The organism is Tenebrionibacter intestinalis (assembly GCF_016632365.1).
In the GTDB taxonomy this organism is placed as follows: domain Bacteria; phylum Pseudomonadota; class Gammaproteobacteria; order Enterobacterales; family Enterobacteriaceae; genus Tenebrionibacter; species Tenebrionibacter intestinalis.
This window is the reverse complement of record NZ_JAEPBH010000008.1, coordinates 1-57671: the sequence shown is the minus strand read 5'-3', so window position 1 is coordinate 57671 and position 57671 is coordinate 1. Positions and strand designations below refer to the sequence as shown.

General features: G+C 54.1%; 54 protein-coding genes (1 of these 54 running past the window's edge). 30 read left to right on the top strand and 24 right to left on the bottom strand.

Translation table 11 applies throughout. The features are described from left to right. Positions 1 to 453, top strand: partial view of a fructokinase gene (gene mak, locus JJB97_RS04535; RefSeq protein WP_238712839.1) — the end only. It extends 471 nt beyond the left edge of the window; 453 of the gene's 924 nt are visible here — the last part of the coding sequence; its start codon lies beyond the left edge, outside the window; its stop codon occupies positions 451 to 453. Between the two features lie 21 nt (positions 454 to 474). On the opposite strand, the gene sbcC is transcribed toward mak, so the two are convergent. After that, complete coding sequence (gene sbcC, locus JJB97_RS04530) at positions 475 to 3624, bottom strand: exonuclease subunit SbcC (protein WP_238712759.1); 3150 nt, start codon at positions 3622 to 3624, stop codon at positions 475 to 477. Continuing rightward, positions 3621 to 4823, bottom strand: a complete 1203-nt coding sequence (sbcD, locus tag JJB97_RS04525) for an exonuclease subunit SbcD (protein WP_238712757.1) — start codon at positions 4821 to 4823, stop codon at positions 3621 to 3623. The genes sbcC and sbcD overlap by 4 nt, the downstream gene beginning before the upstream one ends. 200 nt (positions 4824 to 5023) lie before the next feature. On the opposite strand from sbcD, the gene phoB reads away from it, so the two are divergent. The 4 genes from phoB to proY all read left to right on the top strand — a co-directional run bounded on the left by phoB (position 5024) and on the right by proY (position 10168). Further along, the gene (gene phoB / locus JJB97_RS04520; protein WP_238712754.1) at positions 5024 to 5713 is read left to right on the top strand and encodes a phosphate regulon transcriptional regulator PhoB; all 690 of its coding nucleotides are present in this window, start codon (positions 5024 to 5026) and stop codon (positions 5711 to 5713) included. A gap of 15 nt (positions 5714 to 5728) precedes the next feature. Continuing rightward, a complete protein-coding gene (gene phoR, locus JJB97_RS04515; RefSeq protein ID WP_238712751.1) occupies positions 5729 to 7033 on the top strand; it encodes a phosphate regulon sensor histidine kinase PhoR in 1305 nt (434 codons plus the stop codon). 394 nt (positions 7034 to 7427) lie between these two features. Next, positions 7428 to 8741 (top strand): branched-chain amino acid transporter carrier protein BrnQ, encoded by a 1314-nt coding sequence (brnQ, locus tag JJB97_RS04510; protein ID WP_238712748.1) that lies wholly within the window; start codon positions 7428 to 7430, stop codon positions 8739 to 8741. A gap of 62 nt (positions 8742 to 8803) precedes the next feature. Further along, positions 8804 to 10168, top strand: a complete 1365-nt coding sequence (gene proY / locus JJB97_RS04505) for a proline-specific permease ProY (RefSeq protein ID WP_238712745.1) — start codon at positions 8804 to 8806, stop codon at positions 10166 to 10168. A 256-nt stretch (positions 10169 to 10424) separates the two neighbouring features. On the opposite strand, the gene JJB97_RS04500 is transcribed toward proY, so the two are convergent. After that, positions 10425 to 11006, bottom strand: coding sequence for an ACP phosphodiesterase (locus JJB97_RS04500; protein ID WP_238712742.1), 582 nt, complete (start codon positions 11004 to 11006; stop codon positions 10425 to 10427). A 98-nt stretch (positions 11007 to 11104) separates the two neighbouring features. Here JJB97_RS04500 and queA point away from each other — a divergent pair, with 98 nt between their 5' ends. The 5 genes from queA to secF all read left to right on the top strand — a co-directional run bounded on the left by queA (position 11105) and on the right by secF (position 16647). Continuing rightward, entirely contained in the window at positions 11105 to 12175 is a 1071-nt protein-coding gene (gene queA, locus JJB97_RS04495; protein ID WP_238712739.1) for a tRNA preQ1(34) S-adenosylmethionine ribosyltransferase-isomerase QueA, read from the top strand. Between the two features lie 133 nt (positions 12176 to 12308). Continuing rightward, positions 12309 to 13436, top strand: coding sequence for a tRNA guanosine(34) transglycosylase Tgt (gene tgt / locus JJB97_RS04490; RefSeq protein WP_238712737.1), 1128 nt, complete (start codon positions 12309 to 12311; stop codon positions 13434 to 13436). Between the two features lie 21 nt (positions 13437 to 13457). After that, positions 13458 to 13790, top strand: a complete 333-nt coding sequence (gene yajC / locus JJB97_RS04485) for a preprotein translocase subunit YajC (protein WP_238712735.1) — start codon at positions 13458 to 13460, stop codon at positions 13788 to 13790. Positions 13791 to 13817: 27 nt separating this feature from the next. Continuing rightward, complete coding sequence (gene secD / locus JJB97_RS04480; RefSeq protein ID WP_238712733.1) at positions 13818 to 15665, top strand: protein translocase subunit SecD; 1848 nt, start codon at positions 13818 to 13820, stop codon at positions 15663 to 15665. Between the two features lie 10 nt (positions 15666 to 15675). Continuing rightward, positions 15676 to 16647 carry a protein translocase subunit SecF gene (gene secF, locus JJB97_RS04475; protein ID WP_238712731.1) on the top strand — a complete coding sequence of 324 codons (972 nt, stop codon included), beginning with the start codon at positions 15676 to 15678 and terminating at the stop codon, positions 16645 to 16647. A gap of 431 nt (positions 16648 to 17078) precedes the next feature. On the opposite strand, the gene JJB97_RS04470 is transcribed toward secF, so the two are convergent. From JJB97_RS04470 to JJB97_RS04450, 5 genes are all read right to left on the bottom strand, one after another. After that, a complete protein-coding gene (locus JJB97_RS04470) occupies positions 17079 to 17774 on the bottom strand; it encodes an outer membrane protein OmpK (protein ID WP_317980877.1) in 696 nt (231 codons plus the stop codon). A 410-nt stretch (positions 17775 to 18184) separates the two neighbouring features. Beyond that, positions 18185 to 18778: a hypothetical protein gene (locus JJB97_RS04465; protein WP_238712729.1), complete on the bottom strand. Its 594-nt coding sequence runs from the start codon at positions 18776 to 18778 to the stop codon at positions 18185 to 18187. A gap of 1 nt (position 18779) precedes the next feature. Next, on the bottom strand, positions 18780 to 19394 hold the full coding sequence (locus JJB97_RS04460; RefSeq protein ID WP_238712727.1) for a hypothetical protein: 615 nt from the start codon (positions 19392 to 19394) through the stop codon (positions 18780 to 18782). Between the two features lies 1 nt (position 19395). After that, the gene (locus JJB97_RS04455; protein ID WP_238712724.1) at positions 19396 to 19923 is read right to left on the bottom strand and encodes a Mor transcription activator family protein; all 528 of its coding nucleotides are present in this window, start codon (positions 19921 to 19923) and stop codon (positions 19396 to 19398) included. Between the two features lie 253 nt (positions 19924 to 20176). After that, entirely contained in the window at positions 20177 to 20449 is a 273-nt protein-coding gene (locus JJB97_RS04450) for a hypothetical protein (protein ID WP_238712721.1), read from the bottom strand. Positions 20450 to 20837: 388 nt separating this feature from the next. Here JJB97_RS04450 and JJB97_RS04445 point away from each other — a divergent pair, with 388 nt between their 5' ends. After that, entirely contained in the window at positions 20838 to 21044 is a 207-nt protein-coding gene (locus tag JJB97_RS04445) for a hypothetical protein (protein ID WP_238712844.1), read from the top strand. Between the two features lie 30 nt (positions 21045 to 21074). Beyond that, positions 21075 to 22025, top strand: a complete 951-nt coding sequence (locus tag JJB97_RS04440; RefSeq protein ID WP_238712718.1) for a hypothetical protein — start codon at positions 21075 to 21077, stop codon at positions 22023 to 22025. Between the two features lie 483 nt (positions 22026 to 22508). Here JJB97_RS04440 and JJB97_RS04435 read toward each other — a convergent pair whose 3' ends face one another. Next, positions 22509 to 23087, bottom strand: coding sequence for a DUF3251 domain-containing protein (locus tag JJB97_RS04435; RefSeq protein WP_238712715.1), 579 nt, complete (start codon positions 23085 to 23087; stop codon positions 22509 to 22511). Positions 23088 to 23229: 142 nt separating this feature from the next. Between JJB97_RS04435 and nrdR the strand changes: the two genes are divergently transcribed. From nrdR to pgpA, 6 genes are all read left to right on the top strand, one after another. Continuing rightward, on the top strand, positions 23230 to 23679 hold the full coding sequence (gene nrdR / locus JJB97_RS04430) for a transcriptional regulator NrdR (protein WP_238712712.1): 450 nt from the start codon (positions 23230 to 23232) through the stop codon (positions 23677 to 23679). A gap of 5 nt (positions 23680 to 23684) precedes the next feature. Beyond that, positions 23685 to 24794 carry a bifunctional diaminohydroxyphosphoribosylaminopyrimidine deaminase/5-amino-6-(5-phosphoribosylamino)uracil reductase RibD gene (gene ribD, locus JJB97_RS04425; RefSeq protein ID WP_238712709.1) on the top strand — a complete coding sequence of 370 codons (1110 nt, stop codon included), beginning with the start codon at positions 23685 to 23687 and terminating at the stop codon, positions 24792 to 24794. A 110-nt stretch (positions 24795 to 24904) separates the two neighbouring features. Then, positions 24905 to 25375, top strand: coding sequence for a 6,7-dimethyl-8-ribityllumazine synthase (gene ribH / locus JJB97_RS04420; protein WP_238712706.1), 471 nt, complete (start codon positions 24905 to 24907; stop codon positions 25373 to 25375). Between the two features lie 19 nt (positions 25376 to 25394). Further along, a complete protein-coding gene (gene nusB / locus JJB97_RS04415; RefSeq protein ID WP_238712704.1) occupies positions 25395 to 25814 on the top strand; it encodes a transcription antitermination factor NusB in 420 nt (139 codons plus the stop codon). A 59-nt stretch (positions 25815 to 25873) separates the two neighbouring features. Then, positions 25874 to 26848 (top strand): thiamine-phosphate kinase, encoded by a 975-nt coding sequence (thiL, locus tag JJB97_RS04410; protein WP_238712701.1) that lies wholly within the window; start codon positions 25874 to 25876, stop codon positions 26846 to 26848. Beyond that, positions 26826 to 27344: a phosphatidylglycerophosphatase A gene (gene pgpA / locus JJB97_RS04405; RefSeq protein WP_238712698.1), complete on the top strand. Its 519-nt coding sequence runs from the start codon at positions 26826 to 26828 to the stop codon at positions 27342 to 27344. Before thiL ends, pgpA begins: the two co-directional genes overlap by 23 nt. 684 nt (positions 27345 to 28028) lie before the next feature. On the opposite strand, the gene dxs is transcribed toward pgpA, so the two are convergent. Genes dxs through xseB form a run of 3 tightly spaced genes read right to left on the bottom strand, consistent with a single transcriptional unit; the run spans position 28029 to position 31054 of the window. After that, a complete protein-coding gene (gene dxs, locus JJB97_RS04400) occupies positions 28029 to 29891 on the bottom strand; it encodes a 1-deoxy-D-xylulose-5-phosphate synthase (RefSeq protein ID WP_238712693.1) in 1863 nt (620 codons plus the stop codon). A 21-nt stretch (positions 29892 to 29912) separates the two neighbouring features. Then, a complete protein-coding gene (gene ispA / locus JJB97_RS04395) occupies positions 29913 to 30812 on the bottom strand; it encodes a (2E,6E)-farnesyl diphosphate synthase (RefSeq protein WP_238712691.1) in 900 nt (299 codons plus the stop codon). Next, positions 30812 to 31054 carry an exodeoxyribonuclease VII small subunit gene (gene xseB / locus JJB97_RS04390; RefSeq protein ID WP_238712836.1) on the bottom strand — a complete coding sequence of 81 codons (243 nt, stop codon included), beginning with the start codon at positions 31052 to 31054 and terminating at the stop codon, positions 30812 to 30814. Before xseB ends, ispA begins: the two co-directional genes overlap by 1 nt. A 326-nt stretch (positions 31055 to 31380) precedes the next feature. On the opposite strand from xseB, the gene thiI reads away from it, so the two are divergent. Together thiI and JJB97_RS04380 are read left to right on the top strand one after the other, a co-directional pair. Further along, positions 31381 to 32829 (top strand): tRNA uracil 4-sulfurtransferase ThiI, encoded by a 1449-nt coding sequence (gene thiI / locus JJB97_RS04385; protein ID WP_238712687.1) that lies wholly within the window; start codon positions 31381 to 31383, stop codon positions 32827 to 32829. Positions 32830 to 33177: 348 nt separating this feature from the next. Further along, positions 33178 to 34494, top strand: a complete 1317-nt coding sequence (locus tag JJB97_RS04380; protein ID WP_238712684.1) for a flotillin family protein — start codon at positions 33178 to 33180, stop codon at positions 34492 to 34494. Between the two features lie 45 nt (positions 34495 to 34539). On the opposite strand, the gene JJB97_RS04375 is transcribed toward JJB97_RS04380, so the two are convergent. The 4 genes from JJB97_RS04375 to panE all read right to left on the bottom strand — a co-directional run bounded on the left by JJB97_RS04375 (position 34540) and on the right by panE (position 36730). After that, positions 34540 to 34872: a DUF1869 domain-containing protein gene (locus tag JJB97_RS04375; RefSeq protein WP_238712681.1), complete on the bottom strand. Its 333-nt coding sequence runs from the start codon at positions 34870 to 34872 to the stop codon at positions 34540 to 34542. Between the two features lie 12 nt (positions 34873 to 34884). After that, entirely contained in the window at positions 34885 to 35214 is a 330-nt protein-coding gene (locus tag JJB97_RS04370) for a DUF1971 domain-containing protein (protein WP_238712678.1), read from the bottom strand. A 383-nt stretch (positions 35215 to 35597) separates the two neighbouring features. Beyond that, a complete protein-coding gene (locus tag JJB97_RS04365) occupies positions 35598 to 35744 on the bottom strand; it encodes a hypothetical protein (RefSeq protein WP_238712675.1) in 147 nt (48 codons plus the stop codon). Between the two features lie 71 nt (positions 35745 to 35815). Further along, positions 35816 to 36730, bottom strand: a complete 915-nt coding sequence (gene panE, locus JJB97_RS04360; protein WP_238712673.1) for a 2-dehydropantoate 2-reductase — start codon at positions 36728 to 36730, stop codon at positions 35816 to 35818. A gap of 208 nt (positions 36731 to 36938) precedes the next feature. Here panE and JJB97_RS04355 point away from each other — a divergent pair, with 208 nt between their 5' ends. Then, positions 36939 to 37430 (top strand): YajQ family cyclic di-GMP-binding protein, encoded by a 492-nt coding sequence (locus JJB97_RS04355; protein WP_238712670.1) that lies wholly within the window; start codon positions 36939 to 36941, stop codon positions 37428 to 37430. Positions 37431 to 37468: 38 nt separating this feature from the next. On the opposite strand, the gene JJB97_RS04350 is transcribed toward JJB97_RS04355, so the two are convergent. From JJB97_RS04350 to JJB97_RS04315, 8 genes are all read right to left on the bottom strand, one after another. Then, on the bottom strand, positions 37469 to 38836 hold the full coding sequence (locus tag JJB97_RS04350) for an MFS transporter (protein ID WP_238712668.1): 1368 nt from the start codon (positions 38834 to 38836) through the stop codon (positions 37469 to 37471). A gap of 398 nt (positions 38837 to 39234) precedes the next feature. After that, positions 39235 to 40122: a heme o synthase gene (gene cyoE, locus JJB97_RS04345; RefSeq protein ID WP_238712667.1), complete on the bottom strand. Its 888-nt coding sequence runs from the start codon at positions 40120 to 40122 to the stop codon at positions 39235 to 39237. Between the two features lie 11 nt (positions 40123 to 40133). After that, complete coding sequence (locus tag JJB97_RS04340; protein WP_238712665.1) at positions 40134 to 40460, bottom strand: cytochrome o ubiquinol oxidase subunit IV; 327 nt, start codon at positions 40458 to 40460, stop codon at positions 40134 to 40136. Next, positions 40460 to 41077, bottom strand: coding sequence for a cytochrome o ubiquinol oxidase subunit III (locus JJB97_RS04335; protein WP_238712663.1), 618 nt, complete (start codon positions 41075 to 41077; stop codon positions 40460 to 40462). The genes JJB97_RS04340 and JJB97_RS04335 overlap by 1 nt, the downstream gene beginning before the upstream one ends. Continuing rightward, complete coding sequence (cyoB, locus tag JJB97_RS04330; RefSeq protein ID WP_238712661.1) at positions 41067 to 43058, bottom strand: cytochrome o ubiquinol oxidase subunit I; 1992 nt, start codon at positions 43056 to 43058, stop codon at positions 41067 to 41069. Before cyoB ends, JJB97_RS04335 begins: the two co-directional genes overlap by 11 nt. Before the next feature lie 5 nt (positions 43059 to 43063). Beyond that, positions 43064 to 44023: a cytochrome o ubiquinol oxidase subunit II gene (gene cyoA, locus JJB97_RS04325; protein WP_238712660.1), complete on the bottom strand. Its 960-nt coding sequence runs from the start codon at positions 44021 to 44023 to the stop codon at positions 43064 to 43066. A gap of 419 nt (positions 44024 to 44442) precedes the next feature. Further along, entirely contained in the window at positions 44443 to 45927 is a 1485-nt protein-coding gene (gene ampG, locus JJB97_RS04320; protein ID WP_238712658.1) for a muropeptide MFS transporter AmpG, read from the bottom strand. Between the two features lie 210 nt (positions 45928 to 46137). Next, a complete protein-coding gene (locus JJB97_RS04315) occupies positions 46138 to 46716 on the bottom strand; it encodes a lipoprotein (protein ID WP_238712656.1) in 579 nt (192 codons plus the stop codon). Between the two features lie 259 nt (positions 46717 to 46975). On the opposite strand from JJB97_RS04315, the gene bolA reads away from it, so the two are divergent. The 9 genes from bolA (at position 46976) to JJB97_RS04270 (ending at position 57384) form a co-directional block, all read left to right on the top strand. After that, positions 46976 to 47293 (top strand): transcriptional regulator BolA, encoded by a 318-nt coding sequence (gene bolA, locus JJB97_RS04310; RefSeq protein WP_238712654.1) that lies wholly within the window; start codon positions 46976 to 46978, stop codon positions 47291 to 47293. 331 nt (positions 47294 to 47624) lie between these two features. Further along, positions 47625 to 48923 (top strand): trigger factor, encoded by a 1299-nt coding sequence (gene tig / locus JJB97_RS04305; RefSeq protein WP_238712651.1) that lies wholly within the window; start codon positions 47625 to 47627, stop codon positions 48921 to 48923. A gap of 293 nt (positions 48924 to 49216) precedes the next feature. Continuing rightward, positions 49217 to 49840: an ATP-dependent Clp endopeptidase proteolytic subunit ClpP gene (gene clpP / locus JJB97_RS04300; RefSeq protein WP_238712648.1), complete on the top strand. Its 624-nt coding sequence runs from the start codon at positions 49217 to 49219 to the stop codon at positions 49838 to 49840. A 146-nt stretch (positions 49841 to 49986) separates the two neighbouring features. Then, on the top strand, positions 49987 to 51261 hold the full coding sequence (gene clpX, locus JJB97_RS04295) for an ATP-dependent protease ATP-binding subunit ClpX (RefSeq protein WP_238712646.1): 1275 nt from the start codon (positions 49987 to 49989) through the stop codon (positions 51259 to 51261). Between the two features lie 195 nt (positions 51262 to 51456). Beyond that, the gene (lon, locus tag JJB97_RS04290; RefSeq protein WP_238712644.1) at positions 51457 to 53805 is read left to right on the top strand and encodes an endopeptidase La; all 2349 of its coding nucleotides are present in this window, start codon (positions 51457 to 51459) and stop codon (positions 53803 to 53805) included. Between the two features lie 223 nt (positions 53806 to 54028). Beyond that, positions 54029 to 54301, top strand: coding sequence for a nucleoid-associated protein HU-beta (gene hupB / locus JJB97_RS04285; RefSeq protein ID WP_017371424.1), 273 nt, complete (start codon positions 54029 to 54031; stop codon positions 54299 to 54301). 202 nt (positions 54302 to 54503) lie between these two features. Continuing rightward, positions 54504 to 56375 (top strand): peptidylprolyl isomerase, encoded by a 1872-nt coding sequence (gene ppiD, locus JJB97_RS04280; RefSeq protein WP_238712642.1) that lies wholly within the window; start codon positions 54504 to 54506, stop codon positions 56373 to 56375. 151 nt (positions 56376 to 56526) lie between these two features. Further along, the gene (locus tag JJB97_RS04275) at positions 56527 to 56847 is read left to right on the top strand and encodes a ComEA family DNA-binding protein (RefSeq protein WP_238712641.1); all 321 of its coding nucleotides are present in this window, start codon (positions 56527 to 56529) and stop codon (positions 56845 to 56847) included. Positions 56848 to 56988: 141 nt separating this feature from the next. Further along, a complete protein-coding gene (locus JJB97_RS04270; protein WP_238712638.1) occupies positions 56989 to 57384 on the top strand; it encodes a YbgC/FadM family acyl-CoA thioesterase in 396 nt (131 codons plus the stop codon). Positions 57385 to 57671: the final 287 nt, after the last annotated feature.

Sequence of the window (57671 nt, the reverse complement as noted above, 5' to 3'; positions counted from 1 at the left end):
AATCCGCTGCCCTGGATGGACGACGATGAGCTGCGCTATCGCGCCGAGGTGCCGTGCTATTGCGGTAAACAGGGCTGTATTGAAACGTTTATTTCCGGTACGGGTTTCGCCACGGATTACCTGCGCCTGAGCGGTATATCGCTTTCGGGGGCTGAGATTATGCAGCGCGTGGCGCAGGGCGATAACGTAGCCGAATTAGCGATTGCGCGCTATGAGCAGCGGCTGGCGAAATCGCTGGCCCAGGTAGTTAATATCCTCGATCCGGACGTTATCGTGCTCGGCGGCGGCATGAGCAATGTTGGCAGGCTGTATCAAACGTTGCCGAATCTTATTCGCCAGTGGGTGTTTGGCGGTGAGTTTGAAACGCCTGTCCGCCAGGCGCTGCACGGCGATTCCAGCGGGGTACGCGGCGCGGCCTGGCTGTGGCCGGTTAATGAACCCGCGGAGCGTTAACCGGGCAGACGACGCACGGGTTTACCGTGCGAAGGCGTTATCCAGCCTGCTAAAGCCCAGCCCGTTAATTTTTCTCACTTTAATTTGTACGGGTATGCGTTCTTTCATCGCTTCTACGTGGCTGATAACGCCAATGGTTTTGCCGCTGGCGTTCAGCGCGTCAAGGGCGTCGAGGGCGATATCCAGCGTCCGGGCGTCGAGCGTGCCGAAGCCTTCGTCCAGAAACAGCGATTCAATGGAGGTTTTATGGCTCACCAGATCCGAGAGCGCCAGCGCCAGCGCGAGGCTGACCAGAAAGCTTTCTCCGCCTGACAGCGTACGGGTATCGCGCACGGCGTCTGCCTGCCAGGTGTCCACCACTTCCAGCTCCAGCGATTCGCTGGCTTTACGCTGTAGCAGGTAACGCCCGTGCAGGCGTTGAAGCTGGTTATTAGCCAGCCACACCAGATTATCCAGCGTCAGACCCTGGGCGAAACGGCGGAATTTATCGCCTTCTTTAGAGCCAATCAGGTGGTTAAGATGACTCCATTCCTCAAGTGTGTGACGGCACTTTTCAATTTGCGCGTGCAGCGCCTGCAGGCGCTGCGCATTGTCTGCCTCCTGGCGCAGCTGCTGTTTGATTTCACCCTGGCGTGTAGTGTTGTCGCGCAGCAGCCGGGCGAGCGAGGCTAGGCTCTCGTTTACTGATGCGATGGTTGCGTCGTTCGTGAACCTCGCCGGACGCTGCGCGCCGTGTTCGCGTTGGGCATGTTGGATTTCTTCAAGCCGCGTTTGCTGTTGGTGCAGCACGCGCTCCAGTTGCGCTTTACGCTGTTCCAGCGCCGCAAGCGCGGCGTCATCCAGCCTGGCGGCGAGAAAAGCCGCTTCGTCGTCAAAGGGGCTTGCCGCCAGCGCCTGAGCGAAGCGCTGTTTCGCGTCGCTAACGCGTTGGCGCGCCTGATCTATCTGGCTGCTCAGGCCGGTTAGCTGCCCGGTAAGAGATACGCAGCTCTCCTGTATCTGCGACCAGTCTTCGAGCGTGACGGGCTGGAGGGCTTGTGCTGTATCGGCGTCTGGTAATGATTCTGGCAGCGCGCGCAGGATTTGCTCAAGCGCGCTCAGGGCCTCGCGCAGCGTATCGGCGTGCTGCTGGCGCTGTCGCCACTCCTGCGCCTGGCTTTCACGTTCAGCCAGCCAGGCGGCTTCCTTCTCCTGCCCGGGCCAGCTCAGCCCCAGTGACGCAAGCGTTGCGCCGCGTTCACGCTGTTGTGCGTCGCATTCGTTGCTCAGCGCGGCCAACTGCGCCTGCGCGGCCTGCCGCTGGCTTTCCAGCCCGTGGCGCTGTTGCAGGGTGAGAAGCCGCTGTTCTTCCTGCTCCTGCGCGTCGAGCCAGCCTGCGATATCCTGCCGGGGCGTAAGCGAGATTTTCAATGCCAGACAGGCGTCGCTCCACTGCTGCTCTAGCTGTCGCTGCTCATTGTCCAGCGCGCTGCGTTCCTTTTCCTGCTGGCGTTTATGGGCCTGCCAGGCGTCCAGTTGACCCTTCAGGGCGGCGCCCTGCTCGCTTAACAGATTTTTTTCCTGCTCAAGCCGCGCCAGACGCTGCTCGTTGCCGCTGGTTTCAACGGCCTGGTACTGCTTAACGGCGGGGTGTGAGGTAGAGCCGCACAGTGGGCAGGGCATATCCGGCTGGAGTTTTGCCCGCTCATCGCGCAGGCGCACCACCGTGGCTTCCAGTTCGCAGATCTTTTTTACATCAGCCGCCTGCTGGTTTATCTGCGCCCATGCGTTACGTTTTTCCGTCAGCGCTTTTTCCTGCCCGATAATCTGGCTTGTCAGTACGCTCACTTCTCGCTCCAGCGCGGCGCTGCGCTGCGCCAGCGGCGCAAATCGGGCGTGTAGCTGCGCAAGCCGGCGTCGCCCGGGACGTTCCAGGGTGAGCTGTTGTAAACGCTCACTGACCTGCTCCGGCGAGGCAGGATGCGCAAATTCCGGCAACAGCGCCAGTTGTTCGTTCAGCGAAACGATAGTCCGTTCAAGCTGCGTAAGCTGCTGCCTGTCGCGCCGGCGTTGGGCAAAAGCGATGCGCCAGCCCGCCAGTTCGCCTCGCCACGCTTCCACGGCGGCATTTTCCGTCAACCAGCGTACAAGCGCGGCGCGTTCATGGGTTAGCTCAGCATATTGCCGGGCGGCGCTCTCGCGGATCAGGCCGCGTTGCCGCTGTTGTTCACGTAAGCGAGCGCTAACTTCTTCGTGCGCGCGTTGCGCCGCGTTCAGGCAAGCCTCCTGTTCCTGACGCATTTGCCAGTCAGGCTGGATTATCGCCGCCGGTCGGGCTAACTCCAGCCGGGAAAGCTCCGGCGCGGCCTGTTCCAGCGCCGAGGCGGCGGCGCGTTGTGCGGTGATGACCTCCTGTTGATGCGCGTCAAGCTGTTGGCTGCGGTGTAGCCATTGCTGCTGCGCCTGCAGCGTTTTTTGCTGCGCCAGCATGCGCTCTTCTTCGGCAGCGAGCGTTTGTAAATTTTCTGTTAGCTGCTGTTTTTCCTCCGGGCTGAGCAGCGCTATGCCGGCGGCCTGAATCTCCAGCTTTTCCAGCGCCGCGCGCGCCGATTTGTGTCGTTCGAACACGCAAGCTGACAGACGGCCGTAAACTTCGGTGCCGGTCAGTTCCTCAAGCAGCGCGGCGCGGGCGTTAGCGTCGGCGTTCAGGAAGGCGGCGAACTGCCCCTGGGAAAGCAGCATGGATTTAGTGAAGCGGTCATAATCAAGGCCGGTAAGCTCGGCCAGTTTATCGAGCTTATCTTTCACTTTATCAGCCAGGATCTTGCCGTCTTTCATCCGCGCCAGCTCTACGCGCGGCGCCTGCAGGTTGCCGTCCGGCTGGTTGCGGGCGCGGTTCTGGCTCCAGAACGCGCGATAGGCCGCGCCTTTGACTTCGAATTCCACCTCCGCCAGGCACTCGGCGGTATCGCGCGTCATAAGATCGTTTTGTGACTGGGTGATGGCATTCAGGCGCGGGGTTTTGTGGTACAGCGCAAGGCATATAGCATCAAGCAGCGTGGTTTTACCCGCGCCGGTCGGGCCGGTAATGGCAAACAACCCGCTGCTGGCAAACGGCTCAGCGGTAAAATCAATATGCCACTCCCCGCGCAGCGAATTGATGTTTTTCAACCTCAGCGTCAGGATTTTCATACCTGTTCCTCTTCGTTTAGCGCTTCCAGCGTTTGAGCGAACAGCGTGCGTAGCCGCTTTTTGCGTTCGGCGTCCAGCGCTTCAAGCGTAAGGCGGCGTTCAAATACTTCCGCCACGCTCAGTTCGCTCAGCGAGGCATTGAGCTGACCGTCGATGGCGCGCTGGCGTAGTTCGCGCGCGCGGCGCATCAGTACCACTTCTACCGGCAGCGTCTGCGTCAGTTGTTGAATGCGGCGCTGTATGTCGTGCAGGTATTCATCGGTGTTAATTTCAATATTCAGCCAGGTTATCGGCGAGGCGGGAGCGCTGCGCCACGTCTCAAGCCGGCGTTCAATTTCGTCGAGCGTGCCTTTTACCACCGCCAGTGGTTGAGTAACCGGCACGGCCAGCGGCGTCACGCTTTCCAGCGCGCCGTGGCGGAAGGTAACCAGGTTTACGCTTCCCGGCGTATTGGTGTCATCAAAGCTCAGGGGGATGGGCGCGCCGCTGTAACGAATATGCTCCATTCCCCCTACGCGCTGCGCGCGGTGAATATGGCCGAGCGCGATATAATCGGCGGGCGGAAACGCCTGGGCAGGAAAAGCATCCAGCGTGCCGATATAAATGTCGCGCACCGAGTCGCTGGCGCTTGCGCCCACGGCGGTAAGATGGCCGGTCGCGATAACGGGCAGCGGCCTGTCGCCGCGTAGCGCCAGCGCCGCCGTATGGCAGGCGCGGTAGTGTTCGGCGATGGCTTCCAGTAGCGATTGCTGCTTCTCCCGCCCGGATTGTCCGGCCTGGCTGCGCAGTATGTCGCGCGGACGCAGAAAGGGGATGGGGCATAATATGGCGCCCGGTTCGCCGCTGTGCGTCGTCATTAGCAGCGGTTGCGTAGTCGGTGTGGCGATAACCTGGGTTTGCAGACAGGCCAGCAGCTCCCGGGATTCGTTGAGCATGGCTACCGAGTCGTGGTTTCCCGCCAGAATGTACAGGCGGCAGCGGCTGGCCTGCAGGCGCACCACAAAGCGGTTATACAGCTCGCGGGCGTAGCTGGGCGGGGAACCGGTATCGAAAATATCGCCCGCGACAATAATCGCGTCGGCCGCGTGCTGCTGCGCCTGCGCCAGCAGCCAGTCAAGAAACGCCTGATGTTCTTTAGCGCGGCTTTTCGTATAGAAGTTCTGGCCAAGGTGCCAGTCTGAGGTATGGAGGATGCGCATAAATACCGGTTCCGGTAGCAAAGTGGCTAAAACGCGTGATGCCCATTATAAACAAGCTAAGCCGCGTGGGTCACCGCCGCGTTTTGCCCGCCCCGTGGCGTTAACGCGTCATGAAAAAGTCATGTTTTCATAAAATCGTCATAAATCTGACGCATAATGGCCGCGCGTTGCAACAAACGACAGGTAAAACAGAGTAATCTATGGCAAGACGTATTCTGGTAGTGGAAGACGAAGCGCCCATCCGCGAGATGGTGTGTTTTGTGCTTGAACAGAACGGCTTTCAGCCGGTTGAGGCGCAGGATTATGATACTGCGCTAAGTAAACTGAGCGAACCCTGGCCCGATCTGATTTTACTGGACTGGATGCTGCCAGGCGGTTCCGGGCTGCAGCTACTTAAGCGCCTCAAACGAGACCATTTTACCAGCGGCATTCCCGTGGTGATGCTAACGGCGCGTGGCGAAGAAGAAGACCGCGTGCGTGGGCTTGAAACCGGCGCCGACGACTACATCCTCAAACCGTTTTCGCCAAAAGAGCTGGTAGCGCGCATCCGGGCCGTCATGCGGCGTATTTCGCCCGGGGCGCAGGAAGAGGCCATTGTAATGCAGGGGTTAAGCCTGGATCCTGTCTCGCACCGCGTGACGACCGACGATGCCGCGCTCGATATGGGGCCAACGGAATTTAAGCTGCTGTATTTTTTCATGACTCATCCGGAGCGCGTTTACAGCCGCGAGCAGTTGCTCAACCACGTATGGGGCACGAATGTTTATGTTGAAGATCGCACCGTGGATGTGCATATCCGCCGCCTGCGCAAGGCGCTGGAGCGCAGCGGCCATGATCGTATGGTGCAGACGGTGCGCGGCGCGGGTTACCGTTTCTCCACCCGCTATTAATACTGGAGCGTGACCGTGCTGGAACGGCTGTCATGGAAAAGGCTGGCGCTGGAACTGGCGTTATGCTGTTTGCCTGCATTATTGCTGAGCGTATTTTTGGGGCATTTGCCGTGGTTTTTGCTGGCGGCGGTCGCCGGTTTACTTATCTGGCACTTTCATAATCTGCTGCGCTTATCGTGGTGGTTGTGGGTGGATCGCAGTATGACGCCGCCGCCGGGGCGCGGTAGCTGGGCGCCGCTGTTATACGGCCTGCACCAGATGCAGATGCGTAATAAAAAGCGCCGACGTGAGCTGGGAAGCCTTATCAAACGCTTTCGCAGCGGCGCGGAGTCGCTGCCGGATGCGGTTATCCTCACCACTGAAGAGGGCGCTATGTTCTGGTGTAACGGCCTGGCGCAGCAGTTGCTCAATCTGCGCTGGCCGGACGATAACGGGCAGAATATCCAGAATTTGCTGCGCTACCCGGAATTCAGCCGCTATCTGAAAGCGCGTGATTTCGGGCGTCCGCTACACCTGGTGCTCAACAATGGCCGCCATATTGAGTTTCGCGTAATGCCTTATAGCGACCGGCAGCGTCTGATGGTGGCGCGCGATGTCACAAAGATGCATCAACTGGAAGGCGCGCGGCGTAATTTTTTTGCTAACGTTAGCCACGAGCTACGCACGCCGATAACCGTGCTTCAGGGATACCTGGAAGTTATGCAGGATAATGAGATGCCTGCTGCGCTGCGGGATAAAGCGTTCGGGACGATGCGCGAGCAGACGCAGCGAATGGAGGGGCTGGTTCAGCAACTGTTAACGCTGTCGCGTATTGAGGCGGCGCCGGCGTTGTCGCTAACCGAAGAGGTGGATGTGCCGTTCATACTACGCCAGCTTGAATGTGAAGCGCATACGCTTGGCCCACAGCACCGCGTACACCTCGATATGGATGCTTCGCTGAAGGTATACGGCAGTGAAGAACAGCTACGCAGCGCCATCTCTAACCTTATTTATAATGCCGTCTATCATACGCCCGCCGGAACAGAGATCACCGTAAGCTGGCAGCGCACGCCGCACGGCGCGCTGTTTAGCGTGCGGGATTGCGGGCCAGGCATCGCCGCAAGGCATATTCCGCGCCTTACCGAGCGCTTCTACCGCGTGGATAAATCGCGTTCGCGTCACAATGGCGGCAGCGGGCTGGGGCTGGCCATTGTTAAGCATGCCTTAAGCCATCATGATGCGCGGCTGGATATTGAAAGCGCGCCGGGGCAGGGAGCATGTTTTAGCTTCCTGCTGCCGCTGCGCCGGATTGTCGCTCCCTCAAACCGCATCGCGCATTAATTCGTCGAACGATACGGTTGCTTTGCCTTAAGCGCGCGTTTTCAGCGCATTTATCTCAGGATAAGGCGTTGAACGCGCGCCTTTTCGACCGCATGATGAGCCATCTTCTGACGCACGCCGGCAAATACCCGTCTATATATAGTATTATATTTAGTATAAAACTCTGGTTTGGCGTTTCCTGGTTGTCTTCAAACGCTATAAGCGTTTTAATTGGCGCCCGCTGTTGTCAGACTCACCAGAATTGCGCGGTTAATCGACAAACAATTCTTCGCTGCGCTTGATGAGAAGTTTTTCTCGCTGGATATTTCTGATATTGACGTTTTTTTGCCGTCTTTGCAGCGGCGAAAATATTAATTATTTCAACACTACAACATCCACAGGCTGTACAAAATTTATGATCCATCGTTTAACATCGCGTGACATCGTCGCTCTGGGTTTTATGACCTTTGCGCTGTTTGTCGGCGCAGGCAACATTATCTTTCCTCCCATGGTCGGCCTGCAGGCCGGCGAAAACGTGTGGTGGGCCGCGTTTGGCTTTCTGATTACCGCCGTGGGGCTGCCGGTGCTGACCGTGGTCGCGCTGGCGCGCGTAGGCGGCGGGGTTGACAGCCTCAGCTCGCCCATCGGCCGCCGCGCAGGCGTGCTGCTGGCAACCGTGTGCTATCTGGCCGTTGGTCCGCTGTTTGCTACGCCGCGAACCGCCACCGTTTCGTTTGAAGTGGGTATCGCCCCGCTGACCGGCGACGGCGCGACGGCGCTGCTGATTTACAGCCTGGTCTATTTTGCGCTGGTTATTCTGGTTTCTCTGTATCCGGGTAAGCTGCTCGATACCGTGGGCCATTTCCTGGCGCCGCTGAAAATTATCGCGCTGGTTATCCTCAGCGTTGCGGCCATTGTCTGGCCGGCGGGCGGTATCAGCTCTGCCACTGAGGCCTATCAGGCTGCCCCGTTCTCTAACGGTTTTGTTAATGGCTATCTGACAATGGACACGCTGGGCGCGATGGTCTTCGGCATTGTTATTGTCAACGCGGCGCGCTCGCGCGGCGTAAAGGAAGCGCGCCTGCTGACTCGCTATACCATATGGGCGGGCATTATCGCCGGGATTGGCCTGACGTTGCTCTATCTGGCGTTATTCCACCTGGGATCCGACAGCGCTACGCTTGTGGATCAATCTGCTAACGGCGCGGCGATCCTGCATGCCTATGTTCAGCATACGTTCGGCGGTTTCGGCAGCTTCCTGCTTGCTGCGCTCATCTTCCTGGCCTGTATGGTGACGGCGGTGGGGCTGACCTGCGCCTGCGCGGAGTTTTTTGAGCAGTATCTGCCGCTCTCCTACCGTACGCTTGTATTTATTCTCGGTCTGTTTTCGATGGTGGTATCGAACCTTGGGCTGAGCCACTTGATTCATATCTCCATTCCGGTGCTAACGGCTATTTATCCGCCGTGTATTGTACTGGTAGTATTGAGTTTCACCCGTCCGTTGTGGCATAACTCAACCCGTGTTATCGCACCGGCAATGCTGGTCAGCCTGCTGCTGGGTCTGGTTGACGGTCTGAAGGCGGCCGAACTGGGCGCTTTTTTGCCAGGGTGGCTGTCTGGCCTGCCGCTGTCTTCGCAGGGGCTGGCCTGGCTTATTCCGTCGCTTGCCGCGCTGGTGTTATGTGGCCTCTGGGATCGTATTGCGGGGCGTTCGACCGCAACGCATTAAGCGTTTGCATTACTGTTAACCACGGGGTCTCCCGTGGTTTTTTATTTTAATGGATGGCTTCAATGGAAAAAAATAGGCTCAAACGTGGCCTGAGCACGCGACATATTCGTTTTATGGCGCTGGGATCGGCAATTGGCACGGGGCTGTTTTATGGCTCTGCGGATGCTATCAAAATGGCAGGGCCGAGCGTGCTGCTGGCCTACATTGTGGGGGGGATCGCGGCATATATTATTATGCGCGCGCTGGGCGAGATGTCGGTCCACAACCCCTCCGCCAGCTCCTTTTCACGTTATGCGCAGGAAAACCTCGGCCCGCTGGCAGGTTATATCACAGGCTGGACTTACTGTTTTGAAATTCTGATTGTCGCTATCGCGGACGTTACCGCGTTCGGCATTTATATGAGCGTCTGGTTTCCTGACGTGCCGCACTGGATATGGGTGCTGAGCGTGGTGCTGCTGATTTGCGCCATTAACCTGATGAGCGTGAAGGTGTTCGGCGAGCTGGAGTTCTGGTTCTCATTCTTTAAAGTCGCCACCATCATCATCATGATTGTCGCCGGTTTTGGCATCATTATCTGGGGAATCGGCAATGGCGGCCAGCCTACCGGCATTCACAATTTGTGGAGCAACGGCGGGTTCTTTGCCAACGGCTGGCTCGGCACAGTGATGGCGCTACAAATGGTCATGTTTGCTTATGGCGGCATTGAAATTATCGGCATTACCGCCGGTGAGGCTAAAGATCCGCAAAAATCCATTCCACGCGCTATTAATTCGGTGCCGCTGCGTATTCTGGTTTTTTACGTGGGGACGCTGTTTGTCATTATGTCGATTTACCCGTGGAACCAGGTTGGAACGAACGGCAGCCCGTTTGTACTGACCTTCCAGCATCTGGGCATTACGTTTGCCGCCAGCATCCTTAACTTTGTGGTGTTGACCGCATCGCTGTCGGCCATTAACAGCGATGTGTTTGGCGTGGGTCGTATGATGCACGGCATGGCTGAACAGGGGGCCGCGCCGAAAATATTTGCTAAAGTTTCGCGCCAGGGCATTCCCTGGGTTACGGTGGTGGTGATGTCTGTGGCGCTGCTGGTTGCCGTCTACCTGAACTACGTTATGCCGGAAAGCGTATTTTTGGTGATCGCGTCGCTGGCGACCTTTGCCACCGTGTGGGTGTGGATAATGATACTGCTGTCACAGATAGCTTTTCGCCGTCGCCTGTCGAAAGATGACGTTAAAGCGCTGAAGTTTAAAGTGCCCGGCGGCGTGGCGACCACCACGGTAGGGCTTATCTTCCTTGCGTTTATTATCGTGCTGATTGGCCATCATCCCCAGACGCGTATTTCGCTATACGTTGGCATCGCATGGATTGTGCTGCTGCTGATAGGGTGGGTCTTTAAGCGCCGGTATGAGGCGAAAGCGGGTAAATAACGCTTTCGTATAAAGCGGAGCTTTTGATCTGCGCGAAAAACGGTATTGATAAGTGAGGATTAGCGCGCCGGGAGGCTGCGGGCGTTGCTAAACGCCGACAGGCGCGCGTCCTGAAAAACGGCTATAAAATGAAATAAAGGCAAAGAGGGCAAGCGCAGGCGTTTGTCCTCTTTGCCGGCAAACTGGGTTTCGGCGCGCCGAAGCCCTTTTTTGTGTCCGAACCTGATACCGCTGGCGGCGTGAAGCCGCGGGCTTGCTACAGGCGCTTGCGCCGCGCCAGCGCCATCATCTGCGGATAGAATTCGCAAAAAAGCGTTTCCAGCGCGTCATAATTCTCGTCCAGATCGAGCCATGCGTCGCGCAGCGCCGCCAGTTTCGGGCGGCGGTTGGCCATGCCGTTTAGTACGCTGGCGATAAATGTCATATCCGCGTAGCGTATAAGCCAGCGCTCCGACCACAGATAGCGGTTAAGATCGATAAAGTCCGCCGGCGCGCCGGGTAAAACAGGCGCGATTGCCGCTTCGGCGCGGGCGACGAAGCGCGTAAGCGGCTCGTTGGGGGAAAAGTTTGCCCAGTGGCGCGACAGAAAATGATCCCACATCACGTCCAGCGCAATGGGGGAGACCCGGCGCGTTTGCGGGCGAAATCCGGCGCGTGCGGCGCGTACCTGCGCCAGGCTATCCGTCATGGCATCTATGCGGCGATGCATGAAAATGCCCGCCGTCACGTCGGCAGGCCAGGCGTCGGTGGGATTACCGCGTATAAAATCGGCCATCAGGTTGCCCACAAGCGAGCTATCGGCCAGATCGGCAAGGTGCAGGTGTGCCAGAAAATTCATTTGTTACCTTTTATCAGCGTGGCGGAACGGCTTACGGGTTGCAGTGGGTGCGCGCCGGCACTAGACTAGCCGCCTGTTTTTAAGTCAGAGACCCCGTCATGCGCGTCGCCGATTTCACTTTTGAGCTTCCCGAAACTTTAATCGCCCACTACCCGCAGCCGCAGCGCAGCGCCTGCCGCCTGCTGTCGCTGGATGGCCCTTCGGGACGACTGACGCATGGCACTTTCACCGATTTGCTCGATAAGCTCAACCCGGGCGACCTGCTGGTCTTTAATAATACGCAAGTGATCCCGGCGCGTCTGTTTGGACGCAAGGCCAGCGGCGGTAAAATTGAGGTGCTGGTCGAGCGCATGCTTGATGACAGACGCGTGCTGGCCCATATCCGCGCCTCGAAAGCGCCGAAACCCGGCGCTGAACTGCTGCTTGGCGATGATGAAAGCGTACAGGCTACCATGATGGCCCGTCACGGGGCGTTATTTGAAGTTGAATTTAATGATGAACGCCCGGTACTGGATATTTTAAACGGCATTGGCCATATGCCGCTGCCGCCCTATATCGATCGCCCGGACGAAGAAGCGGATCGGGAACTGTACCAGACCGTCTACAGCCGCAAGCCGGGCGCGGTGGCCGCGCCCACGGCCGGGCTGCATTTTGACGACCCCCTGCTTGATGCGCTGCGTAAAAAAGGCGTTGAGATGGCGTTTGTGACGCTGCACGTTGGCGCAGGCACCTTCCAGCCGGTGCGCGTTGACAGCATCGAAGACCATATTATGCATTCGGAATATGCTGAAGTGCCGCAGGAGGTCGTTGACGCGGTGCTGGCGTGTCGCGCGCGCGGCAACCGGGTGGTGGCTGTCGGCACCACTTCGGTGCGCTCGCTGGAAAGCGCCGCGCAGGCGGCAAAACACGATGTTATCGAACCGTTTTTTGGCGATACGCAGATTTTTATCTACCCGGGCTACCAATACCGGGTTATTGATGCGCTGGTGACGAACTTCCACCTGCCTGAGTCCACGCTGATTATGCTGGTTTCGGCGTTTGCCGGTTATCGCCATACCCTGCGCGCCTATAAAGAAGCGGTGAAGGCGGAGTATCGTTTTTTCAGCTATGGGGATGCGATGTTTATCACGTACAATCCGCAGGCCATTGACGAACGCCCCGGCACGTAAACTTTTTCAGCGTGATAGCGTAAGCGAACCTGCCTGTATAAACGGGGGCGCTGGCAACGATATTTAGCGCCGCAGGCTGCGGCTGCGGTTCGTTTGTGATACGTCAGACTGTTTCTCTGACGCAGGAGGAAATGTGAAATTTGAATTACAGACCACTGACGGGCGCGCGCGCCGCGGCCGCCTGGTGTTTGAGCGCGGCACGGTAGAAACGCCCGCGTTTATGCCGGTGGGCACTTACGGCACCGTGAAGGGCATGACCCCGCAAGAGGTGAGCGAGACCGGCGCGCAGATCATCCTTGGCAATACTTTCCACCTGTGGCTGCGCCCGGGACAGGACATCATGAAGCTACACGGCGATCTGCACGACTTTATGCAGTGGCAGGGGCCGATTCTTACCGATTCCGGCGGCTTTCAGGTGTTCAGCCTCGGCGATATCCGGAAAATCACCGAAGAGGGCGTGCATTTTCGCAACCCCATCAATGGCGACCCTATTTTCTTAAGCCCGGAAAAGTCGATGGAAATTCAGTACGATCTCGGATCCGATATCGTTATGATTTTTGATGAATGTACGCCGTACCCGGCGGACTGGGATTATGCGAAACGCTCAATGGAAATGTCTCTGCGCTGGGCGAAACGCAGCCGCAACCGCTTTGATGAGATGAAAAACCCGAATGCGCTGTTCGGGATTATTCAGGGCAGCGTTTACGAAGATTTACGTGATGTCTCAGTGAAAGGGCTGGTAGAAATCGGCTTTGATGGCTACGCTGTCGGCGGCCTGGCGGTTGGGGAACCAAAAGCGGACATGCACCGTATTCTTGAACATGTCTGCCCGCAGATCCCCACTGATAAGCCTCGCTACCTGATGGGCGTGGGGAAACCCGAAGATCTGGTGGAAGGCGTACGTCGCGGTATCGATATGTTCGACTGCGTTATGCCGACCCGCAATGCGCGCAATGGCCATCTGTTCGTCACCGACGGCGTGGTGAAAATCCGTAACGCGAAGCATAAAAACGATACGTCGCCGCTGGATGCCGAGTGCGATTGCTATACGTGCCGCCACTATTCTCGCGCTTATCTACATCATCTGGACAGATGTAATGAGATACTGGGGGCGCGGCTTAACACGATTCATAACCTGCGTTATTACCAGCGCCTGATGGCCGGTTTACGTAAGGCTATTGAAGAGGGTAAATTAGAGCGCTTCGTCCAGGACTTTTACGCACGTCAGGGAAAAACGGCCCCGGCGTTAAGTATTGATTAATCTAAAAATGAGGGAATGTTAATGAGCTTTTTTATTTCTGATGCGGCCGCGGCTACCGGCGCACCGGCTCAGGGGAGTCCGTTATCGCTGATTCTGATGCTGGTTGTTTTTGGCCTGATTTTCTATTTTATGATTCTGCGCCCGCAGCAAAAACGCACCAAAGAGCATAAAAAGCTCATGGACTCCATTGCCAAAGGTGACGAAGTGCTGACTAACGGCGGCCTGGTAGGACGTGTCACCAGGGTGGCGGAAAGCGGCTATATCGCTATCGCTCTTAACGATACCACTGAAGTGGTTATCAAGCGTGATTTCGTCGCAGCGGTCCTGCCGAAAGGCACTATGAAGGCGCTGTAATCTTTCGTTTTCCCTAAGGGAATTGCCGTGTTAAACCGTTATCCTTTGTGGAAGTATTTGATGCTTATCGTCGTGCTTATCGTCGGTCTGCTGTATGCGCTTCCCAACCTGTATGGTGAGGATCCGGCTGTTCAGGTCACTGGCGTGCGCGGAGTCGCCGCCAGTGAGCAGACGCTGATCCAGGTACAGAACACCTTAAAACAAGAAAATATCCCCGCTAAATCTGTGGCGCTGGAAGCGGGGGCTATCCTCGCGCGCTTTGATTCTACCGACGTTCAGCTACGGGCGCGTGAAGCGCTGCTTGGCAAGCTGGGCGACGGATACGTGGTGGCGCTCAATCTTGCGCCCGCAACGCCTGGCTGGCTGCGAGCCATCGCCGCTGAGCCGATGAAGCTGGGCCTTGACCTGCGCGGCGGCGTTCACTTCCTGATGGAAGTGGATATGGAGACGGCGCTTAGCAAACTTCAGGAGCAGACTATGGATAGCCTGCGCAGCGACCTGCGCGAAAAGGGCATCCCCTGGAGCAATGTCCGTAAAGCCAGTAATTACGGTGTGGATATGGCTTTTCGCGATGCGGCAACCCGCGACGCCGCAATTGACTGGCTGCAGCCGCGCCATCGCGATCTGGTGGTGAGCCGCCAGGGCGGTAATGCGCTGCGCGCCGTGATGTCTGACGATCGCCTGCGTGAATCGCGCGAGTATGCTGTTCAGCAGAACATCAATATCCTACGTAACCGCGTTAACCAGCTCGGCGTCGCTGAACCGCTGGTGCAGCGCCAGGGTTCCGACCGTATTGTGGTTGAACTGCCGGGTATTCAGGATACCGCGCGTGCAAAAGAGATTCTGGGTGCGACCGCAACGCTGGAATTCCGCCTGGTGAACACCAACGTCGATGCCGCCGCTGCCGCTTCTGGCCGCGTACCGGGTGATTCAGAGGTGAAGCAAACGCGCGAGGGGCGCCCGGTTGTGCTGTACAAACGCGTCATCCTGACCGGCGATCATATTACCGATTCCACTTCCAGCGCTGATGAGTACAACCTGCCACAGGTGAACATCTCTCTGGACAGCGCGGGCGGCAACATTATGTCCAACTTTACGAAGGACAACGTGGGTAAGCCGATGGCGACGCTGTTTGTCGAATATAAAGACAGCGGCAAAAAAGACGCTAACGGCCGTGCGGTTCTCGTAAAGCAGGAAGAAGTCATCAACGTGGCGAATATCCAGTCGCGTTTGGGCAACAGCTTTCGCATTACCGGTATTGAAAACGCCAACGAGGCGCGCCAGTTGTCGCTGCTGCTGCGTGCAGGCGCGCTGATTGCGCCTATTCAGATTGTTGAAGAGCGCACCATTGGGCCGACGCTTGGGATGCAGAACATCAAACAGGGACTGGAAGCATGCCTGTGGGGCCTTGTTGCCTCTGTTATCTTCATGGTGTTCTTCTATAAGAAATTTGGCGTTATCGCGACGACGGCGCTGGTTGCTAACCTGGTGCTGATTGTCGGCGTAATGTCGCTGCTGCCTGGCGCTACGCTAACAATGCCGGGCATTGCCGGCATTGTACTCACCCTTGCGGTGGCGGTGGATGCTAACGTGCTGATAAACGAACGTATTAAGGAAGAGCTTAAGAACGGTCGTTCGGTGCAGCAGGCTATCCACGAAGGGTATAAGGGCGCGTTCAGCTCCATCATTGACGCCAACCTGACGACGCTTATCACCGCCATCATTCTTTATGCCGTCGGGACCGGTTCTATTAAGGGATTTGCCATTACTACCGCTATCGGTGTGGCAACGTCAATGTTTACCGCTATCGTCGGCACACGCGCCATCGTCAATCTGTTGTACGGCGGCAAGCGTGTTAACAAGCTGTCTATTTAAGGAGTGAGTTGTGGCACAGGAATATACCGTTGAACAACTCAATCATGGCCGTAAAGTGTATGACTTTATGCGCTGGGACAACGTGGCCTTTACCCTTTCCGGTCTGCTGCTGCTGGCGTCGGTCATTATTATCGGCGTACGCGGCTTTAACTGGGGGCTGGATTTTACCGGCGGCACCGTCATTGAGATAAGCCTTGAGAAACCGGCGGAAATGGACGTCATGCGTGGCGCGCTTGAAAAAGCAGGGTTTGCCGATCCGCAGTTGCAAAACTTCGGCAGCAGCCGCGATGTGATGGTGCGTATGCCGCCAGCGCAAGGCGAAACCGGCGGCCAGGCGCTGGGCAGCCAGGTACTGAGTATTATTAACGAGGCGACCGGCCAGCATGCGGCTGTGAAGCGCATTGAGTTTGTTGGCCCGAGCGTGGGCGCGGATCTGGCGCAGGCAGGCAGCATGGCGTTACTGGTGGCGCTTATCTGTATCCTCATTTATGTCGGTTTTCGCTTCGAGTGGCGGCTTGCTCTTGGCGCTGTTCTGGCGCTGGCGCACGATGTTGTGATTACGCTGGGGGTGCTGTCGCTGTTCCATATCGAAGTCGATTTGACCATTATTGCTTCGCTGATGTCGGTAATAGGTTACTCGCTTAACGACAGTATTGTGGTGTCGGATCGTATTCGTGAGAATTTCCGCAAAATTCGCCGCGGCACTTCTTATGAAATCTTCAACGTCTCTCTGACTCAGACGCTAAGCCGCACATTGATGACATCCGGAACCACGCTGATGGTGGTGCTGATGTTGTACATTTTCGGCGGCGCGATGCTGGAAGGTTTCTCGCTGGCGATGCTCATTGGGGTGTCGATTGGTACTATCTCTTCTATTTACGTGGCATCCGCGCTGGCGCTGAAGCTGGGGATGAAGCGTGAACACATCCAGCAGCAGAAAGTTGAAAAAGAAGGGGCGGATCAGCCGTCTATTCTGCCGTAACTGATTGAAAAATCGCACTTTGTAATATCAGTCAGTTAAGGAGGTTTGAACCCTCCTGCGGTTATGTAAAAATCCGGAAATGCTCACCCATTTCCGGATTTTTTATGCGCGCTGGACGGGCGAACAGCCTCATTAACCGCAACGATGCTCTTTGCAACGTGGTAAAAGAGCGTTTCTGTTATTGCGCCAGGCCTGGAAAACAGCCCGTTAGCTGTTTTACTGACGGGCATTACGCTCAGGTTGCCAGGCGTAACGCCCGCACGTTGCCGGCGTTTTTAGTATTGCAGGATAAAAAAAGAACCCGGCGGTTTCACACCGGTTGCTAACAAAAGGGGGCAACAATAAGGGATTGCCCGCTTTATGCATATCAATTTGATTTTTGCGTGGTTCGGCCAGAAATCCATCCACCGCCTCAGGACGGCTTTCTGGCGTCAGAAGTTGTAACCCGCCACCCGATAATAGCCCTGGCCGGTAGACTTCATGTTGAAATCGCCTTTGCCGACGTTCAGGCCCGCGCCATCTTCCCACTGGCCGCCGTTGTGGAAATAACGCGCCGCAAACGCGTAGCGCCAGTGGCTGTAGTTCAGCGACAGGATATGGCTGGAGGCAATGGAATAGCTGGTGCGGTTTGGCAGGACGCCCAGGTCTGATCCCCGGTCAACGTTGGTAAAGCCCGCATAGCTCAGTTTGCCGCCCCACAGTTCGCTCATCGGCACAACGTATTTCACTTTTAAACGGTAGCCGTCCCAGCTAACTTCGTTAGCCGCGCCGTAATTTTCCCACTGGTATTTGGCATAAACGTTTACAAGCAGGCCCACCGGCAGGCCGGTATCAATGTCGGTATCCAGCCCCATATACCAGATTGGCGCTGTTACGACCCATGTCATAAACGTAGTTGTTAGCGAAGCAGCACTCTTTAAACGGCCCAACGCGCCAGTCAGTTTGTCAAAAGACAGACGCGGCTCAATTTCCATAAACAACGGGGAACCGTGGTTTCGGATGCCGCGAGCGTTGCCGCCGCCGCCGAAGAAGCGCAGGGCATCGGTATAACCATAGAAATCAAATGCGCCTTTTCTGGCGAAGGTTTCATATTCCTGCGTTAAAAGAACCGGAAAGCGCGATTTGATCCACCGCGCGATAAATAAGCTTCAATCCGTGAGATAAATGGACACGGTGCGGCTTTTCAGATACTGCAAAGGAATTACAGATTATCAGTCGTAAGCAACCCGGCGCTTACGGGCAAGGATAGCTTCCAGCGCTCTTTTAATCTCAGGAATGGACAGCTTAAGCTGACGGCGGAACGGAAGCTACTGCCGATAATCATCACACCAACAGAAAAGTTATTGCTTATATTTTACTCCGGCAATGATTCATCGGATTCTGTAGCCCTGTCAGGCGGCAAAACATATCTGCCTGGTGGATCTAATATGCTCCGGTCTTCACGCACTGAATTCATATTTACAGGACTGACAGACGACCATTCGACAGATGCATTATTTCTCATGGTTCACTCCGGTAGTGAGTGGTTCGACAGGCGTCATTCGGTCAGGGACAGGCCACTGATTCCGGTAATCCCGGCAATTTCTTCGCTGACGGCTGCCAGTTCACTTTCAAGCCCGGTGCGTTCGCTGACCAGTGCCGCCACGGTCTTACGGCGCTCTGCCAGCGAGGGAAGTTTGTCATTACCCCATGCCACGCTTTTATCCTTTTTGAGCGCTTCGGTCAGGCGGGTGGCGACCACCTCCGGGAAGAAAAAGCAGAGCTTTCGCATAACCGCCATCCCGGTATCTGCCGGGGAGAGATTTCCACCCAGCCCCACCAGACGGCGCAGACCGGAAATGTCGCCATAATCATTTTCCAGACGGCCCCATTGCTCAGAGTTCCCTTCATTACCGGAACAGTTACAAAGGGCATATTTAAACGACTGGTATTCTTCCTGCCCGAATCGCTCAATATATTCAGGAATAAAGGAACAGTAGTCATTAAGCGATAACGGCATATCCTGTAATGCGGTTATTTCGCCGTTAATCTCACTAATGCGACGAGAGAGCTTTTCTTTCTGCTCATTCAGGGAGGTAAGGTTATTTTTAACGGCGTTCAGTGCTTCAATGAGGGAAATAACAGGTTTCATTTTAATAACTCCAGATAAAAGGTGTGGTGAGGGTGAGCGCTTCGGAATAGGAGACGTTGCAGGCTTCGCTCACATCCTTTATTAAAAGGTGCTGCGCTGCTCTCTGGCTATCAGCTATGCCGTCGAACTCTGAGAAATAAACGTGTGATTCATTGTGACCAAAACAGGCCGGGTAAGCGCTTTCCATAAACTCCACCTGCTCCAGCCCTTTAACGGCTGGCGGCTGTGAGCCGAGAAAACCGATATGGCGAAGATACCAGGCTCCGGTGCCAGCCGGGTTGCTGGCCTCGCCGGGTTTATAGAATGACGCAGACACTTTCTTGTAACGCCCTGAGCGTACCAGCCCCAGCAGGGTATCATCCGGTTTTACCAGTGCGAAAAGCCTGCCATTCTTGCTTATCAGTCCGGTCGTTTCGCCATAGGCGGGGCTGTTACTGGCCGGATGCCCCAGACACAGCGGCGCACCATAACCCGCGCGGCGATAACCGTTATAGGCCGCAGCCATGTTGTCGATATCCTCGCCGGAAAAGCTTATTTCCTGTCCCGCCATCGCGGTATGTGTTCCCGCCCGGAATATCTCAACTGTTCTCCAGTTACCAATATTGATATCTGTCATTTTAAATTTGCCCTTGTTTCATATCGCGCTGTGCTTTGTTTTTCTTACGTTCGGCGGCAATAATCTGATAAATGTACTGAATGGAACGCCTGTGTTTTTTAGATAATTCAAAGATAGAAGTACCCTGATAGAAATCAGCCAGTACTTTTGCATTCCTGTCGAAGGTGTTCTTTGATGCCCCCATAGGGATATAAATATTCCCCCCGGAAAACGTTTTTCTGAGACACTCAGTGATAGCGGGAGAGAGTATTTCGGCCTGTGAACAAAAGTAAGGTATGGTTTCTAATGCCTGCTCAATAGATTCAGTCAGCTCATGCAGGAAGCAAACGGCTTTAGGCGCTTTTTCACGGTGCTCTGGCATATACCCCTGACAACCACCAAGCCTGTCCGAGATACCCACAACAATACGATTAGCTGCACCGCAGGACTGTTGCTGTGAATTCCCCCTGTCTATTAAAAGCGCTTCGATAGCGTCGCCCATTGCCCCCAAAGTATCAGATGAAGCGTACAGTCCCTCTCTTGTAATCATAATCACCCCCCGGTAACGGTAAAGATGTGCGCAAAAAAGCCTTTATAAAGCTTTATGAGGTGCCTCACTGGTAACAAACTGGAACATGTACCAATAGCACCTCAAAACGGCTTACAGAGCATTTGAGCGCTGGTTGCTAACGTGAATTAAGAATATGACTTTGGGGTGAGGATGTTTTTTAACGTACTTTAGATATAAAGAAGCCCCTCGACAGAGGGGCTGTGGTGGGGAGATTATTATGGCATCTAACTAATCATTCATGCTTACACAGCCTGTCACCCAGCAAATCAACCATCGCGGTCACGTCTGACAACAATATACTGTTGACTAAAGCCAGAGATGTCTGGCTTGCCTTCTCGCCAGAAGCGGCGGCCAGTTCATCATTCAAGCGACGGACAGCATCAAGACGACTGCTTGCCGCTTCCCATATTTCATTGCTTGGTGCATCCACATTAATGAACAGAATGTCACATGATGTTCCCTGAGACTCATGAGGGCAGGCTCTGAAATTAGCGGTAGCTTTCATTTTGCAGCCCTCCGGTTACTCAAGAGTGAACTGCTCACACCAACTTGGTTTGTTGTGCTGGAATGGTTAAACTTGTTTGTAGCCATTGTCGTTAGCCTTATTAACGGTGGTGGTCAGAGGCCCGGCTTGTGTTCCCGCACAGTCGGGCCTTGTTGTTTTTGTCATTCGATGTGATATACAATCAAATGACAACTTAAATGTAATTAGGTACAATTCACATGTCAACACAAAAGAGTACAAAGAAGGCCAGCGCACCATTCCAGTTACGTTTAGATAATGAGCTAAGAGACGCCATTGAAGAGGCGAGAAAGCAGGATGGTGACGACTCTATAGCTGGATGGATGAAGCGAACATTACGTAAGGAATTAATAAACCGAGGAATTTTGAAATGATATTTGCCACATACCGTCGGAACACCGTATCAACTCAAGAGAAACCGATGGAGCGCCTGGTGGTACAGCTTCGACTTGATGCTGAACTTTCTGAGCGTCTATCCAAGGCAATGAAAGAGGATGGCGATGACAATAAAGCTGGGTGGATTAAACGTTTGTTGCGTCGCGAACTGTATAAACGTGGTATCCCCTCAACGAACTAACTTTTTCACTGAACAAAATAGGTACACCTCATGGCTAGAAAAAAATCACCAACACCTAACTTACTTCCTGACGTGACGCTAAACCCTAAACTGGAAGCCACCCAGAACCTGATGACTACTGTCAGCAGCCAGATGAATGACGAACGTGATCTGCTGAACCAGTTACTAGGCCAGGCACAGATGGCTGATGCATTTGAGCAATTTTCCCGAACGGTTCGGACTTCTAAACTGGCATTTGTTAAAGAAAATAAGCTGTATCGCAATCTAAAGGGCAAGAAGGCACCGAACGGTTCGGAGTTTTCGGGCACATGGGATGAGTTTTGTAATGTTCTAGGAATATCCGTTGATAAGGCAGATTTGGATATTGCCAACCTTACCGCCTTCGGTGAAGAAGCTCTTGAATCCATGTCCCGCATGGGTATCGGCTACCGCGAATTACGCCAGTTCCGCCGTCTGCCGGACGATCAGAAAAGTGCCCTTATCGAGGTGGCAAAAGAAGGTGATAAAGCTGCATTTGTCGAGCTGGCAGAAGAGTTGATTTCGAAGCATGAAAAAGAGAAAGCCGACTTACAAACCGACCTTGAAATTAACCGCCAATCTCTTGCCGAACAAAAAGCAAAGGTACATCGTTTAATTGATGAAAAAACAGAACTTGAAGATAAATTTCGCGTTAGGGTACAACGTGAAACACCGGAAGAAAAAATAGTCCATATCAAGCAAGAAATTGCTGGCTTACAAGTTGGTGCCTTTTCAGCTTTAATGAGCATCAACAATGGGTTTTCAACACTTGCAGACGATACAGAAACTTCTGGAATCGTGCATGCAGGGTATATGGCTGGTATTCTTGATGATATTCAAGAAAGAATAATGCATTTACGTGATAGATTTAACCTTCCGGGCTACCGAGAAATTGGCCCTGATGACTGGATTCGGGATGAAATTGAACACATGAATGCCGACCATTCGCGACAAGATTCCTAGCGTATCGGCGAACTCACTTTAACTCGCTCCGGCTCGAAATTGTGAGTCCGTAGCGAGTTTCAAGTATTGAAACGTTTTTACAGAAAACCCTACCATGAAATCCCTCATGTTCCCCTAACGTCCCATAATTATCTCACGGATACCTTGTATTTATCTCACGTCTAATCAGCGATTGCCGCGCCAGCCGATAACATCATTTTTTTAATAAGTTGCCACTGTATTGAATAATTAACCGGCTGGCCCGGGTTATAAAAACCTGCGTTTTACGTCGTTAACGCAGAGGATAGCCCCAGGCAACGCCGATAGAAATTCCTTTTACGCGACTGCCTCTGTTCACAAAATATTACGTAAGTGATCGATTGCGTTCACGGCTGTGAATGACAAAACGGCGCGCTTCTACCGCTTTTGCTGAATTTGTTCAGGTTCAGGGCGATGGGAACCGGCGGCCGGAAGGCTTCGCACCCGCAGGTGCGAAGAGGGCCATTACTGGCTGAAAGGGGAACGTGGCGGGGCTTGCCAGTTGGCATCCGTTGGCTGGATGGCGTGAATGCGTACAAAGCCCAACTGACCGGGCTGGATGCCCGGCATGTCCAGCGGGATAGCGACATCGCTGGGTACCAGAATGCTTGCTGGCGCGCTAACCGTAAGCGAGTGCGTATTCACTTCGTCGTAGCTGTCGGTTGTGCCGGTAATCTGCCCCCAGACCACCTGCGCGGTGAAGGCGGGCAGCGGTCCACTGTTATCGCCCTGGATATTCAGCGTTGCACGGGCGCCGTTCGCAACGGCGGTGAGATGAGTTAACGACATTTGCAGCATACCTAACTGGCTTTTCAACTGTGCCGGCGTTTGTGAGCCGGGTAGCAGATAGACGCCAGTGGTGGATTTTGCGTTTAGCGCGTTTTGCTGTTTTAGCTTAATAGCCTGCTGGCTAAGCTGCTCCATCTGTTGATTTAGCGCGTTGACCTGCCGGGCGACCTGGCCGACTTCTGCCGCCTGCGCGGCGCAGGCGGCAGAAGTCAGCAGTCCGCCTGCCAGAAAAAACATCACTTTTTGCCTTGCCATGATAAATGTCTTCCTGGGTTCAGTGAATGGATACCGGTTAAGGATAATGCCTTGTTTCTTTATCTCAAAGCGTGCGGTGTTTTGTAGTCCCGCCGGTTCGGGAGTAAACTAAGTACCGTTTAATTTTATTTCAGGTAACGCTATGCATTGCCCATTTTGTCAGGCCGGGGATACCAAAGTCATTGATTCTCGTCTGGTTGGAGAAGGCTCATCGGTGCGTCGCCGTCGCCAGTGCCTGGTTTGCCACGAACGCTTTACCACATTTGAAGTGGCCGAACTGGTGATGCCGCGCGTGATAAAGAGTAACGATATCCGCGAGCCGTTTAATGAAGACAAACTGCGTAGCGGTATGCTCAGGGCGCTGGAAAAGCGCCCGGTCAGCGCCGACGATGTGGAAATGGCGCTTAACCATATCAAGTCCCAGTTGCGCGCCACAGGTGAGCGTGAAGTACCCAGCAAGCAGATTGGTAACCTGGTGATGGAGCAGCTTAAAAAACTCGATAAAGTCGCCTATATTCGTTTTGCCTCGGTTTACCGTAGTTTTGAAGATATCCGCGAATTCGGCGAAGAGATTGCCCGTTTACAGGATTAACACCTATGCAGGATGAAATCTATATGGCGCGTGCGTTACAGCTCGCGCGCCGCGGCCGTTTTACCACTCACCCTAACCCTAACGTAGGCTGCGTGATTGCGCGCGACGGCGAGATTGTCGGTGAAGGCTTTCACTACCGCGCCGGGGAGCCGCATGCGGAGGTGCATGCGCTGCGTATGGCGGGCGATAAAGCCCGCGGCGCGACGGCGTATGTCACGCTTGAGCCATGCAGCCACCACGGGCGTACGCCGCCGTGCTGCGAGGCGTTAATTGACGCAGGCGTCAGCCGCGTTGTAGCCGCAATGCAGGACCCTAACCCCCTGGTGGCCGGGCGTGGCCTGCGTCGCCTGAGCGAAAAAGGTATTGCCGTAAGCCACGGGTTAATGATGGAGGAGGCTGAGGCGCTCAATCGCGGATTTCTTAAACGCATGCGTACCGGGTTTCCGTGGATACAGGTGAAAATGGGCGCGTCTGTTGACGGGCGCACCGCCATGTCCAGCGGCGAAAGCCAGTGGATAACGTCGCCTGAATCGCGCCGTGATGTACAGCGCCTGCGCGCGCAAAGCGCCGCCATCCTCAGCAGCGGCGCCACCGTGCTGGCAGACGATCCGGCCTTGACGGTGCGCTGGAGCGAGCTTGATGAAGGGACTCGCGCGCGTTACCCGCAGCAGGCGCTACGCCAGCCTGTGCGCGTGGTGGTCGACAGCCGCAACCGTGTTACGCCGCAGCACCGGCTGATTCACCAGCCAGGCGAGACCTGGCTTGCGCGCGCGCAGGCCGATGCGCAGCGCTGGCCTGAAGGCGTGGAGCAACTGCTATTGCCGGAACGCGGCGGCCAACTGGATCTGGTTGCCCTGATGATGGTATTGGGGAAGCGTCAGGTAAATTCGGTGTGGGTGGAAGCTGGCGCAGGCCTTGCCGGCGCGCTGTTACAGGCGGGGCTGGTGGATGAATTACTGGTGTATATGGCGCCGATGCTTTTGGGCAACGACGCCCGCGGTTTGTGCCAGTTGCCGGGGCTTGAACGCCTTGCTGACGCGCCCCGGTTGACTTTTAGCGACGTGCGTCGCGTGGGGCCGGATCTGCGCGTTACGCTAACGCCTGCATACGACTGAGCGGTTACGCAAGGCCTGCGTGCGGCGGCGAAAACCGTAAGCAGCGTGCAAAAGATTATGGTAGAATCCGCCCCCCTGCGGGGCTAACTGAACCCTTTTAAGGATTACGTATGAATATTATTGAAGCTAACGTAGCCGCTCCTGACGCTCGCGTCGCCATCACCATCGCGCGTTTTAATAACTTTATCAATGACAGCCTGCTGGAAGGCGCGATTGACGCCCTTAAGCGTATTGGTCAGGTGAAAGACGACAATATTACCGTGGTGTGGGTGCCGGGAGCATATGAACTGCCGCTGGCCGCAGGCGCGCTGGCGAAAACCGGTAAGTATGACGCGGTTATCGCGCTGGGCACGGTCATTCGTGGGGGGACTGCCCACTTTGAATACGTTGCAGGCGGCGCCAGCAACGGCCTGGCTAACGTAGCGCAGGATAGTGAAATCCCGGTTGCCTTTGGCGTGCTGACTACCGAAAGTATTGAGCAGGCTATTGAACGCGCCGGCACGAAAGCGGGTAATAAAGGTGCGGAAGCTGCACTGACCGCGCTGGAAATGATTAATGTACTGAAAGCCATCAGGGCTTGAAAATAGTAAGGGGAATTCTGTGAAACCTGCTGCTCGCCGCCGCGCCCGTGAGTGTGCCGTTCAGGCGCTTTACTCCTGGCAGTTATCCGGGAACGATATTGCCGATGTTGAATACCAGTTTCTGGCGGAACAGGACGTCAAAGACGTTGACGTTGCCTACTTTCGTGAACTGCTCTGCGGAGTGGCGACCAACAGCAAGTATCTCGACGATCTGATGTCGCCATACCTGTCGCGCCAGCTTGAAGAACTGGGACAGGTAGAAAAAGCGGTGCTGCGCGTTGCGCTGTATGAGCTGGCAAAGCGTGACGATGTGCCTTATAAAGTGGCTATCAACGAAGGGATCGAGCTTGCGAAAACCTTTGGCGCAGAAGACAGCCACAAGTTCGTCAACGGTGTGCTGGACAAGGCTGCGCCGCATATTCGCCCCCGCAAAAAATAACGCCTGAGGCCGGATTAGCCGGCCTTCTTTTCTTCTGTTTCAGCCAGAGGCGCACGCTTATGCCAAACGGTGAGTTTTCGCTGATTTCCCGCTACTTTGACCGCTTTCCTAATGCCCGGCGCGACGTGGTTACCGGTATTGGTGATGACTGCGCGCTCCTGGCCGTGCCTGATAAGCAGTGGCTGGCGATAAGTACAGATACGCTGGTATCGGGTATCCACTTTCTGGCGGATATCGATCCGCGCGATCTGGCCTGCAAAGCGCTGGCGGTAAACCTCAGCGATTTGGCTGCTATGGGGGCCGATCCTGCGTGGCTGACGCTGTCTCTGACGCTGCCTGAGGTAAATGAGAGCTGGCTGGAGGCCTTTAGCGACAGTTTGTTTGAACGCCTTAGCTATTATGATATGCAACTGATCGGCGGCGATACCACGCGCGGCCCGCTGTCGATGACGCTTGGGATCCACGGTTTTGTGCCAGTTGGGCGCGCGCTCAGGCGCAGCGGCGCACAGCCGGGGGACTGGATTTACGTTACAGGCACGCTGGGCGACAGCGCAGCGGGGCTGGCGATATTGCAACAGAAATTGCAGGTCTGCGACAGCAGGCAGGCTGAGTATCTTATTAGCCGCCATCTGCATCCGACGCCGCGAATATTGCAGGGGCAGGCGCTGCGCGGCCTGGCCAGCAGCGCTATCGATCTTTCCGATGGCCTGGCGTCGGATCTTGGTCATATTTTAAAGGCCAGCGGCTGCGGCGCGCGAATTGAACTGTCGCGGCTGCCGCTGTCGGGGACGCTGACGGCCTGCGTATCGCACGAGCAGGCCCTCAACTGGGCGCTGGCCGGGGGAGAGGATTACGAACTTTGCTTCACCGTGCCGGAGCGTAACCGCGGCGCGCTGGACGTGGCGTTGGGCAACCTTGGCGTAGACTGGCGCTGTATTGGCCGGATAACGGCGGCGGGCGGTCTGAATTACAGCATGGACGATAAACCGGTAACCGTGGAACTGAAAGGCTATGACCACTTTACAGAGCAGTAGCGCGCAGGCGAAACGCCGCCTTAATATGCGCAACCCCTGGCATTTGCTGGCAACCGGCTTTGGCAGCGGGCTTAGCCCGGTGGTGCCGGGCACAGCGGGCTCGCTGGCGGCTATCCCTTTCTGGTGGTTGTTGACTTTTTTACCGTGGCAGCTTTATTCCCTGGTCGTGATGTTCGGTATCTGCCTTGGCGTTTATATCTGTCACCGCACGGCGAAGGATATGAAGGTGCACGATCACGGCAGTATCGTCTGGGATGAATTTATCGGCATGTGGATTACGCTTATGGCGATTCCGGTTAATGACTGGCGCTGGGTGGCGGCAGGCTTTGTGATTTTCCGTATTCTGGATATGTGGAAGCCGTGGCCAATCCGCTGGTTTGACAGAAATATTCACGGCGGCATGGGGATTATGGTTGATGACATCATCGCCGGCGTGCTGTCGGCAGGGCTTATCTGGCTGATAAGCTATCACTGGCCAATCGGGTTGATGAATTGATTTTGTTGATGAAAAAGGGCGCCAGCGCTCTTTTTCATGCAGCAGTTTGTTGGCAACGGCCTGTATGACGCGATAAACGTTCTCTGGTAAGAAAGGCATACTGAGACTTAATAGCGATGCTAACAGAGACAATTTTGCCGACATAACGCGTATTCTTACAGTGTGGAATGTTGCGCGCTTCGCCGGAACCGGCGAAGCGGTATGCCGTAATTGCGGCGATGAATTTGCAACGAATAAACATCATATATGCCCGGTGGAATCAGGCCGTCGTCAATTGGGCGCAGTATCCAGACGCGGGACAGCCCCTGCGATAAATCGTCTGGCTGGCGATAACCCTGACGCCTCCCTTATTGCGGCGCGCTCGCCGCCCGTCCTCCCGTCTCGCCTTAGCCCGCCATCCCGGCGCGCGCTCCTCGCCTTCGCCTGCGGTTTGCCGGTTTTAGCGGGCGTCAGCCCTCCCATACAGGCTAAAAGCGCGTTTGGCTGACTGGCATTACGTCCTTCAGGTTTTTTATGAAGGGGGCTGCTCTTTCAGGCGGCGACCGGGCATGGTTAGCCCGGTATGCCAGGGAGGATACAGGCCCGGTCAGGATGGCGATATGCGCTTTTCCTGAAGGATGGGAGCGCCTTTTATTCGCACCTGTCGAAGTTGATTAACAACCTAAGCAGGAGCGAAAAGGAAAATCAGGCAAGCCAGGCGCGGATACGCGTTTCCATAGCGTCTGCGCTCAGGCCGACATCGGCGCGCGCTTCTTCCTGTGTGCCCTGCGCGATAAAGCGGTCCGGCAGGCCAATATTAAGTACGGGCACCGTACGGCGGTGGGCCATCAGCAGTTCGTTAACGCCGCTGCCCGCGCCGCCCATCACGGCATTTTCCTCAAGGGTTACCAGCGCGTCATGGCGCGCGGCCAACGCAAGTACCAGCGCATCATCCAGCGGTTTTACAAAACGCATGTCCACAAGCGTCGCATTCATGCGCTCGGCTACTGCCTGCGCCTGTGGCAGCAGCGTGCCAAAGTTCAGAATAGCCAGCTTTTCGCCCTCGCGTTTGATAACGCCTTTGCCAATGGGCAGAGCTTCCAGCGGCGTCAACGCGGCGCCGGTTCCGCTACCGCGCGGGTAGCGTACGGCACAGGGGCCTTGTTTGTACTGGTAACCAGTCCACAGCATCTGGCGACATTCATTCTCGTCGCTGGGCGTCATAATGACCATATCCGGGATGCAGCGCAGGAAGCTGAGATCGAACGCGCCCTGGTGAGTCTGGCCGTCAGCGCCGACGATACCTGCGCGGTCGATAGCGAACAGCACGGGCAGCTTCTGGATAGCCACATCATGAATCACCTGATCGTAGGCGCGTTGCAGGAACGTAGAGTAAATAGCCACTACCGGCCTGTAGCCGCCGATGGCGAGGCCTGCGGCAAAGGTGACGGCGTGCTGCTCGGCAATGGCTACATCAAAATAGCGATCGGGGTATCGGCGTGAAAATTCCACCATTCCGGAACCTTCACGCATGGCCGGGGTGATAGCCATTAATTTTTCGTCGCGCTCAGCTACGTCGCACAGCCAGTCGCCAAAGATTTTTGAGTAGGTCGGCGGGCCGCCGCTGGATTTCGGCAACAGGCCTCTGCTCGGATCGAACTTCGGCACGGCGTGGAAGGTGATGGGATCTTTCTCTGCAGGCTCGTAGCCGCGACCCTTTTTAGTCATGACGTGCAGGAACTGCGGGCCTTTCAGATCGCGCATATTTTTAAGCGTACTGACAAGCGCCAGCACGTCGTGGCCGTCCACCGGGCCAATGTAATTAAAGCCCAGTTCTTCAAACAGCGTACCCGGCACCACCATACCTTTGATGTGCTCTTCGGTGCGTTTGAGCAGTTCGCGAATCGGGGGAACGCCAGAGAAGACTTTTTTGCCGCCTTCGCGCAGGCTGGAGTAGAGCTTGCCGGAAAGTAGCTGCGCCAGGTGGTTATTGAGCGCGCCGACGTTCTCGGAAATCGACATTTCGTTGTCGTTGAGGATAACCAGCATATCCGGGCGGATATCCCCTGCGTGGTTCATGGCCTCGAACGCCATACCGGCAGTAATGGCGCCGTCGCCGATAACGCATACGGTGCGCCTGTCTTTTCCCTCTTTTTCCGCCGCCACGGCAATGCCGATACCGGCGCTGATGGAGGTGGATGAGTGGCCGACGCTCAGCACATCGTATTCGCTTTCGCCGCGCCACGGGAACGGGTGCAGGCCGCCTTTCTGGCGGATAGTGCCTATTCTGTCGCGGCGACCGGTGAGAATTTTGTGCGGATAGGCCTGATGGCCGACGTCCCAGATCAGTCTGTCGAACGGCGTGTTATAGACGTAGTGCAGCGCGACGGTCAATTCAATCGTGCCAAGGCCGGAGGCAAAGTGTCCGCTGGAGCGGCTGACGCTGTCCAGCAGATAGCGACGCAGCTCGTCGCACAGCTTCGTCAGGCTCTCTTTGGGCAGCAGACGCAACTCCTGGGTTGATTCAACCAGGGCCAGCGTTGGGTATTTGGCGTTGTCAAAACTCATCGGGAACTCGTTATGTATATTTTATTTATCACGCTTGATAATGTAATGCGCCAGCGCTTCCAGCGCTGAAGTATCCAGAGCGGTCTGTTGCAGCTCGCCAAGCGCTTCCAGCGCCGTTGCGCACAGATCCTGGGCCTTTTTCCGGGCCTGCTCCAGCCCCAGCAGCGCCGGGTAGGTGCTTTTACCAAGCTGCATATCGCGTCCCTGGCTTTTACCCGTGGTGGCGGTATCGCCCACTACGTCAAGAATGTCGTCCTGCACCTGAAATGCCAGCCCGATATTATTTGCATAAATATCCAGCAGGGGCATTGCACGGCGCCCTTTGTCGCCTGCGCTCAGCGCGCCCAGGCGCACCGCGGCGCGAATGAGCGCGCCGGTTTTCAGCGAATGAATACGCTCAAGCATCTCCAGGGTAATGCGCTGGCCCTCGGCTGCCAGATCCAGCGCCTGCCCCCCGCACATGCCTGCAATGCCGCTGGCCTGAGCCAGTTCGGAAATCATGGCCAGACGCTGTTGAATTTCTACACCGGACATAGGGGCGTTACTTAGTATAGAAAATGCCAGCGTTTGTAGAGCGTCGCCGGCAAGAATGGCGTGAGCTTCGCCAAATTTTATATGGCATGTGGGCTGGCCGCGGCGCAGCGCATCATCATCCATCGCGGGCAGGTCGTCGTGAATCAGCGAGTAGGCGTGAATGCACTCTACGGCAGCGGCGGGGATATCCAGCGTTTGTAGCTCTACGCCAAACATTTCGCCCGTTGCGTAAACCAGAAACGGGCGCAGCCGCTTGCCGCCCAGCAGCGCGCCGTACTGCATGGCGTCAACAACGCGTGTATTCTGAAGGGCATGCGGCGTGATAAAGCGGAGCAACGCCTGATTGACCCGCTCGGCGCGGGCCTGCATTAAAGCGACAAAATTCATTACTGGGCGTCCGGCGTGAAGGGCGTCAGCGACGCCTCTTCGCTGTCACTAAGGAGAATTTGTACGCGCTGCTCCGCCTGCTGCAATTTCGCCTGTCCCTCGCGCGCAAGCTGCACGCCGCGTTCGAATTCGTTCAGGGCTTCTTCCAGGGGGAGATCGCCGCCTTCAAGACGGTTGACAATCTGCTCCAGCTCCGCAAGCGCTTTCTCGAAGCTGGCCGGGCTTTCTTTCTTTTTCGGCATGATGGCTCTGTGCTGTCGTTTTCGCGAATCCGTCATGGTAACGGAGATAAAATGATATTCAAACATCCCCCTTCATTCTTTCGCCGCGCGGGCCTGCGCCTGTTGAGCGTGGCTGTGAGGCAAACGCCGCGTACTGTTTAACGGCGATATGTCGCGTCCTGAATGAACGCAGGGCGGTGCCTGTCGTTATGTGAGCAGTCTCACAGGGATGGTGATATACTTGCGCGTCCCGGATGCAGGTACGCTTTTCTGGCCTGTGTACTACTACTTTTTTCAGCCAGCGATCATTGTAGACATGGCTGACCAACGAACCTTTACTAGTCGCCATGAAGTTTATCATTAAATTGTTCCCGGAAATCACAATTAAAAGCCAGTCTGTTCGTTTACGCTTTATAAAAATTCTGACCGGGAATATCCGCAATGTACTGAAACCCTTTGATGAGAGCCTGGCCGTGGTCCGCCACTGGGATCACATCGAAGTGCGCGCCAGAGATGAAGCGCAGCGCCCGGCCATTCGTGACGCGCTGACGCGTATTCCCGGCATTCATCATATTCTCGACGTGGAAGATACATCCTATAGTTCTGTACACGATATTTTCGAACAGGCGCTGGCGCTTTATCGCGATCGGCTGGAAGGGAAAACGTTTTGTGTACGCGTAAAACGCCGGGGAAAGCATGCTTTTACCTCTATTGAGGTGGAACGCTATGTAGGCAGCGGCCTGAACCAGCATATTGAATCCGCGAAGGTGAAACTGACGCGCCCCGAGGTGACCGTTAATCTGGAAATTGAAAACGATCGCCTGCTGTTAGTGAAAGATCGCCACGAAGGTATTGGCGGTTTCCCCATCGGCACGCAGGAAGATGTGCTGTCGCTGATTTCCGGCGGATTTGACTCCGGCGTCTCCAGCTATATGCTGATGCGCCGCGGCTGCCGCGTACACTACTGCTTTTTTAATCTTGGCGGCGCGGCGCACGAAATTGGCGTGCGGCAGGCGGCGCATTATTTATGGAGCCGCTACGGCAGTTCGCACCGCGTGCGTTTTGTGGCGATCAATTTTGAACCTGTCGTTGGTGAAATCCTGGAAAAAATTGACGACGGCCAGATGGGCGTGGCGCTTAAACGCATGATGGTGCGCGCAGCGTCGAAAGTGGCTGAACGCTATGGCGTGCAGGCGCTGGTGACCGGCGAGGCGTTGGGCCAGGTGTCCAGCCAGACGCTGACCAACCTGCGTCTGATTGATAATGTTTGCGATACGCTGATTCTGCGTCCGCTGATTGCTTATGACAAAGAACATATCATCAGTCTGGCGCGTAAGATCGGCACGGAAGATTTTGCCCGTACGATGCCTGAGTACTGCGGCGTGATTTCCAAAAGCCCAACGGTGAAGGCAGTAAAAGCGCGTATTGAAGCGGAAGAGCAGAAATTTGATTTCAGCATTCTGGAGCAGGTGGTCGCGCAGGCGAATAATCTCGATATTCGTGAAATTGCTCAGCAGACCGCGCAGGATGTGGTGGAAGTGGAAACCGTGAATGGCTTTGGCGCCGATGACGTAATACTGGACATCCGTTCTGTTGATGAACAGGATGAAAAGCCGCTGGTTATTGATGGCGTACAGGTGGTTTCGCTGCCGTTTTATAAACTCAGTACGCAGTTTGGCGAACTTGATCAGAGCAAGACCTGGCTGCTGTGGTGTGAGCGTGGCGTTATGAGCCGCTTACAGGCGTTGTATCTGCGCGAGCAGGGGTTTACCAACGTGAAAGTATACCGCCCGTAATCGAACTTTTATCGCCGGGGCCGCAGACGCGGTTCCCGGCGAATATTCTCCGCGCGACGCTTATTTCTGCCTCTTTCAGTCCCGACATTGCCTGAGGAATAACTTTTTTATAACGGGATGCCGTTATTACGTAATTTACAGGAATTGTTATTCGTAAGATTTATTGGTTTTTTTCTGATTATTTATTTTAACCGTATAACCCGTCTCATTTCTGCGATTTTTCTGAAGCTATTCACTTTCATTAATGTAATATTATCAACTGTTTTATTGGCTATTTATTCTCCAGAAACGCTTTTATTTATATTACGAAGGAGTAATGGAGTTTAACTATTAAATAAGGACATTGATATGGATTTTAAAAATATCTCTCTTAAAAAAAAGGTGGGAGCGGCTGTGCTACTGGCAGCAATGGCGGGCAGTCTCTATAGTTCCACGGCGCTGTTTGAGAACGTGCCGGCAGGTTATATATGCGTTATTCAGTCGCCGCTGTCCGGAAAATTAACTATACATACTGAACCTGGGCTTAAGGTTCAGCTATTTGGGATTGTGACCTATTACCCGCGTTCCGGTGTGCTGGAATTTAACCAGCCGGTCGATCCTAACGATCCGTCTCAGGTTTCGGCCTATAAAGCTGAAGAGGATGACGCTTTAAAAATCACTTTTAACGACGGCGGCGAAGCCTGGATTAGCGGATCTATTCGCTATGATTATCCTTTAGAGCAGGAAAAGATAAAAACGCTGCATAAGATGTTTTCAACACATAATAATGTGATGAAAGGTTTGATTGAAAAAACGGTAGAGCGTTCTATTTATATGTCCGGCCCGCTGATGTCGTCGATTGAGAGCTTTATGTCAAGGCGTGCGGAACTGCCTAAGCTGATTGAAGATCAGGCTCGTAACGGACTTTATGATGTGGTGACGAAAGATGTGCGTATGGAAGATGAATTCACCAAAGAAGTGAAAATGGTCAAAGTGGCCGAACCTATTCGCGACACGGGATCGCCGGGTGGGCTACAGCGTCAGGAAGAGTCGGTGTTAACGAAATACGGCATGTCGCTGTCAAATTTCACCACCAACAATATCTCCTATTCACCTAAAGTGCAGCAGCGTGTGGATGCGCTGTTCGCCGCGGCGTCGGATATTCAGGTTGCGACCCTGAATGCGAAAAAAGCCGAACAGGACAGAAAGACCTCAGAAGAGAAAGGGAAGGCTGAGGCGACAGAGGCCGAGTGGAAGGCAAAAACCAGCGCTGCCGAAGAGACGGAAAATGCGCGTAAGATCGCGGAAATTCAGAAAATAGAGGCGCAGCGGGATAAAGATGTGGCCATCATTGAAGCCAATAAGAAGCGCGAAGTGGCGGAACAGGAGAAAGTGACCGCCTCATTGTACAGGGATGCCCAGCTATTGCGCGCCGAAGCGGATGCCACCTATAAGCGCAAAATGATGGAGGCCGATGGCGCCCTTAGCCAGAAGCTGGAAGCCTATAAGCATTCAGTAGACCGTTTTGCCTCAGCAATGGAGAATTACAAAGGTAACTGGGTGCCGCAGGTCGTGACCGGCGCAAGCGCAGGCCAGAGCAATAATGCCGCTATGTCCATGATGGAATTTTTAAGCCTTAAGGCCGCGCGGGATTTAAGCCTGGAACTGGGCGCCGGGGATAAATAGCCTTAACGGCGGCAGGCCGGGAGTCCGTGTCCCGGCAGTGCGGTTTTACCAGCCGCAGACGTTGGTATCTTCATCTGTATCGTAGCCGCGTACGATATTGATCAGATCTTTTACGGCGTCGGCGGCCGTGGTTTTATCGGTCAAGGCGGTTAGCGAGGTAAACGTTTTATCAACGGATACCCCGTTGTTTTTATTAGTGACCGTCAGCGTGACGCCCTTTTCGCCTGCGCCGGGCAGGCCGTCTATCAGCTCGGCTACCGCTTTTGCGCCAGCTTCCGGGATATAAAGCGACATGGGCTTGAGATAAACTTTTTCCTGTTTTTGCCGGGTGCCGATGTCGGTCAGCTCCAGCGCATAGCCTTTATTTTCATCGGTCATGATGACGCTCCTTTATTCGGTGAGGATGGCCGGGTCGACATAAAAATCAACGTTAAACAGCGTATCGTCGGTCAGGGCCTCAATGCGGTGCCATTTTTCAGGCGGGAAAACGCCAAACTGCCCGGCTTCAATGGTCAGCGTATCGACAGGTTCGGCGCTGGTTTCATCTGCATAGCCATAATAGCGTATCGCTCCCTGCATAACGCTCAGGCGTGGGTAAACGCCCTGGCGCGTGCCCGCATCCAGGTGTCGCTGCCAGATAGAGGGGGGCGCAGTGTCTTTTGTCCAGAAAGGCGTAGTGCGCGTATGCACGTAGTGGGCAGGTATAACGATTCGTTGCATGACTGACCTCATTGATTGATAACGCAGACGCCGCCAGCCCTGGCATGGTGGTCTGTATAATATATCCGGCGCTTGCGTAGAGAGCCGTTTCAGACTTAAGCGGGGCGGTAAAGCTGAAGGGTTGCCCGCACAGCATACTCCGTATTGCGTTTGGCTAACAAACGGCAAATCAGCCCGGGCGGAGATACTGGAAGTGGAAATATAGTTTTGTTTTTTCGCGCCAGGGTGAAAATCCGTGCTGCGAAACAGGAAGACTAAACGCCGTTCACTGGGCCGCGCCCCGTTTATGTAAGCAGCATGCGCCCGGGTCGCTCCGTCAGCAATACCTCCTGTGAGTACCCGTTAGACGAAAAAGGGGTACTGTGTTTAAAAAAAACGTGGCGCTACGCCGGAGTGGGGCCGTTATACCCCTGCGTCGGCGCCCACGCGTTATTACCCTGGTAATAATCGTGGCTGGCGTGATGCCCGTATGTCGCCTCGCTTTGCTTTTCCAGCACCGGCGACAGGCAGTTAAATTTTCGCCTGAACACTGTCCAACCGCGCGATAACGATGTAACTGCCGTTAACCCGCCGGCCAGTTATGGCAACGGTTTTGATTGTCTTACTTCCGCAGGGGGGAGCAAGCCGCGTTGATGCGGGCGTTAGCTCGCTCTTTTCGTTTTATCTGTTCATACAAACGGGCGTTAGCCGGTGCGCTCAGGCCGTGAGCGCGAGCGCGGCGTAGCAGGTAACCGGTGATATAATCAATTTCCGTATGCCGTTGCGAACGCACGTCCTGGAGCATGGATGAGATATTTTCAGCGGTGCTGTCCACCACGCGCCAGACATAATTTAACAGGTCGTCTGCGGTGACGGGGTGGCCTTCACGTTGCATAACGCGCGCCACCTCGTTACAGACCGTTTTGACATCGCAGGCCCGGTTGCGTAATTCTCCGTTAGGGCAGTTGAACACGGCAGTCATCGGGTTAATAACACAGTTGGCCGCCAGTTTACGCCAGCTAGCGGCGCTGATATTGTCATGCCAGGTCACGTCTGGCAGCGCATGCTGTAGCGGGCCGGCAAGCCCGCCGTGAGCGTGTCCGGCTTCATTGCCCGGCCCGATATGGGTTATGCCGGATGCAACGTGTATTATCGCGCTGCCCTCCCGGCGTGCGGCCTGAGTGGTTACGCCGAGAATGAGCGGCTGGCGCAGAGCATGTAATTCTTCGACCGTTCCCATACCGTTATGCATCAGCAACACGGGGCATGAGGCGTTCAGCGTAGCGGCGAGTTGCTTAACTGCGAGGGAAACCTGGAACGCTTTAAGCGTGACCAGCAGCAGATCGCTGTTTGCCAGAAATTCACGGCTGTTGGCAGGCAAGTCTTGTTGGAATCTCATGCCGTTGGCGCCGGTCACATTCACATGACATAATGTTTGCGGCGCGCGTAGCCACCCCTGAAGTTCGTGCCCTTGCCTGGCAAGCGCGGCCAGCCAGAGTTGCCCGATAGCGCCACAGCCCAGTACGGTAACTTTCATTGATCCTCCCCCGCCTTTATGACATCAGGCGTATGGACATAGCGCCAACGGGCGGGGGCTGGAGGGGTAAATAGCCATTCGCGTTCCGATACGTCAGCGGTTACAGGCCGTATAGTATACGTTGTCGGCGCGTTCCTCGCCTGTCCGGTTGTTTTGTGCGGCTCAGCGGGTATTATGCAACGCAACAAAAAGAGAGGGAGACCCAAATATGCCATCTTTTGACATCGTATCTGAAGTCGATTTGCAGGAAGTTCGTAATGCGGTGGAAAATGCCACCCGCGAGCTGGAAACCCGCTTCGATTTTCGCGGCGTGACCGCAAGCTTTGAATTCAACGAAAAAAACAAGAGCATTAAGGTGCTGAGCGAGTCTGATTTTCAGGTTAATCAGCTACTGGATATTCTGCGCGGTAAATTGCTTAAGCGTAATATTGAAGGCAGTTCGCTGGACGTGCCGGCAGAGTTTGAGCACAGCGGTAAAAACTGGAGTGTGGATGCAAAGCTCAAACAGGGCATTGATGCGGCGCAGGCAAAAAAAATCGTTAAGCTGATTAAAGACAGCAAGCTGAAAGTGCAGGCGCAGATTCAGGGGGAACAGGTGCGTGTTACGGGTAAATCCCGTGACGATCTCCAGGCGGTAATGGCGCTGGTGCGCGGCGGCAACCTGGGCCAGCCTTTCCAGTTCAACAACTTCCGCGATTAATTTCTACCAGCCCGGGCGTGCGTCAGGGCTGGCTCCTTTCAGGCATGCTTTTGAATAAGCTGCTCTATTTCAAACCGGTTTGTCACTTTGCTGTCAATTTTTATATAGGCGCTGCGTTCTTGCGGCACCACAATCGCCTCGCTAACGCCGGGCGCGGCCAGCAGACGCTGCGAAAGCGTGACGTCGTCCAGTACCGTGTGCGGCAGTTCAACGCGAAGGCTGCTGACGTAGGGCGGCTCCTGCATGGTAACGCTCACAGATAACCAGACGGCGGCAAGAAACGTACCGAACAGGAAAACGACCTGGGTATCGTAATGCCCGGCCAGCCAGCCGCCGAGCGAACCGCCAATAGCTACGCCGAGAAACTGGCTGGTGGAGTAAACGCCCATTGCTGTGCCTTTATATCCGGCCGGCGATTCTTTGCTGATAAGCGATGGCAGGATAGCCTCCATGAGATTAAAGGCGATAAAAAAGATCTGAACGCCGGCGACCAGCATCCAGAAGCCGGAGCCAGAACCCCACAGCACAATTTCAGCAACCAGCAGCAGCGCCACGCAGCCTACAAAAACGCGCTTCATGCGGCGCTTTACTTCGGCATAAATAATCAACGGCACGACGGAAATAAAGGCGAGAAGCATGGTGCACAGGTAGACTTTCCAGTGATTGACTGCGGGCAGGCCTGCGTGCGCCAGTTCTGTCGGCAGCGCCACAAACGTGGACATCAGCATAATGTGTAAACACATAATGCCGAAATTGAGCTTGAGCAGTTTTGGGTTAGCGAGCACCTGGCGAAAACAGCCTTTAACCATACCGGATTCGCGATTAAGGCGGTGATCTCCGGCATCCGGTACCAACACAAGGGTAATAATGACTGCCAGCGCGGCAAGTAATGCAATCATCCAGAACAGGCCGTGCAGGCCGAAAGCCTGGGTTACAATCGGGCCGAGCACCATAGCCAGCGCAAACGTTATTCCAAAACTTACGCCAATAAAGGCCATTGCTTTGGTGCGGTTTTGCTCGCGTGTAAGGTCAGAAAGCAGCGCCATAACAGCCGCAGCGATGGCGCCTGACCCCTGTAACGCGCGGCCAAGTATAACGCCCCAGATAGACTCTGAGAGCGCGGCGATAACGCTGCCGAGTACGAATATCAACAGCCCGCCGACAATGAGCGGCTTGCGGCCAATGCGGTCAGAAAGGAGGCCGAATGGGATCTGAAATACGGCCTGCGTCAGTCCGTAAATACCAATGGCCAGCCCGATAAGCGTTTCACTGGCGCCCTGCAGCGCCATTCCCCAGGTGGTGAGCACGGGCAAGACCATAAACATGCCCAGCATGCGTAATGAGAAGACCGCTCCCAGCCCCCAAGTTGCACGACGCTCAGCAGGCGTCATCGTGTAATCGTTCATTCATTTCCTGGAAGAAAAGTCGGACAATAAAAACTTATCAGAACCTGACGCCGTAAAAATGCCGTCAGGCGATAATAGTGAGTCAGAGGTTTAACGCCGTGCGGCTATTTTCGCACAGTCATACGGACCACGCTCAGAAAGGTTGAAATTGCGTTAACTGTTAAGCGGCCCATAGTGTAGTGCGCTGGCAGGTAAGGGTAAATGGCCGCTGTTTTAGCAAATATTACAACAAAGACGGCGAGAAAAAGGCGCCAGCACGCCCAGGGCCTGTGATAAGCGCCGGGCGACACGTTGGTAAATTTATATCGGCCGAGAGCCGTAAGGCGGGCAGAAACACGTTCCTGCCCGTTTGTTAACCCCTGACGGGCGCTAATATGCCCATTGCCGTTACGGGGGGCTTATCTAACGTAAGCCAGCAATTTATGCGAGTCCGGCACCATAAAGTCTACTGACATCATGACGCTTAACGAAGTGATGGCGACGATAGAAAAAATGAACAGCTTGCGCGCCCACACGTGGTCATTTTCCGTCTTATAACCCGACAGCGCCATACCAAGCCACCATACGCTGACGGCTGCGCCGACAATCAGGTATTTGTAGCCTGCATAGCCGCCAAGTGAAAGCATCAGCGTGGCGACCGCAAAGGCTGCGATGTAGAGCGTGATGTGGTTTTTCGCAACCGAAATCCCTTTTACCACGGGCAGAACCGGGATACTGGCGGCCTGATAATCCTTGAAGCGAAAGATGGCAATCGCATAAGAATGCGGCATCTGCCACAGGCTAAAAATAGCCAGCAAAATCAGAGCGCCGGTATCAAACTCATTGGTCACTGCACAGTAGCCAATAACCGGCGGCGCAGCGCCGGAAAGGCTTCCGATTAGCGTGCCGTAGACGGATTTGCGCTTCATGTAGAGGCTGTAAACGCCGACATAGACCACAAAACCCATCACCCCCAGCCCGCAGGCCCAGGGGTTAGCGCCAAACCACAGCAGCATGAAGCCAGCAATACCCAGCAGGGTAGCGTACACCAGTGATGCGTTCGCAGAGATCAGGCCCTTAACCAGCACCCGATTCTTTGTTCTCTCCATCTTGCGGTCAATATCGCGGTCGATAACGTTGTTGTATACACAACCCGACGCTACCACCAGCGATACGCCTACAAGGGTGTACAGGAACAGGGGATAGTCAATACTGCCTTTTGAGGCCAGTAAAAAACCTCCAATGACAGAAATTAAATTCCCAAAAATAATTCCTGGTTTTGTAACTTGCAGGTATTGCTTAATCATGTTTACCGCTCTTAAGAAAGCATCATATTGTGGTTCAGGTTCCACATAATCCAGATTGAGCCGACAACCAGAATAGCAATGATCAGCACAGTAAAAATAAATGCTGTCAGGTTCCAGCCGCCTTCGGAGGTGGTATTCATATGCAGGAAGCAGGATAAATGCACCAGAATCTGTACCACTGCGGTGACCAGCACCACGCCAAGAATAGCGGCATGAGACGCGCCGCCGTTCATCACCATCCAGAAGGGAATAACGGTCAGGATGACAGACAGGATAAAGCCTGTCATATAGGTTTTGACGCTGCCGTGGGGCAGAGCGTGATCGTTGGTATGGCTCATTACATCGCCCCCATCAGATAAACTACAGAGAACACACAGATCCAAACCACATCCAGGAAGTGCCAGAACAAGCTCAGGCACATCAGGCGGGTGCGGTTTGTGCTGGTCAGGCCGCGGCGGGAAACCTGGTACATCATCACTGCCATCCAGATAAGGCCTGAAGTGACGTGCAGGCCGTGCGTGCCAACCAGCGTAAAGAACGCTGACAGAAAGCCGCTGCGGTCCGGGCCATAGCCTTCAGCAATCAGTTTGTGAAATTCATAGATTTCCATCCCGATGAAGCCTGCGCCGAACAGAAAAGTCAGCGCAAGCCAGGTCAACACCTTGCTCTGGTTATTGTTGTTCATGGCGATAACCGCCATGCCATAAGTGATAGAACTGAACAACAGCAGGAAGGTTTCGACCAACACGAACGGCAGTTCGAAAATATCCTTACCCGTTGGGCCGCCGGCGGTGCCGTTCACCAGAACGGCATAGGTGGCAAACAGACATGCAAAGATAATGCAGTCGCTCATCAGGTAGATCCAGAAGCCAAAAATCTTATTGGCGCCTGCATCATGGTGCCCATGATCATGCGCGTGGGCGTGCGCCTGAGACAAAGTAGTATCAGTTGACATTTTTCAGCCCTGCTTTAGTAATTTCGTCGAAATGCTGGTTTTCCAGTTTTTCGATCTCTTCAACCGGTACGTAGTAATCCACGTCTTCATCGAAGCTTTTGACAATCCAGGTCACCAGGGTAGCCGCGAAGCTTACGATAGCCAGCCACCATATATGCCAGATCATGGCAAAGCCGAAGGCAGCGATGAACAGTGAGATAATGATGCCCGCGCCGCTGTTTTTCGGCATATGGATTTTTTCGTAATGTGTCGGCTGTTTGTACGCTTCGCCTTTTTCTTTCATTTCCCAGAACGCATCGCGTTCGTGAACGTGTGGTACAACGGCGAAGTTATAAAACGGCGGCGGTGAAGAGGTTGACCATTCCAGCGTGCGTCCGCCCCACGGATCGCCCGTGAGATCGCGGTTTTGATCGCGATCGCGGACAGACACATATAGCTGAATCACCTGGCACAGCACGCCCAGCGCGATCAGCGCGGCGCCCACCGCGGCTATCGTCAGCAGAGTGTGGAACTGCGGGTCTATCTGCTGGCTCAGGCGACGGGTCATCCCCATGAAGCCCAGCACATACAGCGGCATAAACGCCACGAAGAAGCCGATTATCCAGAACCAGAAAGCGCGCTTACCCCAGGTTTCATTCAGCGTATAGCCAAACGCCTTCGGCCACCAGTAAGTCATACCGGCAAACAGGCCGAACACGACGCCGCCGATGATAACGTTATGGAAGTGGGCTATCAGGAACAGGCTGTTATGCAACACGAAGTCTGCGCCCGGTACAGCCAGCAGCACGCCGCTCATTCCGCCGATAGAGAAAGTGACGATAAAACCTATCGTCCACATCATTGCGGAATTAAAGACGATACGGCCCTGATACATGGTGAACAGCCAGTTGAAAATCTTCACCCCGGTCGGGATAGCGATAATCATGGTGCTGATGCCGAAGAAAGCGTTGACGTTCGCGCCGCTGCCCATAGTAAAGAAGTGGTGTAACCAGACAATGAACGACAGGAAAGTGATACAAATCGTCGCCCAGACCAGCGAGGTGTAACCAAACAGGCGCTTTTGAGAGAAGGTTGCGGTGACTTCAGAGAACACCCCAAACACAGGCAATACCAGGATGTACACTTCCGGGTGTCCCCAGGCCCAAATCAGGTTGATGTACATCATCATGTTGCCGCCCATATCATTGGTAAAGAAATGGGTGCCCAGATAACGGTCAAGCGTCAGTAAGGCGACGGAAACCGTCAGGATTGGGAAAGAAATGATGATAAGCACGTTGGTACACAGGGCAGTCCAGGTAAACACCGGCATTTTGAACAGATCCATGCCCGGCGCGCGCATCCTCATGATAGTGATGAAGAAGTTAATCCCTGTCAGCGTAGTCCCGATACCGGAAAGCTGAATACTCCAGATCCAGTAATCGACGCCTACGCCTGGACTGTACTCAATGCCCGACAGCGGCGGATAGGCCACCCAACCGGTTTGGGCAAATTCGCCAAGCCCCAGAGAAAGGTTGACCAGCACCACGCCAACTACGGTCAGCCAGAAGCTCAGATTGTTCAGGAACGGAAACGCCACGTCGCGCGCGCCGATCTGTAGCGGAACGACCAGGTTCATCAGGCCGACTACAAACGGCATCGCCACAAAGAAAATCATGATAACGCCGTGGGCGGTGAAGATTTGATCGTAGTGGTGCGGAGGCAGGAAACCGGCCTCGCCGGCTGAGGCCAGCACCTGCTGGCTACGCATCATGATAGCGTCAGCGAAACCGCGTACCAGCATGACGAGTGCGACGAGGATATACATAATCCCCAGGCGCTTATGGTCGACAGAGGTCAGCCACTCATTCCATAGATAAGACCACTTACCGAAGTAAGTAAGCGCTGCCACAATCGCCAGACCTCCGACGATGATGGCGGCAACCGTTACCATGATGATTGGCTCATGGTACGGGACTGCATCCAGTGTAAGTTTTCCGAACATCGTATTTATTCCTCGGCGCCCTGATGAGAGGTTTCCGCATTGCTCATGGACATGCCTTCAGTGGAATGGCCAGCGTGCTTGCCTTCCGGTTGGGTCAGATCCATGCTTTTCCCGTGCGACATAAATTTGTTCACGACGTCTTTGAACAAATCCGGCTTCACGCTGGAGAAGTATTGAACTTCGTTGTATTCGCTCGGCGCCGCCAGCTTCTCATATGCCGTCATATCATTGATGGTTGAAGAAGACTGCTTAACTTTTGCGACCCATTGTTCAAAGCTTGCTTTGTCCGGCGTTGCGATGGCTTTGAACTTCATGCCGGAGAAACCCGGGCCGCTATAGTTGGACGAAATACCGTCGTAGGTGCCCGGTTCATTAGCGATGAGATGCAAAGTCGTCTGCATGCCTGCCATAGCGTAAAGCTGGCTACCCAGGCGCGGAATAAAGAAGGAGTTCATCACGGAATTAGAGGTGATTTTGAATTTCACCGGCGTATTGGCCGGGAACGCAATTTCGTTCACCGTTGCGATACCCTGTTGTGGGTAAATAAAGAACCACTTCCAGTCCATTGAAACAACTTCAATGGTTATGGGCTGCTCAGTGTGATCCAGCGGTCGGCTGGGTTCCAGAGAGTGAGTAGTTTTCCAGGTCAACACGGCCAGGAAGATGATAATCAGAACGGGAATTGTCCAGACCACCGCTTCCACTTTATTGGAGTGGGACCAGTTAGGCGTATATTTCGCATCCTTGTTCGTTGCCCTGTACTTCCAGGCAAAGCCAATAGCCATCAGAATAGCCGGTATCACGACAATCAACATCAGGCCAAGTGCCGTCAGTATTAGTGAACGTTGCTCCAGACCAATCTGCCCTTTTGGATCGAGAAGTGCCGAATCACAGCCGCTCAGTAATAGTGCGGAGGCGAATAACGACGTCCATCCCAAACTTTTATTGTATTTCCTGAGTCTCATTTAACGACCTCAATTCCACGGGATCGGGTGGCGTTTAAAGTGTGCGGGCATTTTACGGGATGGTTACATTACTGTAAACATGACTAAGGTTGTGTCATTAAGGTGTTAGCTGCTTCTGCTTTGCATGTCACGAAAAAGGTAACGTTATGTAAATATTAAGGAGGGGAGAGATGAATGGAGGTTATAACTAAACCGATTGTAAATTAATGTCAATTGGCTTTGTTGGTATAAAAAACCGCTGACCCAGATTTTTATTAACAATAAATTATCAAAAATTAAACCTGAGTTGGTGAAAAATACTTTCTTACGGTGAATAACTTTTTCCGCGCGCGTTTGCTCGCGGGACGTAAAATTATTTTCCGTCGCTTTTTTTGCTAAAAATTAATGCGCAGACAAACGTTAAAGGGACACCGCAGGGTTTACCCTGCGGTATTAGAAGCCGCGCGTCTGAGCGCGACGTAATCCAGCACACTGCCAAGCAGAATGCCCGTTATGGCCAGCAGCGCGCCTCCCTCAAGCAACAGCGTATCAAAGGAGAACGTGACCAGTCCGCATGCCCGGATAATAAGCATTATCAGCCAGGCAACTAACAGCAGGCAGCCAACGGTGAGAATACGCAGCGCGAGACGATACCCGCCTGCAAATTCGGTTCGCGGCATAAACGATTGCGTACGCTGCGTATATTCCAGCGTGCGGCGGCAAAGTAACAGCAGCAGGATGCCCGGCACGGCGGCGATAACGGAGAACAGATAGAACGTCGGCCAGCCGTGGCCTTCAACAAACCAGCCCGCAATGGGGCCTACATAAACGCGGCCTACGGCCGACAGTGCGGATAACAGGGCGAACTGAGTGGCGGAAAAGGACTTATTACATAACGCCATAAGCAGTGCGACAAAGGCCGCCGTACCCATGCCGCCGCACAGATTTTCAAAGAAAACCGCACCGCCCATCGTAAAAATATTTTTCTCAGTGACCGCCAGTATCCAGTAACCCGCGTTAGATATGCCCTGCAAAATACCGAAGATAAAGAGCGCGCGAAACAGGCTCAGGCGCTGCATGAGCACACCGCCGTACAGCGCGCCAATAATCGTGGCGAACAGACCCAGCGTTTTATTGACCACGCCAACCTGGCCTGCATCAAAACCCACGCCACGAATCAGAAATGTCGTCGACAGGCTCATGGCGAAGGCGTCGCCCAGCTTGTACATAACAATAAGGAGTAAAATAAGCCATGCGTTGTTACGGCCAAAAAAGTCGCGCAGGGGGGCTGAAACCGCCTCTTCAAGAGTTTTCGGCGCCCCGGTGGCGTTAGCCGGTTCCTCAGCCAGCAGTGTGGCGACAATGCAGGGAATCAGCAGGGCGGCCATTAGCCAGTAGGTGGCCTGCCAGCCGAGATATTTGTCTGTCATCCATAGCGCCAGACCGCCGGAAACCAACATCGCCAGGCGGTAGCCCAGCACGCTGATTGCCGCGCCGGAGCCGCGTTCCTGAGCGGGCAGCACATCCGTTTTCCATGCGTCGAATACAATATCCTGTGAGGCAGAGCAAAAGGCGATTAGTACTGCCAGCGCCGCCATCCAGCGTAACTGGCTGGCGGGATCCATAAAGCCCATTGCCGTAATACCCGCCATTAATAGCGCTTGTGTGAGAAGCAACCAGCCGCGGCGTCGGCCAAATAGCGGCGGGGTAAAGCGATCCATTGCCGGCGCCCACAGAAATTTAAATACGTAAGCCTGGCCGACGAGGGAGAAAAAACCGATGGTTTTTAAATCGATATTCTCAACCGTCATCCACGCCTGTAGCGTACCAGAGGTCAGCGCGAGAGGGAGGCCGGAAGCGAACCCCAGTATTAACAGGATGGCCGATTTTGGCTGGCGAAAAAGCTGTAATGTATTGCTCGACATGATAAACCCGATAAAGGACCCGGCATGACCGGGGCCAGATTGATGGCAAAGAGGAAACGAAAGAAAACCTTCCTATTTGCGGCCATCAGCCGAAAACCCATGCAATGGGTTTTCCTGATTTATTTTTCCGCCGCTTTGGGCTGAAATTATTTGACCTGAAGTTGCCTGGGGCCCGCTCAACCTGACAGCGCTGAGCCTGTAACAGGTTGATTAACGCGCGTTCTGCTTAATAAAGTCGTGAATGCTGGTGTCCTTCGCCATTTCGGCAATCGTGTCGGTTAATGTGGTGTTCACCGAGTTGGCGATGTCCTGATTCGAAGCCTGGAAAGCCCCCTCAACGGTATAGCTTGAACGGTACTGCTTGTTAATCTTGTTGCCGTTCTTCGCCGTGGCGGCGATAGTGATATCCGCTTTTGTGGCGATTTTGTAGCGAACGTTGCCCTGGGAAACATCGGCAAACAGTTGGTTAACGATTATTTGTAAATCCACCGGGCCGCCAGGGCCAATCATATAGCCGCGCGCGGTCATCTGCTTTTCCAGCACTTCCTGAAGCAGGTAGCGCAGGTCGCGGGACGGCGTTAGCGCAACCAGTCGGTTGTTGCGGTTAATTTTCGCCAGCGCCTGATCCGCACGCCGATCCGCGCCGTTAATGCTGATGGTCACGCCCATCAGGCTGGGATCCTGTTGCGGTAAGGTTATCTTCGGCGAAACTTCAAGCGTGCTGGATTGCGATGCGCAACCGGCAAGCATGACCAGAGCCATCAGCGGAAGAACGATCTTTTTTAGCATAGTTGGTTATCTCAATCTCAAATGTTGCAGATGTCTGTGTAACACGTTTTTCGCCATCATAGCATCGCTGTGAGTAAGGGGAAGCGGGAATATATCCAAACAGGACGCTTCGGCGGTTAACAGACCTAACCCAGGATAAAGCGAGAGCGAGCCGCCGGCGCGGAGGGGAATTTTTTGTTGAGAAATGGCAATGGAAGCGGTAAAAGCGGCTAACATTGAAAGATATGGGAGCCATCCCTGCGTTGACGAGGTAAGCATTATGATGGTACGCGAGCAAATTGAAGCAAAACTCAGGGCAGCGTTTGATCCCGTGTTCCTTGAAGTTGTTGATGAGAGCTATCGTCACAATGTTCCGGCGGGATCCGAAAGCCATTTCAAGGTGGTGCTGGTAAGCGACCGTTTTACCGGGGAACGTTTCCTGAACCGCCATCGTTTTATCTATGGCGCGTTAAGTGAGGAGCTGGCAGGCAGCGTCCACGCGCTGGCGCTGCACACTTACACTAATAAAGAATGGGCAAGCCTACAGGATACGGTATTCGCTTCTCCACCCTGCCGGGGGGCTGGAAGTATTGCCTGAAGGCGGTGTTGGGAAGAATAACTATTATTGTTATGCATTAAGCGCCAACGCAACGATAAACGGCCTTCGGGCCGTTTTCTTTTTGCCTGAGGCGAAGATGCGCGGAAATTGTGAAAGATGCCTCAGCGTTGTCCGCCGCCGTCCTCGACTCACCAGGGGGATGTCGCTATAATGCCGCGTCTAATTTTCGGAATGTCTTCGGGGTAATTCTGGCGACAGGGAGAGCGGTTCCGGTTTTAGCGTTTATCCCGATGCTGTGAAGTAACGACAACATTCCTGCGGGGGTTGCTTCCAGAGTTGACCGAGCACTGTGATTTTTTGAGGTAACAAGATGCAAGTTTCAGTTGAGACCACCCAGGGCCTGGGGCGCCGTTTAACGATTACTATCGCTGCTGATAGCATCGAAAACGCTGTAAAAGGCGAGCTGGTCAACGTAGCGAAAAAAGTCCGCATTGACGGTTTTCGTAAGGGAAAAGTACCGATGAATATCGTCGCTCAGCGTTATGGCGCGTCTGTTCGCCAGGACGTTCTGGGCGACCTGATGAGTCGTCATTTCATTGATGCGATCATCAAAGAGAAAATCAATCCGGCTGGCGCGCCAAACTACGTGCCGGGCCAGTATAACCTGGGGCAGGATTACACTTACTCTGTAGAGTTCGAAGTTTATCCGGATATTGAGCTTAAAGGCCTGGAAAACATCGAAGTCGAAAAACCGATTGTTGAAGTGAAGGATGCTGACGTTGACACCATGCTGGAAACACTGCGCAAGCAGCAGGCCACGTGGAAAGATAAAGACGGCGCCGTCGCGGCTGAAGACCGCGTGACGCTGGACTTCACAGGCAGCGTAGACGGCGAAGAGTTTGAAGGCGGTAAAGCAACCGATTTTGTGCTGGCTATGGGCCAGGGCCGCATGATTCCGGGCTTTGAAGATGGCCTGGTGGGCCACAAAGCGGGTGAGGAGTTCACCATTGACGTGACGTTCCCGCAGGAGTATCACGCTGAAAACCTCAAGGGCAAGGCCGCGAAGTTCGTTATCAACCTGAAGAAAGTGGAAGAACGCGAACTGCCGGAAATGACCCCGGAGTTTATCAAACGCTTTGGCGTTGAAGATGGCTCTGTCGAAGGCCTGCGCGCTGAGGTGCGTAAAAATATGGAGCGCGAGCTGAAAGGCGCCGTGCGTAACCGTATTAAATCTCAGACGATTGACGGTCTGGTAAACGCTAACGATATCGACGTGCCGGCTGCGCTTATCGAAGGCGAAATCGACGTGCTGCGCCGCCAGGCCGCACAGCGTTTCGGCGGTAATGAGAAGCAGGCGCTTGAACTGCCGCGTGAGCTGTTCGAAGAACAGGCAAAACGCCGCGTTGTAGTCGGCCTGCTGCTGGGCGAAGTGATTCGCAGCCAGGAGCTCAAAGCCGATGAAGAGCGCGTAAAAGAGCTGATTGAAGAGATGGCTTCTGCCTATGAAGATCCGCAGGAAGTTATCGAATTCTACAGCAAAAACAAGGAGCTGATGGACAACATGCGCAACGTCGCTCTGGAAGAGCAGGCAGTTGAAGCCGTTCTGGCGAAAGCGAAGGTGTCAGAAAAAGAAACGACCTTCAGCGAGCTGATGAACCAGCAGGCGTAATCGCGCGTTTGAACGCGTCAGCGTGTAAAGCCTGTCACCGCCGGTGGCGGGCTTTTTTTTACCATAAAAACAACTGCGGCTTATATTGAGAATAAAACCGACGTCGGGCGCTTAGCGTTCACGCCAAAGGTTGTTATGCTTGAAAAGGCGTGCGGTCGGCCCCATCTGGTTCTGACGGTCGGCTTGCCGATACCCTGGTTGATATCCGTCTGTGTGCCGGACGCGCTGCATGGTCAATTTGGGCGCGCTTTAGTAAAATCAGCGCAGTAAGAACGATAATGAAGGAGACGGACATGTCATACAGTGGCGAAACAGAACAATTTGCACCCAATATGGCGCTGGTGCCGATGGTTGTCGAACAAACATCTCGCGGCGAGCGTTCTTACGATATCTTTTCCCGTCTGCTTAAAGAACGCGTCATTTTTCTGACCGGCCAGGTTGAAGATCACATGGCCAATCTGATTGTGGCGCAAATGCTGTTCCTGGAAGCAGAAAATCCGGAAAAAGACATTTACCTTTATATCAATTCGCCAGGCGGAGTCATCACTGCCGGGATGTCGATTTACGACACGATGCAGTTCATTAAGCCGGACGTTAGTACATTTTGTATGGGGCAGGCGTGTTCTATGGGCGCATTCCTGCTTAACGCGGGAGCGAAGGGAAAGCGTTTTTGTATGCCAAACTCTCGCGTAATGATTCATCAGCCGCTGGGCGGCTATCAGGGCCAGGCATCGGATATTGAAATCCACGCGCGTGAAATCCTGAAAATTAAAGCGCGTATGAATGAGCTGATGGCGAAACATTCAGGTCAGCCGCTTTCGAAAATTGAGATGGATACCGAACGTGACCGCTTCCTGTCTGCTGAAGAGGCGCTGGAGTATGGTCTGGTTGACGCTATTCTGACCCACCGTGAATAATGCGGATGCCCGTGGCGCAGTGTGTCGCTATACTGTAAGTAAACGACGGAACTTCGGCGCGCCGGAGGTGGTTGTGTCGGTAAAGAGCAGGCAAGGACGTGCGTCGTCGCGTGCGGCAAAAAGCAACAGAAAAGAGGTTTTTACCCATGACAGATAAGCGCAAAGACGGTTCAGGAAAATTGCTGTACTGCTCTTTTTGCGGCAAGAGCCAGCATGAAGTGCGCAAACTGATTGCAGGACCGTCAGTGTATATCTGCGATGAGTGTGTCGATTTATGCAACGACATCATTCGCGAAGAGATTAAAGAAGTCGCGCCGCATCGTGAGCGTAGCGCGTTGCCGACCCCGCATGAAATCCGCCGCCATCTGGATGATTACGTCATCGGCCAGGAGCAGGCTAAAAAGGTGCTGGCGGTAGCGGTATACAACCATTATAAGCGCCTGCGTAATGGTGATACATCTAATGGCGTGGAGCTTGGCAAGAGCAATATTTTGCTAATCGGCCCGACCGGTAGCGGTAAAACGCTGCTGGCAGAGACGCTGGCGCGTTTGCTGGATGTGCCGTTTACTATGGCCGACGCCACCACGTTGACCGAAGCAGGTTACGTGGGCGAAGACGTAGAAAACATCATCCAGAAGCTGTTGCAGAAATGTGATTACGATGTGCAAAAAGCGCAGCGTGGTATTGTTTATATCGATGAAATCGATAAGATTTCGCGCAAATCCGATAACCCGTCTATTACCCGCGATGTGTCCGGCGAAGGCGTGCAGCAGGCGCTGCTGAAGCTTATCGAAGGCACCGTAGCGGCTGTTCCGCCGCAGGGTGGACGTAAGCATCCTCAGCAGGAGTTCCTGCAGGTTGATACCTCGAAGATCCTTTTCATCTGCGGCGGTGCGTTCGCCGGGCTGGACAAAGTGATTGCAAACCGCGTGGAAACGGGGTCCGGCATCGGGTTCGGCGCAACGGTAAAAGCGAAATCGGAGAAAGAAACCGAAGGACAATTGCTGGCGCAGGTTGAGCCGGAAGATCTGATAAAGTTTGGTCTTATTCCAGAGTTTATCGGGCGTTTGCCGGTGGTGGCGACGCTCAATGAGCTGAGCGAAGACGCGCTTATTCAGATACTCAAAGAGCCGAAAAATGCGCTGACCAAGCAGTATCAGGCGCTGTTTAACCTTGAAGGCGTCGAGCTGGAGTTTCGTGATGAAGCGCTGGACGCTATTGCGAAGAAAGCGATGGCGCGCAAAACCGGGGCGCGCGGCCTGCGTTCTATCGTTGAAGGCGCGCTGCTGGAGACGATGTACGACCTGCCGTCAATGGAAGACGTGGAAAAAGTGGTGATTGATGATTCCGTCATTGAAGGGCAGTCCGATCCGCTGTTGATCTATGGTAAATCTGAGGCGCAGCAGGCGTCTGGCGAATAATTCGTCGCTTCTTACAGAGCGTTACCGTATAAATGGGGGAATTTTTCCCCCATTTACTTTTCCTTAATCCCTGCCGTTGAATGTACGGGAAATATCCCCATATACTAATCCACTGACTGGAGATGCCGTAGATGCCGTGAAAACGTGTTCACGTGCGCCCCTAACCTGGCGGAAACTAAATTGAGAGAGAGCTCTATGAATCCTGAGCGTTCTGAACGCATTGAAATCCCCGTATTGCCGTTGCGCGATGTGGTGGTTTATCCGCACATGGTCATTCCGCTATTTGTTGGGCGGGAGAAATCCATTCGCTGCCTGGAAGCGGCAATGGACCATGATAAAAAAATCATGCTGGTGGCGCAGAAAGAGGCTTCCACGGATGAGCCGGGTGTTAACGACCTTTTTTCCGTAGGTACCGTTGCCTCAATTCTGCAAATGTTGAAACTGCCGGACGGCACTGTCAAAGTGCTGGTTGAAGGCCTGCAGCGCGCGCGTATTACTACCCTTGCCGATAACGGCGACCACTTCAACGCACAGGCGGAATATATGCTTTCGCCTGACATCGAAGAGCGTGAGCAGGAAGTGCTGGTACGCACGGCTATTAGCCAGTTCGAAGGCTACATCAAGCTAAATAAAAAAATCCCGCCGGAAGTCCTGACGTCGCTTAACAGCATTGACGATCCGGCTCGTCTGGCCGACACCATCGCCGCTCACATGCCGCTGAAGCTGGCGGACAAACAGTCTGTGCTGGAAATGTTTGACGTTAACGAGCGTCTGGAATACCTGATGGCGATGATGGAATCGGAAATCGATCTGCTTCAGGTAGAAAAACGCATTCGTAATCGCGTTAAAAAGCAGATGGAGAAAAGCCAGCGCGAGTACTATCTGAATGAGCAGATGAAGGCGATTCAGAAAGAATTGGGCGAAATGGATGATGCGCCGGATGAAATCGAAGCGCTGAAGCGTAAAATTGACGCGGCTAAGATGCCGAAAGAGGCAAAAGAAAAAGCCGAAGCCGAGCTGCAAAAGCTAAAAATGATGTCGCCGATGTCGGCAGAAGCGACCGTGGTGCGCGGCTATATCGACTGGATGGTTCAGGTGCCGTGGAATGCGCGCAGTAAAGTGAAAAAGGATCTGCGCCAGGCCCAGGAAGTGCTTGATACTGACCATTACGGTCTGGAGCGCGTGAAAGATCGCATTCTGGAATATCTTGCGGTGCAAAGCCGCGTGAACAAGCTTAAGGGGCCTATCCTGTGCCTCGTTGGGCCGCCGGGGGTAGGTAAAACCTCGCTGGGCCAGTCCATTGCTAAAGCTACCGGGCGGAAATACGTGCGTATGGCGCTGGGCGGTGTACGCGATGAGGCGGAAATTCGCGGGCATCGTCGCACCTATATTGGTTCTATGCCAGGCAAGCTGATTCAGAAAATGGCGAAAGTCGGCGTGCGCAATCCGCTGTTTTTGCTTGATGAGATCGACAAAATGTCTTCTGACATGCGCGGCGATCCGGCGTCTGCCTTGCTGGAAGTCCTCGATCCTGAGCAGAACGTGGCGTTCAACGATCACTACCTGGAAGTGGATTACGATCTGAGCGATGTGATGTTCGTGGCAACCTCTAACTCCATGAATATCCCCGCGCCGTTGCTCGATCGTATGGAAGTGATTCGCCTGTCGGGCTATACCGAAGATGAGAAGCTCAATATCGCCAGACGTCATCTGCTGTCGAAACAAATTGAGCGTAATGCGCTGAAAAAAGGCGAACTGACGGTAGAAGATAGTGCAATTATTGGCATTATTCGCTACTACACGCGTGAAGCGGGCGTGCGTAGCCTGGAGCGTGAAATTTCCAAGCTGTGCCGCAAAGCGGTGAAGCAACTGTTGCTGGATAAAACGCTTAAGCACATCACAATTAACGGCGATAACCTCAAAGAGTATCTGGGCGTACAGCGCTTTGATTATGGCCGCGCGGACAATGAAAACCGCGTGGGTCAGGTCACTGGTCTTGCGTGGACGGAAGTGGGCGGCGACCTGCTAACCATTGAAACCGCCTGCGTGCCGGGTAAAGGTAAACTGACGTATACCGGTTCTCTGGGCGAAGTGATGCAGGAGTCCATTCAGGCGGCGTTGACCGTGGTGCGCGCCCGGGCGGAGAAACTTGGTATCAACGCCGATTTCTATGAGAAACGCGACATCCATGTACACGTGCCGGAAGGCGCTACGCCAAAAGATGGCCCAAGCGCGGGTATCGCCATGTGTACCGCGCTGGTCTCCTGTCTTACCGGCAACCCGGTACGCGCTGATGTGGCGATGACCGGTGAAATTACGCTGCGTGGACAAGTTTTGCCTATCGGCGGGCTAAAAGAAAAACTGCTGGCAGCGCACCGCGGCGGCATCAAAACCGTACTGATCCCGGATGAAAACAAACGCGATCTTGAAGAAATTCCGGATAACGTTATCGCCGATCTCGATATTCACCCGGTAAAACGTATCGAAGAAGTGCTTTCTCTGGCTTTGCAGAATGCCCCGTTCGGCATGGAAGTCGCTAAATAGTGACCTGACGCAAAGAGAAGTAAGAAAAAAAATGCTGGCAGGCGTATTCACACTTGCCAGCTTTTTTTTGTCTGGCTAACTTAATTACCGTCTGGCTGATTTTTCAGACAAAGGCTTGCCACAACAGGTGTTGTAAGGGCATAACAGGCCTGATATAAATGCTGCGCGGTCGCGTTCCGGGGGATTTGGGCGCGATATATATAATAACGAGAGGAAGAGAAGAGTGAATAAATCTCAACTGATAGAGAAGATTGCCGCAAACGCCGATATCTCGAAAGCTGCGGCTGGCCGAGTGTTGGATGCCTTTCTGGATTCTGTTACCGAATCTCTGAAGTCCGGGGATGATGTGGCTCTGGTCGGATTCGGCACCTTCGCGGTTAAAGAGCGCGCTGCCCGTACTGGTCGTAATCCGCAGACTGGTAAAGAGATCAAAATTGCCGCTGCTAAAGTACCCGGCTTCAAAGCAGGTAAAGCGCTGAAAGACGCGGTTAACTAAATCAGCAATCGCTCCTTCGCGAAGGCGCAGCTTTACAGGTACGCCGAAAGGGTGCATCGATAGATGTGCCTTTTTTATTACGTAAAAATAGCAATCCGGGCTGACAATCACCCCGGTTTCTTGTCACAATACGCCTTTATGCGCAGCGGCGAGGCATGCTGCGCCAGATAGCAGTTCTATTACAGCGGAGTGTTGTTACACCATGATGGACAATTTACGCTCGGCGGCTAACCACGTCGTGCTCAAGATCATTCTGGGTTTGATTATCGTGTCATTTGTTCTGACGGGCGTCGGTAACTACCTGATTGGCGGTAACAATAATTATGCCGCAAAAGTTAACGGTCAGGAAATCAGCCGCGCGCAGTTTGAAAACGAGGTTATGAATGAACGCAATCGTCAGCAGCAGCAGTATGGCGATCGTTTTTCTGAGCTCGCCGGTAATGATGGGTACATGAAAAATATGCGCCAGCAGGTTTTGCAGCGCGTTATTGATGAGACCCTCCTGAACCAGTATGCCAAAGAGCTTGGTCTTAATATCAGCGACAGCCAGATTAAAGAAGCGATTTTCAGCAATCCCGCTTTTCAGCGCGATGGTCACTTTGATAACCAACTTTACAACGCCATCATCAGCAACATGCGTATTACGCCGGATCAGTACGCACAGGCGCTGCGCAAACAGTTGATAACCCAGCAACTGGTAAGGGCGATTGTCGGTAGCGATTTCCTGCTGCCGGGAGAAGCGCAATCGCTGGCTGCGTTGGTTTCACAGCAGCGCATTGTGCGTGAAGCCACGCTGAGCGTTGATGCGCTGGCGCACAAACAGCAGGTTTCTGAAGACGAAATTAAGGCGTATTACGAACAGAATAAATCCCGTTTTATGGTGCCTGAGCAATATCGCGTAAGCTACATTAAGCTGGATGCCGCCACAATTAACGAAGACGTTAGCGATGCAGAGATTCAGGCATGGTACGATCAAAATCGCGCCCGGTTTACCCAGCCGGCGCGCTATCGCTACAGCGTTATTCAAACTAAAACCGACGCGGATGCTAAGGCTGCGATCGAGCTTCTGAAAAAAGGAGAAGACTTTGCCTCGGTAGCGAAAGCGAAATCTACCGACATTATTTCCGCCCGTAAGGGCGGCGATATGGGCTGGCTTGAGGCATCGACGCTGCCGGATGAACTTAAGAACGCGGGTTTAAAAGAAAAAGGACAGCTTTCCGGGGTGATCGCCTCCTCCGTAGGGTTCCTGGTAGCGCGTCTTGACGATGTGCAGCCGGAGCAGGTCAAACCTCTGGCCGTTGTACGTAACGACATCGCCAATAAAGTGAAGCAGGAAAAAGCGCTGGATGCTTTCTATGCCCTGCAACAGAAAGTAAGCGATGCTGCAAGTAACGATAACGAATCGCTGGCCAGCGCGGAACAGGCTGCAGGCGTAAAAGCGGTGGAAACAGACTGGTTTAGTCGTGATAACCTGCCTGAAGCGCTGAACTTTAAGCCCGTTGCGGACGCGATTTTTAACGGTTCACTGGTCGGGGAGAACAACACCCCGGGCAGCAACTCCGACATCATCAACGTTGATGGCGATCGTGCGTTTGTTTTGCGTGTGTCTGACCATAAGCCAGCGGCGGAAAAACCGCTGGAACAGGTACGTAACGATGTACTGACCGCGTTGCAGCGCCATAAGGCTGAGCAGCAGGCGAAAGATGATGCCGCTAAGCTGCTGGCTGCGTTGAAGAAAGGCGACGGCGACAAGGCGCTCAGAGACGCGGGCCTGAGCTTCGGTCAGGCAAAAACGTTGGACCGCACCGGTCAGGATCCGATTTCCCTTGCGGTATTTAACCTGCCGCTGCCGGAAAAAGATAGGCCAGGCTATGGTGTGGCCAGTGATATGCAGGGCAATGTCGTGTTGCTTGCTCTTGATGAAGTGCGCAACGGCGATATGCCGGCAGATCAGAAGAAAGTAATGGAGCAGGGGTTAACGCAGAACAACGCGCAAATCACCTTTGAAGCGTTAATGGATAACCTGCGTAAGTCGGCGAAAATCAAACTGGGCGATTTCGCAACGCAACAGTAACCTTTCGATGTAGGTTCTGCTTTGCGCGCAACGTAATGCAACTTTCAAAGGCCGCTTTCGCGGCCTTTTCCATATCCAATATTTGCCGCTTGGGATCCTCGTAGCACCTGTTAAGGTAGTCTCGCTGTCAACAAATCAGGGAGATAACAGCATGAAAACATTGATCGCTATTGTCACACTGGCGCTGTCGTTAAGCGGTTTTACGGCAGGTTCGCAGGCGGCGCCAGCGGCGCTTAAACCTGCCGCGCAACCGGTGCTAACAAAAACGGCGCAGGATGACCGCGTGAGTATCAACAGCGCATCGGCAGAAGAACTGGCGCAGATGCTTAATGGCGTGGGGACTAAAAAAGCCCAGGCTATCGTTAGCTGGCGTGAAGAGCATGGGTTATTCAAAAGCGTGGATGATTTGCGCAGCGTGCCGGGGTTAGGCAATACGCTGGTGGAGCGTAATCTGTCGCGCCTCAAACTTTAACCGTTGCGGCATAGCGCAGTGAGCGTTTTTTGCTACGCTGTAGAGGTCATACCAGTGCGTATGGCCTCTGTACACTGCTCAAGGCATATATTCTCCCGGGAAGCCGTTTGGGAAAACATAAAACAGTTAAGGTAAGCCGCTATGCAGACGCAAATTAAGGTTCGGGGATATCATCTTGATGTTTATCAGCACGTTAATAATGCACGCTACCTGGAGTTTTTAGAAGAAGCACGCTGGGAGGCGCTGGAAAACCAGGCTGCGTTTCAGTGGCTTACGGCGCGAAATATTGCTTTTGTGGTCGTTAACATCAATATTAACTACCGGCGCCCTGCGGTATTGGGAGATGTATTAAACATAGTCAGCAGCCTTGAACAGCTCAACGGGAAAAGCGGCGTGCTGCGCCAGGATATCTACCTACAGCCGCAAGGCCCGCTAGTGGCCGATGCGTTGATTACTTTCGTTTGTATCGACCGTAATACACAAAAGACGTTGGCGCTGGAAGGGGAGCTGCGCCAGCATCTGGAGCAGATGATGTGATAATACGCGATGGAAATAATATCCTGCGTACCGCCGAAAAGATCTTTGATACGGTAACGTTAGGGCGAAAAAGAGAAAATGGAAAAATTGAAGTAAATTTGCGCCAGCCATACCTGATGCTGGCCACTTAAGGTTAGGCAGGCGCTCCGTTTATTAAAAGCCCAACGATATAGGGGATTTTATTAACGGTGAACGGGCAAAGCGGGTCACCGCAGCCCCTTTGCCAACGCCTGCGATACAGCAAAGATATCGCTGTTTTGCTGTTTTGCTGTTTTGCTGATTTGCTG

What these genes read in the sequence shown, in the direction of transcription:
- sbcC (WP_238712759.1), bottom strand. Translation starts at nt 3,624, where the DNA reads ATGAAAATCCTGACGCTGAGGTTGAAAAACATCAATTCGCTGCGCGGG.
- sbcD (WP_238712757.1), bottom strand. Translation starts at nt 4,823, where the DNA reads ATGCGCATCCTCCATACCTCAGACTGGCACCTTGGCCAGAACTTCTAT.
- phoB (WP_238712754.1), top strand. Translation starts at nt 5,024, where the DNA reads ATGGCAAGACGTATTCTGGTAGTGGAAGACGAAGCGCCCATCCGCGAG.
- brnQ (WP_238712748.1), top strand. Translation starts at nt 7,428, where the DNA reads ATGATCCATCGTTTAACATCGCGTGACATCGTCGCTCTGGGTTTTATG.
- proY (WP_238712745.1), top strand. Translation starts at nt 8,804, where the DNA reads ATGGAAAAAAATAGGCTCAAACGTGGCCTGAGCACGCGACATATTCGT.
- JJB97_RS04500 (WP_238712742.1), bottom strand. Translation starts at nt 11,006, where the DNA reads ATGAATTTTCTGGCACACCTGCACCTTGCCGATCTGGCCGATAGCTCG.
- queA (WP_238712739.1), top strand. Translation starts at nt 11,105, where the DNA reads ATGCGCGTCGCCGATTTCACTTTTGAGCTTCCCGAAACTTTAATCGCC.
- yajC (WP_238712735.1), top strand. Translation starts at nt 13,458, where the DNA reads ATGAGCTTTTTTATTTCTGATGCGGCCGCGGCTACCGGCGCACCGGCT.
- JJB97_RS04465 (WP_238712729.1), bottom strand. Translation starts at nt 18,778, where the DNA reads ATGAAACCTGTTATTTCCCTCATTGAAGCACTGAACGCCGTTAAAAAT.
- JJB97_RS04460 (WP_238712727.1), bottom strand. Translation starts at nt 19,394, where the DNA reads ATGACAGATATCAATATTGGTAACTGGAGAACAGTTGAGATATTCCGG.
- JJB97_RS04455 (WP_238712724.1), bottom strand. Translation starts at nt 19,923, where the DNA reads ATGATTACAAGAGAGGGACTGTACGCTTCATCTGATACTTTGGGGGCA.
- JJB97_RS04450 (WP_238712721.1), bottom strand. Translation starts at nt 20,449, where the DNA reads ATGAAAGCTACCGCTAATTTCAGAGCCTGCCCTCATGAGTCTCAGGGA.
- JJB97_RS04445 (WP_238712844.1), top strand. Translation starts at nt 20,838, where the DNA reads ATGATATTTGCCACATACCGTCGGAACACCGTATCAACTCAAGAGAAA.
- JJB97_RS04440 (WP_238712718.1), top strand. Translation starts at nt 21,075, where the DNA reads ATGGCTAGAAAAAAATCACCAACACCTAACTTACTTCCTGACGTGACG.
- JJB97_RS04435 (WP_238712715.1), bottom strand. Translation starts at nt 23,087, where the DNA reads ATGGCAAGGCAAAAAGTGATGTTTTTTCTGGCAGGCGGACTGCTGACT.
- nrdR (WP_238712712.1), top strand. Translation starts at nt 23,230, where the DNA reads ATGCATTGCCCATTTTGTCAGGCCGGGGATACCAAAGTCATTGATTCT.
- ribD (WP_238712709.1), top strand. Translation starts at nt 23,685, where the DNA reads ATGCAGGATGAAATCTATATGGCGCGTGCGTTACAGCTCGCGCGCCGC.
- ribH (WP_238712706.1), top strand. Translation starts at nt 24,905, where the DNA reads ATGAATATTATTGAAGCTAACGTAGCCGCTCCTGACGCTCGCGTCGCC.
- thiL (WP_238712701.1), top strand. Translation starts at nt 25,874, where the DNA reads ATGCCAAACGGTGAGTTTTCGCTGATTTCCCGCTACTTTGACCGCTTT.
- pgpA (WP_238712698.1), top strand. Translation starts at nt 26,826, where the DNA reads ATGACCACTTTACAGAGCAGTAGCGCGCAGGCGAAACGCCGCCTTAAT.
- dxs (WP_238712693.1), bottom strand. Translation starts at nt 29,891, where the DNA reads ATGAGTTTTGACAACGCCAAATACCCAACGCTGGCCCTGGTTGAATCA.
- ispA (WP_238712691.1), bottom strand. Translation starts at nt 30,812, where the DNA reads ATGAATTTTGTCGCTTTAATGCAGGCCCGCGCCGAGCGGGTCAATCAG.
- xseB (WP_238712836.1), bottom strand. Translation starts at nt 31,054, where the DNA reads ATGCCGAAAAAGAAAGAAAGCCCGGCCAGCTTCGAGAAAGCGCTTGCG.
- thiI (WP_238712687.1), top strand. Translation starts at nt 31,381, where the DNA reads ATGAAGTTTATCATTAAATTGTTCCCGGAAATCACAATTAAAAGCCAG.
- JJB97_RS04380 (WP_238712684.1), top strand. Translation starts at nt 33,178, where the DNA reads ATGGATTTTAAAAATATCTCTCTTAAAAAAAAGGTGGGAGCGGCTGTG.
- JJB97_RS04375 (WP_238712681.1), bottom strand. Translation starts at nt 34,872, where the DNA reads ATGACCGATGAAAATAAAGGCTATGCGCTGGAGCTGACCGACATCGGC.
- JJB97_RS04370 (WP_238712678.1), bottom strand. Translation starts at nt 35,214, where the DNA reads ATGCAACGAATCGTTATACCTGCCCACTACGTGCATACGCGCACTACG.
- panE (WP_238712673.1), bottom strand. Translation starts at nt 36,730, where the DNA reads ATGAAAGTTACCGTACTGGGCTGTGGCGCTATCGGGCAACTCTGGCTG.
- JJB97_RS04355 (WP_238712670.1), top strand. Translation starts at nt 36,939, where the DNA reads ATGCCATCTTTTGACATCGTATCTGAAGTCGATTTGCAGGAAGTTCGT.
- JJB97_RS04350 (WP_238712668.1), bottom strand. Translation starts at nt 38,836, where the DNA reads ATGAACGATTACACGATGACGCCTGCTGAGCGTCGTGCAACTTGGGGG.
- cyoE (WP_238712667.1), bottom strand. Translation starts at nt 40,122, where the DNA reads ATGATTAAGCAATACCTGCAAGTTACAAAACCAGGAATTATTTTTGGG.
- JJB97_RS04340 (WP_238712665.1), bottom strand. Translation starts at nt 40,460, where the DNA reads ATGAGCCATACCAACGATCACGCTCTGCCCCACGGCAGCGTCAAAACC.
- JJB97_RS04335 (WP_238712663.1), bottom strand. Translation starts at nt 41,077, where the DNA reads ATGTCAACTGATACTACTTTGTCTCAGGCGCACGCCCACGCGCATGAT.
- cyoB (WP_238712661.1), bottom strand. Translation starts at nt 43,058, where the DNA reads ATGTTCGGAAAACTTACACTGGATGCAGTCCCGTACCATGAGCCAATC.
- cyoA (WP_238712660.1), bottom strand. Translation starts at nt 44,023, where the DNA reads ATGAGACTCAGGAAATACAATAAAAGTTTGGGATGGACGTCGTTATTC.
- ampG (WP_238712658.1), bottom strand. Translation starts at nt 45,927, where the DNA reads ATGTCGAGCAATACATTACAGCTTTTTCGCCAGCCAAAATCGGCCATC.
- JJB97_RS04315 (WP_238712656.1), bottom strand. Translation starts at nt 46,716, where the DNA reads ATGCTAAAAAAGATCGTTCTTCCGCTGATGGCTCTGGTCATGCTTGCC.
- bolA (WP_238712654.1), top strand. Translation starts at nt 46,976, where the DNA reads ATGATGGTACGCGAGCAAATTGAAGCAAAACTCAGGGCAGCGTTTGAT.
- tig (WP_238712651.1), top strand. Translation starts at nt 47,625, where the DNA reads ATGCAAGTTTCAGTTGAGACCACCCAGGGCCTGGGGCGCCGTTTAACG.
- clpP (WP_238712648.1), top strand. Translation starts at nt 49,217, where the DNA reads ATGTCATACAGTGGCGAAACAGAACAATTTGCACCCAATATGGCGCTG.
- clpX (WP_238712646.1), top strand. Translation starts at nt 49,987, where the DNA reads ATGACAGATAAGCGCAAAGACGGTTCAGGAAAATTGCTGTACTGCTCT.
- lon (WP_238712644.1), top strand. Translation starts at nt 51,457, where the DNA reads ATGAATCCTGAGCGTTCTGAACGCATTGAAATCCCCGTATTGCCGTTG.
- ppiD (WP_238712642.1), top strand. Translation starts at nt 54,504, where the DNA reads ATGATGGACAATTTACGCTCGGCGGCTAACCACGTCGTGCTCAAGATC.
- JJB97_RS04275 (WP_238712641.1), top strand. Translation starts at nt 56,527, where the DNA reads ATGAAAACATTGATCGCTATTGTCACACTGGCGCTGTCGTTAAGCGGT.
- JJB97_RS04270 (WP_238712638.1), top strand. Translation starts at nt 56,989, where the DNA reads ATGCAGACGCAAATTAAGGTTCGGGGATATCATCTTGATGTTTATCAG.